At 62.2% G+C, this 57,671-nt stretch carries 47 protein-coding genes, 2 tRNA genes, 2 rRNA genes and 2 pseudogenes (1 of these 53 running past the window's edge); 20 read left to right on the top strand and 33 right to left on the bottom strand.

Annotated elements, in window-relative coordinates:
- Together PW947_RS09110 and PW947_RS09105 are read right to left on the bottom strand one after the other, a co-directional pair.
- Positions 1-935: the 5' portion of a TIGR03862 family flavoprotein gene (locus tag PW947_RS09110; protein ID WP_299630998.1), read on the bottom strand. 352 nt of this gene lie to the left of the window's left edge; 935 of the gene's 1,287 nt are visible here — the first part of the coding sequence; it begins with the start codon at positions 933-935; its stop codon lies off the left edge, out of view.
- 295 nt (positions 936-1,230) lie between these two features.
- Positions 1,231-1,551, bottom strand: a complete 321-nt coding sequence (locus tag PW947_RS09105) for a DNA-binding protein (protein ID WP_299631205.1) — start codon at positions 1,549-1,551, stop codon at positions 1,231-1,233.
- 482 nt (positions 1,552-2,033) lie between these two features.
- On the opposite strand from PW947_RS09105, the gene PW947_RS09100 reads away from it, so the two are divergent.
- On the top strand, positions 2,034-2,864 hold the full coding sequence (locus tag PW947_RS09100) for an SAM-dependent methyltransferase (protein WP_299630997.1): 831 nt from the start codon (positions 2,034-2,036) through the stop codon (positions 2,862-2,864).
- 27 nt (positions 2,865-2,891) lie between these two features.
- On the opposite strand, the gene PW947_RS09095 is transcribed toward PW947_RS09100, so the two are convergent.
- Together PW947_RS09095 and PW947_RS09090 are read right to left on the bottom strand one after the other, a co-directional pair.
- Positions 2,892-3,470, bottom strand: a complete 579-nt coding sequence (locus tag PW947_RS09095; RefSeq protein WP_299631202.1) for a DUF1415 domain-containing protein — start codon at positions 3,468-3,470, stop codon at positions 2,892-2,894.
- A gap of 90 nt (positions 3,471-3,560) precedes the next feature.
- The gene (locus PW947_RS09090; RefSeq protein WP_299630996.1) at positions 3,561-4,268 is read right to left on the bottom strand and encodes a TetR/AcrR family transcriptional regulator; all 708 of its coding nucleotides are present in this window, start codon (positions 4,266-4,268) and stop codon (positions 3,561-3,563) included.
- A 176-nt stretch (positions 4,269-4,444) separates the two neighbouring features.
- Between PW947_RS09090 and PW947_RS09085 the strand changes: the two genes are divergently transcribed.
- Both PW947_RS09085 and PW947_RS09080 read left to right on the top strand, forming a co-directional pair.
- Positions 4,445-5,728 (top strand): MFS transporter, encoded by a 1,284-nt coding sequence (locus PW947_RS09085; RefSeq protein ID WP_299630995.1) that lies wholly within the window; start codon positions 4,445-4,447, stop codon positions 5,726-5,728.
- 220 nt (positions 5,729-5,948) lie between these two features.
- The gene (locus PW947_RS09080; RefSeq protein ID WP_299630993.1) at positions 5,949-6,542 is read left to right on the top strand and encodes a nitroreductase family protein; all 594 of its coding nucleotides are present in this window, start codon (positions 5,949-5,951) and stop codon (positions 6,540-6,542) included.
- Between the two features lie 89 nt (positions 6,543-6,631).
- Here PW947_RS09080 and PW947_RS09075 read toward each other — a convergent pair whose 3' ends face one another.
- Positions 6,632-8,128, bottom strand: coding sequence for an MFS transporter (locus PW947_RS09075; protein WP_299630992.1), 1,497 nt, complete (start codon positions 8,126-8,128; stop codon positions 6,632-6,634).
- A gap of 183 nt (positions 8,129-8,311) precedes the next feature.
- Here PW947_RS09075 and PW947_RS09070 point away from each other — a divergent pair, with 183 nt between their 5' ends.
- Positions 8,312-9,562: an Hsp70 family protein gene (locus PW947_RS09070; RefSeq protein ID WP_299630991.1), complete on the top strand. Its 1,251-nt coding sequence runs from the start codon at positions 8,312-8,314 to the stop codon at positions 9,560-9,562.
- A gap of 189 nt (positions 9,563-9,751) precedes the next feature.
- Here the strand turns inward: PW947_RS09070 and PW947_RS09065 are convergent, their stop codons facing one another.
- Complete coding sequence (locus PW947_RS09065; RefSeq protein WP_007180251.1) at positions 9,752-9,955, bottom strand: cold-shock protein; 204 nt, start codon at positions 9,953-9,955, stop codon at positions 9,752-9,754.
- A 424-nt stretch (positions 9,956-10,379) separates the two neighbouring features.
- On the opposite strand from PW947_RS09065, the gene PW947_RS09060 reads away from it, so the two are divergent.
- The gene (locus tag PW947_RS09060; protein ID WP_299630974.1) at positions 10,380-11,975 is read left to right on the top strand and encodes an APC family permease; all 1,596 of its coding nucleotides are present in this window, start codon (positions 10,380-10,382) and stop codon (positions 11,973-11,975) included.
- Between the two features lie 84 nt (positions 11,976-12,059).
- Here PW947_RS09060 and PW947_RS09055 read toward each other — a convergent pair whose 3' ends face one another.
- The 7 genes and pseudogenes from PW947_RS09055 to PW947_RS09025 all read right to left on the bottom strand — a co-directional run bounded on the left by PW947_RS09055 (position 12,060) and on the right by PW947_RS09025 (position 18,176).
- A complete protein-coding gene (locus PW947_RS09055) occupies positions 12,060-12,845 on the bottom strand; it encodes a class III extradiol ring-cleavage dioxygenase (RefSeq protein WP_299630972.1) in 786 nt (261 codons plus the stop codon).
- 138 nt (positions 12,846-12,983) lie between these two features.
- Entirely contained in the window at positions 12,984-13,583 is a 600-nt protein-coding gene (locus PW947_RS09050) for a UbiX family flavin prenyltransferase (protein WP_299630971.1), read from the bottom strand.
- Between the two features lie 39 nt (positions 13,584-13,622).
- A complete protein-coding gene (grxD, locus tag PW947_RS09045; protein ID WP_299630970.1) occupies positions 13,623-13,934 on the bottom strand; it encodes a Grx4 family monothiol glutaredoxin in 312 nt (103 codons plus the stop codon).
- 86 nt (positions 13,935-14,020) lie between these two features.
- Positions 14,021-14,881: a peptide chain release factor N(5)-glutamine methyltransferase gene (prmC, locus tag PW947_RS09040; RefSeq protein WP_299630968.1), complete on the bottom strand. Its 861-nt coding sequence runs from the start codon at positions 14,879-14,881 to the stop codon at positions 14,021-14,023.
- A gap of 11 nt (positions 14,882-14,892) precedes the next feature.
- Positions 14,893-15,975, bottom strand: a complete 1,083-nt coding sequence (gene prfA, locus PW947_RS09035; RefSeq protein WP_299630967.1) for a peptide chain release factor 1 — start codon at positions 15,973-15,975, stop codon at positions 14,893-14,895.
- A 132-nt stretch (positions 15,976-16,107) separates the two neighbouring features.
- Positions 16,108-17,395: pseudogene (gene hemA, locus PW947_RS09030) on the bottom strand (glutamyl-tRNA reductase).
- A gap of 52 nt (positions 17,396-17,447) precedes the next feature.
- Complete coding sequence (locus tag PW947_RS09025; protein ID WP_299630966.1) at positions 17,448-18,176, bottom strand: response regulator transcription factor; 729 nt, start codon at positions 18,174-18,176, stop codon at positions 17,448-17,450.
- 248 nt (positions 18,177-18,424) lie between these two features.
- Here PW947_RS09025 and PW947_RS09020 point away from each other — a divergent pair, with 248 nt between their 5' ends.
- From PW947_RS09020 to PW947_RS09010, 3 genes are all read left to right on the top strand, one after another.
- Positions 18,425-18,679: a hypothetical protein gene (locus PW947_RS09020; protein ID WP_299630965.1), complete on the top strand. Its 255-nt coding sequence runs from the start codon at positions 18,425-18,427 to the stop codon at positions 18,677-18,679.
- A 143-nt stretch (positions 18,680-18,822) separates the two neighbouring features.
- Positions 18,823-20,637, top strand: a complete 1,815-nt coding sequence (locus PW947_RS09015; RefSeq protein ID WP_299630964.1) for an aminopeptidase P family protein — start codon at positions 18,823-18,825, stop codon at positions 20,635-20,637.
- Positions 20,638-20,745: 108 nt separating this feature from the next.
- On the top strand, positions 20,746-21,369 hold the full coding sequence (locus PW947_RS09010) for an HAD family phosphatase (RefSeq protein ID WP_299630963.1): 624 nt from the start codon (positions 20,746-20,748) through the stop codon (positions 21,367-21,369).
- 35 nt (positions 21,370-21,404) lie between these two features.
- Here PW947_RS09010 and PW947_RS09005 read toward each other — a convergent pair whose 3' ends face one another.
- The 6 genes from PW947_RS09005 to ugpB form a co-directional block, all read right to left on the bottom strand.
- Entirely contained in the window at positions 21,405-22,535 is a 1,131-nt protein-coding gene (locus PW947_RS09005) for a DUF748 domain-containing protein (protein ID WP_299630961.1), read from the bottom strand.
- 107 nt (positions 22,536-22,642) lie between these two features.
- Positions 22,643-24,307: an energy-dependent translational throttle protein EttA gene (ettA, locus tag PW947_RS09000; protein ID WP_299630960.1), complete on the bottom strand. Its 1,665-nt coding sequence runs from the start codon at positions 24,305-24,307 to the stop codon at positions 22,643-22,645.
- Positions 24,308-24,539: 232 nt separating this feature from the next.
- The gene (locus PW947_RS08995; protein WP_299630959.1) at positions 24,540-25,625 is read right to left on the bottom strand and encodes a sn-glycerol-3-phosphate import ATP-binding protein UgpC; all 1,086 of its coding nucleotides are present in this window, start codon (positions 25,623-25,625) and stop codon (positions 24,540-24,542) included.
- Positions 25,626-25,650: 25 nt separating this feature from the next.
- Entirely contained in the window at positions 25,651-26,496 is an 846-nt protein-coding gene (gene ugpE / locus PW947_RS08990; protein WP_299630957.1) for a sn-glycerol-3-phosphate ABC transporter permease UgpE, read from the bottom strand.
- Positions 26,493-27,380: a sn-glycerol-3-phosphate ABC transporter permease UgpA gene (ugpA, locus tag PW947_RS08985; RefSeq protein ID WP_299630955.1), complete on the bottom strand. Its 888-nt coding sequence runs from the start codon at positions 27,378-27,380 to the stop codon at positions 26,493-26,495. Before ugpA ends, ugpE begins: the two co-directional genes overlap by 4 nt.
- 7 nt (positions 27,381-27,387) lie before the next feature.
- Positions 27,388-28,713, bottom strand: coding sequence for a sn-glycerol-3-phosphate ABC transporter substrate-binding protein UgpB (ugpB, locus tag PW947_RS08980; RefSeq protein WP_299630953.1), 1,326 nt, complete (start codon positions 28,711-28,713; stop codon positions 27,388-27,390).
- Between the two features lie 367 nt (positions 28,714-29,080).
- Here ugpB and PW947_RS08975 point away from each other — a divergent pair, with 367 nt between their 5' ends.
- On the top strand, positions 29,081-30,052 hold the full coding sequence (locus PW947_RS08975; RefSeq protein WP_299630951.1) for a glycerophosphodiester phosphodiesterase family protein: 972 nt from the start codon (positions 29,081-29,083) through the stop codon (positions 30,050-30,052).
- 114 nt (positions 30,053-30,166) lie between these two features.
- On the opposite strand, the gene ychF is transcribed toward PW947_RS08975, so the two are convergent.
- Entirely contained in the window at positions 30,167-31,261 is a 1,095-nt protein-coding gene (gene ychF / locus PW947_RS08970) for a redox-regulated ATPase YchF (protein WP_299630949.1), read from the bottom strand.
- Positions 31,262-31,519: 258 nt separating this feature from the next.
- Here ychF and PW947_RS08965 point away from each other — a divergent pair, with 258 nt between their 5' ends.
- From PW947_RS08965 to PW947_RS08950, 4 genes are all read left to right on the top strand, one after another.
- Positions 31,520-32,692 (top strand): UbiH/UbiF family hydroxylase, encoded by a 1,173-nt coding sequence (locus tag PW947_RS08965; RefSeq protein WP_299630947.1) that lies wholly within the window; start codon positions 31,520-31,522, stop codon positions 32,690-32,692.
- A 214-nt stretch (positions 32,693-32,906) separates the two neighbouring features.
- Positions 32,907-33,629 (top strand): DsbC family protein, encoded by a 723-nt coding sequence (locus PW947_RS08960; protein WP_299630946.1) that lies wholly within the window; start codon positions 32,907-32,909, stop codon positions 33,627-33,629.
- Positions 33,630-33,707: 78 nt separating this feature from the next.
- Positions 33,708-35,498 carry a PDZ domain-containing protein gene (locus PW947_RS08955; RefSeq protein ID WP_299630945.1) on the top strand — a complete coding sequence of 597 codons (1,791 nt, stop codon included), beginning with the start codon at positions 33,708-33,710 and terminating at the stop codon, positions 35,496-35,498.
- 229 nt (positions 35,499-35,727) lie between these two features.
- On the top strand, positions 35,728-36,324 hold the full coding sequence (locus tag PW947_RS08950; protein ID WP_299630944.1) for an NAD(P)H-dependent oxidoreductase: 597 nt from the start codon (positions 35,728-35,730) through the stop codon (positions 36,322-36,324).
- 143 nt (positions 36,325-36,467) lie between these two features.
- On the opposite strand, the gene PW947_RS08945 is transcribed toward PW947_RS08950, so the two are convergent.
- The 8 genes and pseudogenes from PW947_RS08945 to rpe all read right to left on the bottom strand — a co-directional run bounded on the left by PW947_RS08945 (position 36,468) and on the right by rpe (position 43,762).
- Complete coding sequence (locus tag PW947_RS08945; RefSeq protein ID WP_299630942.1) at positions 36,468-37,313, bottom strand: uracil-DNA glycosylase; 846 nt, start codon at positions 37,311-37,313, stop codon at positions 36,468-36,470.
- Between the two features lie 2 nt (positions 37,314-37,315).
- The gene (locus tag PW947_RS08940) at positions 37,316-37,942 is read right to left on the bottom strand and encodes a CYTH domain-containing protein (RefSeq protein ID WP_299630941.1); all 627 of its coding nucleotides are present in this window, start codon (positions 37,940-37,942) and stop codon (positions 37,316-37,318) included.
- Positions 37,942-38,728: pseudogene (trpC, locus tag PW947_RS08935) on the bottom strand (indole-3-glycerol phosphate synthase TrpC). Before trpC ends, PW947_RS08940 begins: the two are co-directional and overlap by 1 nt.
- 32 nt (positions 38,729-38,760) lie before the next feature.
- Positions 38,761-39,792 (bottom strand): anthranilate phosphoribosyltransferase, encoded by a 1,032-nt coding sequence (trpD, locus tag PW947_RS08930; RefSeq protein WP_299630940.1) that lies wholly within the window; start codon positions 39,790-39,792, stop codon positions 38,761-38,763.
- 14 nt (positions 39,793-39,806) lie between these two features.
- Complete coding sequence (locus tag PW947_RS08925) at positions 39,807-40,415, bottom strand: aminodeoxychorismate/anthranilate synthase component II (RefSeq protein WP_299630939.1); 609 nt, start codon at positions 40,413-40,415, stop codon at positions 39,807-39,809.
- Positions 40,416-40,428: 13 nt separating this feature from the next.
- Positions 40,429-41,922: an anthranilate synthase component I gene (trpE, locus tag PW947_RS08920; protein WP_299630938.1), complete on the bottom strand. Its 1,494-nt coding sequence runs from the start codon at positions 41,920-41,922 to the stop codon at positions 40,429-40,431.
- Positions 41,923-42,291: 369 nt separating this feature from the next.
- Positions 42,292-43,050 (bottom strand): phosphoglycolate phosphatase, encoded by a 759-nt coding sequence (locus PW947_RS08915; protein ID WP_299630937.1) that lies wholly within the window; start codon positions 43,048-43,050, stop codon positions 42,292-42,294.
- 28 nt (positions 43,051-43,078) lie between these two features.
- Entirely contained in the window at positions 43,079-43,762 is a 684-nt protein-coding gene (gene rpe, locus PW947_RS08910) for a ribulose-phosphate 3-epimerase (RefSeq protein ID WP_299630936.1), read from the bottom strand.
- 217 nt (positions 43,763-43,979) lie between these two features.
- On the opposite strand from rpe, the gene apaG reads away from it, so the two are divergent.
- Positions 43,980-44,354 carry a Co2+/Mg2+ efflux protein ApaG gene (gene apaG / locus PW947_RS08905; protein WP_299630935.1) on the top strand — a complete coding sequence of 125 codons (375 nt, stop codon included), beginning with the start codon at positions 43,980-43,982 and terminating at the stop codon, positions 44,352-44,354.
- A gap of 195 nt (positions 44,355-44,549) precedes the next feature.
- Positions 44,550-45,782, top strand: a complete 1,233-nt coding sequence (locus tag PW947_RS08900) for an MltA domain-containing protein (RefSeq protein ID WP_299630934.1) — start codon at positions 44,550-44,552, stop codon at positions 45,780-45,782.
- A 135-nt stretch (positions 45,783-45,917) separates the two neighbouring features.
- Here PW947_RS08900 and paaK read toward each other — a convergent pair whose 3' ends face one another.
- The 5 genes from paaK to paaN form a co-directional block, all read right to left on the bottom strand.
- On the bottom strand, positions 45,918-47,216 hold the full coding sequence (paaK, locus tag PW947_RS08895) for a phenylacetate--CoA ligase PaaK (RefSeq protein WP_299630933.1): 1,299 nt from the start codon (positions 47,214-47,216) through the stop codon (positions 45,918-45,920).
- Between the two features lie 90 nt (positions 47,217-47,306).
- Positions 47,307-47,777: a hydroxyphenylacetyl-CoA thioesterase PaaI gene (gene paaI / locus PW947_RS08890; RefSeq protein ID WP_299630932.1), complete on the bottom strand. Its 471-nt coding sequence runs from the start codon at positions 47,775-47,777 to the stop codon at positions 47,307-47,309.
- A 1-nt stretch (position 47,778) separates the two neighbouring features.
- Entirely contained in the window at positions 47,779-48,570 is a 792-nt protein-coding gene (gene paaG / locus PW947_RS08885) for a 2-(1,2-epoxy-1,2-dihydrophenyl)acetyl-CoA isomerase PaaG (protein ID WP_299630931.1), read from the bottom strand.
- A 139-nt stretch (positions 48,571-48,709) separates the two neighbouring features.
- Positions 48,710-49,921 carry a 3-oxoadipyl-CoA thiolase gene (gene pcaF, locus PW947_RS08880; protein WP_299630930.1) on the bottom strand — a complete coding sequence of 404 codons (1,212 nt, stop codon included), beginning with the start codon at positions 49,919-49,921 and terminating at the stop codon, positions 48,710-48,712.
- A 140-nt stretch (positions 49,922-50,061) separates the two neighbouring features.
- Positions 50,062-51,762 (bottom strand): phenylacetic acid degradation protein PaaN, encoded by a 1,701-nt coding sequence (gene paaN / locus PW947_RS08875; RefSeq protein ID WP_299630929.1) that lies wholly within the window; start codon positions 51,760-51,762, stop codon positions 50,062-50,064.
- A gap of 140 nt (positions 51,763-51,902) precedes the next feature.
- On the opposite strand from paaN, the gene PW947_RS08870 reads away from it, so the two are divergent.
- From PW947_RS08870 to PW947_RS08850, 5 genes are all read left to right on the top strand, one after another.
- A complete protein-coding gene (locus PW947_RS08870; protein ID WP_299630928.1) occupies positions 51,903-52,679 on the top strand; it encodes an enoyl-CoA hydratase in 777 nt (258 codons plus the stop codon).
- 467 nt (positions 52,680-53,146) lie between these two features.
- Positions 53,147-54,674 (top strand): 16S ribosomal RNA (locus tag PW947_RS08865).
- A 66-nt stretch (positions 54,675-54,740) separates the two neighbouring features.
- Positions 54,741-54,817, top strand: a tRNA-Ile gene (locus tag PW947_RS08860).
- 55 nt (positions 54,818-54,872) lie between these two features.
- Positions 54,873-54,948, top strand: a tRNA-Ala gene (locus PW947_RS08855).
- Between the two features lie 340 nt (positions 54,949-55,288).
- Positions 55,289-57,671 (top strand): 23S ribosomal RNA (locus tag PW947_RS08850); the annotation flags it as partial.

The following is a 57,671-nucleotide window of genomic DNA, read 5'->3' as shown; positions in this document are numbered from 1 at the left end:
CTCGACATCGAGCGCGAGCCGCGCGGACGCGTCACTTCGTCGATCACACGCGTGAGCGGCAAGCCTGGCGCCAGATCCAGCGAAATCGTCACGTCGCCGTCGGCCAGCAAACGGTCACGGATCGACGACGAAAGCGCGTACACCAGACTGCCTTCGACCCCGGTTTCCGTCACAACACACTCACCTTGTCGATTGTGGACTTTTCCGTCTACATCGACGACGGAAATGGCGACTGGCTTCAGCGGATGACCAGCGTAGCGGGCGCGGAAATGCTCGCTCCAGTCCGCTTCGAAGCCGCAGTTGGACGGCAACAGCGGCGCGACCGGCACCTCGCGCGCCGTCAGCAGCGGTACCCACGCGGCATCGGAGCCGAGGCGCGGCCAGCTTGCGCCGCCCAACGCGAGCACGATCGCGTCGCAGGTGAGGTCGCGCTCGCCGTCGGGCGTCGTGAAGCGCAGCGAGTGCGACGCGGTGGCGACGTCGTCGGTGACGGGCGACCAGCCGGTCCACTTGTGGCGCATGTGAAAGCGCACGCCCGCTTCCTTCAGCCGATGCAACCACGCGCGCAGCATCGGCGCAGCTTTCATGTCGGACGGGAACACGCGGCCCGAACTACCGACGAAGGTTTCGACGCCGAGACCGGTCAACCATGCGCGCAACGCGTCGGGACCGAACGCGTCGAGCAGCGGCGCGATCTGCGGCGCGCGCGCGCCGTAGCGTCCGGTGAACGGTTCGAGCGGTTCCGAATGGGTGATGTTCATGCCGCCTTTGCCGGCCATCAGGAATTTGCGCCCCACCGACGGCATCGCGTCGTACACGTCCACGGCCAGTCCGCGCGCCGCGAGCGCTTCGGCGGCCATCAGTCCCGCGGGACCGCCGCCGATGACGGCAACGCGGGCGGAACGGGCAAACTCGGCAGGGGAGGAAGTAGGCATTCGGGGCGATCGACGGATGACGGCGGCCGTGACGCGCGCGAGGACGTTGCGCGGCGGCGCTGGCGGATGGGAAGGGCGCTATTTTCACACTCTGCGATGGACGGGGCAAACTTTGAAAAGCCAGGCTGCGTCCTATGCTTTTTAAATCCCCTCCTGTGAACCGAACGCAGCTCGCGTCCGCCGCCGCGCAAAAAGCAACAAGCCGCGCTGAACTGGATGCTCCCGTCTACTCAGGAAGCGCCCGGCCCATCGCGGCCTGTCGTCGGTACAGCGTATTCGATCCGATCCGGCTTTGTTAGCCCGGATATGCCTCGTCCACTTTCAGCCCGGCGAGCTTGAAAATGACGCGTAAAGTTTGCGGCTTGATGTCCCGTCGCGACGCGAGCGTCGTCATCACGAAGTCGAGTACTTTGGCGTACTTGAGCATCATGAGACAGGTTTCGATATCGACGCTGCCGTCGCGTATCTGTTCGGCAAGCCGCAGCATCTCGACCGAGATGTCGCGCGCCATTTCCAGTTCGATCTGCTGCTTTTCGGACCAGGCTGGTGTTGCTGTCAGTTTTGCGAGCAATTCCTGAAACTTTTGCTCTGCGTTTCCGTTGGGTATCGTATCCATTGCCGCCTCATCATCGTCTGCGCGCGCTTCGTTGACATCGCGGCGCACTGCAGGTTACGTAACGTTCGTCCCAATGTTCCGGGCCGACCTCCCCACACGCTGACCTGTCCGGTTTCGATCAATCGTCCCGGCAGGCCCATATTTGTTGTCGCTCGCGGCGTGCCCTCACCATTCCACCGCACGCGTTGCCCGGCTGTCGTTACATTACCGCGGTGCTGCCACCTGCTTTTGCCGCCTGCTATCGTCCGATAGCGCATCGTTACTGCAAGTTCACGCTGCGCTGAAGTTTCCGTGCACTGCGCCCTGTGATGCATGAAGCGTTCCAGGTTGGCGGTCGCACGGAGCGTTGCCACGCTGCCGTTTTGCGTCGATCGCAAAGTCCTGTCGGTCAGGTCTTCGCGCTTTCGGTAAACTGGCAGCAACTTTTCCTTTTTTCCGTCATCTGTCGCACGTTCGCGCTGAAATGGATGGCGGTTCCCACGATGTCTAGCAAAACTCACGAAATCCGCCCGAATCAATCCGTCGAACTGTTGAAGGAACTGCATATCCTCACGCGCGACGGCAAGATGAACCAGGACAGCCGACGCAAGCTGAAACAGGTCTATCACCTGTTCCAGTTCATCGAGCCGTTGCTCCAGGACCTGAAGGACACGCAGGGCAGCGTGACGCTCGTCGATCACGGCGCAGGCAAGTCTTATCTGGGCTTTATTCTCTACGACCTGTTCATCAAGGAACAGCGCGATGCCTCACACATTTATGGCATTGAGACGCGCGAAGAGCTGGTGACGAAGTCGGAAGCGCTGGCGGCGCGGTTGGGATTCGGCGGCATGTCGTTCCTGAACCTGTCGGTGGCGGACTCGATCACGTCCGACAAACTTCCGCCGCAGGTGGATATCGTCACGGCGCTGCACGCCTGCAACACCGCAACGGACGACGCGATCCGCTTCGCGCTGCAAAAGCACGCGAAGTACATCGTCGTGGTGCCGTGTTGCCAGGCGGAAGTGGCGGGCGTGCTGAAGCGCAACAAGAGTCAGTCGCTGGGGAATGCGCTGACGGAAATCTGGCGTCACCCGCTGCATACGCGCGAATTCGGTAGCCAGATCACCAACGTGCTGCGCTGCCTGCAACTGGAGGCGCACGGCTATCAGGTGAACGTGACGGAACTGGTCGGCTGGGAGCACTCGATGAAAAACGAGCTGATCATCGCGCACTACAAGGATTTGCCCCGTCGTCGTCCGACCGAGCGGCTCAACGAGGTGATGGAGAGCCTCGGTCTGACTGAATTGCGCGAGCGGTTCGCGGTCGCGGCCTAAGCGTCAGCCGGAAAAGCGGCCGTCCGCTTAATCGTCCGACGGCCGGCTCATCCAGTCCTGCCAGCCTTTCAGACCCATCTTGCGCAAGGTTTCCTGATTTCGCTCGTAGATATCGGCAGCGTCGGGAAAGGCATCGACCGCGCGCTCGATGCTCGCTTCGCGCAGCAGATGCAGGATCGGATAGGGCGCACGATTCGTGTAGTTCTCGATATCGTCGGCGGCGGAGCCTTCGAACTGGTAATCCGGATGAAAGCTGGCGATCTGCACGTCGCCTGCGACGCGCAATTGCTTGAGCATCCGGTCCGCGAAAAACAGGCAGTCGTTGTAATCGAGGAAATCGGCGAGCGCGTGCGGGAGGATCAGCAGCGTGGTGTCGAGAATGGCGGGATCGGTCGCCGTGAGCGTGTGCAATTCCGCTTCGAGATCGGTCAGCACGCCTTCCATGTCGGTCGCGTCGCTGACGGCGTAGCGGATCTGTTGTTTCACGTGCACCGCTTTCGCGAACGGGCACAGATTCAGGCCGATCACCGCGCGCGTCAGCCAGTGACGGGTGGCCGCGACGATGGTGTCGTGGGAGGCGGTGTCGTGAGAAGCGGCAGACGGCATAGGAAGAGACAGCAAGCGCGGACGGGTGAAAGAGACCGCTATTTTAACGATGCGCGGCGGCGCGTCGTTTGATCGCGATTGCGCCGCGCGTCATTCCGGCGTCGCCGGGTTCGAAGCCGCCGCCGGACACGCTGACCGGATCAGCAGCGCCGCTACTTTCGGCGCGGCGAGAATCGGCCCGCAACCCGGCCCGTAAGTCTGGCTCGCGGCATACACGCCCTCGATCACCAACCCCAGCGCATTGGCGAGCGCAACCGGGTCGTCCGCGCCGGCCTGAGTGGAAAGCTCCGTGAGACGCGCCATCAGACGCGCCTTGTTATCCGCGACGAACACGCGCGCCGCGTGCGACGCGTCCGGAAATTCCACTGCCACGTTGACGAACGGACATCCCCGGTAATCGTCGATCGACGCGCGTCGTGCGAGGTCGTCGAAATATTGCAGGAGCTGTTTGGCCGGTTCGCCCGGATGCTTGTCGAAACTCTTCTCGACGTAGCCGAAAAACTGGCGGTCCTTGCGTTCCAGATAGCCGAGCACAAGTTCGTCCTTCGACGAAAACTGGCGGTACAGGCTCATCTTGTTGACGCCCGCCCGCTCGACCACGGCATCGACGCCGACCGCGCGCACGCCTTCCCGATAAAACAGCTCCGACGCCGCATTCAGCAGATTCTCCTGCGCCTGCGGCCCGGCCGTTTGCGTGCGCGCGCGCGGCGGCGTGCGGCGCGCGCGCTTGTCCGGCGCAGCGGTTTCGGCCGTGGCGCTGGCCGGGACTGTTTCAGCGGGATCGGCGGTATCTGACATGGACGTGCCTCGCGGAATTTCTGTGAATCTCTCGATCAATCAATACCTTGACATGTTACCGACCGGTCACTAACATCGCAACTCAAATTGTGACAGACTAGTCACAAGTCTTTTACGACAACTGTAATAACGCAGCGACGCTGGACGGTTTGCACCGCGCGTCGACGGGAGATCCGATGAACTGGGCAGCGAAATGGATTGGCGGGCGCTTTCACTACGGGTGGCTGACCGTGGCCGTGGTGTTCCTGGTATTGCTGGCGGCGGCCGGAACGCGCGCCACACCGAGCGTGATGATGGTGCCGCTCGAACATCAGTTTGGCTGGAGCCGCGCGACGATCTCGCTGGCTATTTCTGTGAACATCGCGCTTTACGGTCTGATGGGCCCATTCGCGGCGGCGGCGATGCAGCGTTTCGGCGTGCGTCCCACGTTGCTGATCGCGCTGGCGATGCTGGCGGCGGGCGTCGGCTTGTCGTCGTTGATGACGCAACCGTGGCAGATGATTCTGGTGTGGGGCGTGATGGTCGGCAGTTCGACGGGCGTGGCGGCGCTGTCGCTGTCCGCAACGGTGGTGAACCGCTGGTTCACCACGCATCGTGGGCTCGTGATGGGCATTCTGACGGCGAGTTCGGCGACGGGACAACTCGTGTTCCTGCCGCTGCTCGCAGCGATTGCGCAGAATCACGGCTGGCGGCCGGTCGTGTGGACGGTCGCGATTGCCGCCGCGATCACGTTGCCGCTGGTCGCGTTTTTGCTGCCCGAGCGTCCCGCGGACATGAATCTGCGTCCGTTCGGCGAACCCGCCGACGCGCCGTTGAATACCACGGTCACCAAACAGAATCCGCTCGCGATCGCGTTCGGCACGCTGGCGATGGCCAGCAAGACGCGCGATTTCTGGCTGCTGTTTTTCAGCTTCTTCATTTGCGGCGCGAGCACCAACGGCTATGTCGGCACGCATCTGATCGCCATGTGCGGCGATTACGGGATGACGGAAGTGCAGGGCGCGTCGCTGCTCGCCGCGATGGGCATTTTCGATCTGTTCGGCACCACGCTGTCGGGCTGGTTGTCGGACCGGTTCAATAGTCGTGTGCTGCTGTTCTGGTATTACGGACTGCGCGGCCTGTCGTTGATGTATCTGCCGCATGCGTTCGGCATCGACTTTTTCGGCTTGCCGCTGTTCGCCGTGTTTTACGGTCTCGACTGGATCGCCACCGTTCCGCCGACCGTCCGTCTCGCCACCGACGTCTACGGCAAGGAAAGCGCGCCGGTGGTGTTCGGCTGGGTGGTCGCCGGCCACCAGCTGGGCGCGGCGTTCGCGGCGCTCGGCGCCGGCATGTTGCGCGCGAGCCTGGGCACGTACACGGTCGCGTCGATGATTTCGGGCGGCTTGTGTCTGGTCGCGGCGGTGATCGTGTTGCGCATCAATCGCGGCGCGCGAAGCACGTCGGCGCAACCGGCTTGATGCCGCTCCGGCTTCGCGTGGTCTGAGCGGAGACGGCGCGAAGACGGCGCGGGAACGGCGCGAAGGCCGCCGGACCGACGACGCGGCGCGATGTGGCGCAATGCGGCGCGTCGTCGCCGGAGTTCGCATTCTTTGCGAACGCACGCAAGTCGAACCCCGGTTATGCTATGTGGCCGCGGGCACTCGCCCGACGATCATGAATTTCGACCGAGAGAAGCGCATGACCAACAAACCCGCCCCTACCGCAGTTGCCATCCACGAATTGATCGCCGGCCGGTGGAGCCCGCGCGCCTATTCGAGCGAGCCGGTGAGCCGCGAGCAATTGCATTCGGTCCTCGAAGCCGCCCGCTGGGCGCCGTCGTCGTATAACGCGCAACCGTGGCGCTTCGTAGTGTTCGACCGTAGCGTCGACGAAGTGTCGTTCAAGCAGGCGTTCGCGACCCTCGTGCCGTTCAATCAAGGCTGGAACGCACCGGCGCCGGTGTTGATCGCCGTCACCACGCAAACGCTGACGAACAAGGGCGAAGTGAACCGCTGCGCGCCGTACGACGCGGGCGCTGCCGCGCTGGCGCTGGTGTTGCAGGCGCATGCACTGGGTCTCGCCGCGCATCAGATGAGCGGCTTCGACGTCAACGCGTTCCGCAGCACGTTCGCCGTTCCGAACGACGTCGAAGTGATCGCGATGATTTCGATCGGCCATTTCGGCGATGTCGACAAGCTCGACCCGGTGTTGCGCGAACGTGAGAAGTCGGTCCGCACGCGCCTGCCGCTCGGCGACATCGCCTTCGCCGGCGCATGGAAGAAGCCGTTTTAAAGCTGTTCCGGCCGCAACGGATTAAAAAACGCGTGACCTCATCGCTGAGGCACGCGTTTTTTATCGTGCGTACGCCGTCGGTTACGAAGTCATTCGTCCGCACTCACCGCCGACAATGGCGCGGCCACACTTTCCAGCGATTTCCGTTCTGCATCGACGCCCCAGATCGCGGCGACGACCGCCGCAAAAATCATCAGCGCAGAACCGACCAGATAGCCGGTGAACACCTCGCTGCGCTGATGCGTGTCGATCAGCCGCCCGAAGAACGCCGGCCCGGCAATGCCGCCCAGCGCCGTTCCAAACGCGTAAAAAACCGCGATCGCCAGCGCGCGAATTTCCAGCGGAAACGATTCGCTGACGGTCAGATACGCCGAACTCGCCGCCGCCGACGCAAAGAAGAAGATCACCATCCACGCGATGGTTTGCTGCGTCACGTTCAGCCATTGCTGTTCGAAGGCGTAACCGCTGACGGTCAGCAATATGCCGGAAAGCGCATAAGTCGTCGCGATCATCTTGCGTCGTCCGATCACGTCGAACAGACGGCCGAGCAGCAACGGTCCGAGGAAATTGCCGAGCGCGAACGGCAGCAGATACCAGCCGATATGGTCGCCGGGCACCTGATAGAAATCGGTCAGCACCAGCGCGTAGGTGAAAAAGATCGCGTTGTAGAAAAACGCCTGCGCGGTCATCAGCGACAAACCGACCAGCGCGCGGCGCCGGTGCACGACGAACAGCGCGCGAAACACTTCACCGAGCGGCGTGTGGTCGCGCGCGCGCAGTTTCAGGCTGGTGTCCGGATCGTCCGTCAGCGTATGGCCTTCGTTGCGAAAGCGCGTTTCGATCGCCTCGACGATGCCGCGCGCTTCGTCGTGATCGCCGTGTGTGATCAGCCAGCGCGGACTTTCGGGCACCCAGACGCGCATCGGCAGAATGGCCAGCGCGAGCACCGCGCCGATAAAAAAGCACGCGCGCCAGCCGTAATCGGGCGGCAGCAGGTTCGGATCGAGCAACACCAGCGAACCGCCCGCGCCGAGCGCCGCGCCCACCCAGAACGTGCCGTTGATACCGAGATCGGTCCAGCCGCGCACGCGCGCCGGTGTAAATTCCTGAATGGTGGAGTTGATGGCCGTGTATTCGCCGCCGATTCCCGCGCCCGTCAAAAAGCGAAACATCAGGAAGCTGGCCAGATTCCACGACAGTGCGGTGGCCGCGGTCGCCGCCAGATACAACGCGAGCGTGATGAAGAACAGCTTGCGACGGCCGAGCCGGTCGGTGAGCCAGCCGAATCCGAGTGCGCCCAATACCGCTCCAGCAATGTAAGCGCTACCGGCGAGACCGACATCGGCGTTGCTGAAGTGCAGCGTCGGACTGGATTTCAGCGCGCTCGCCACCGATCCCGCCAGCGTGACTTCGAGCCCGTCGAGCAGCCATGTCACACCGAGCGCGACGACGATCAGCGAATGGAAACGGCCCCACGGCAAGCGGTCGAGCCGCGCGGGCAGGTTGGTTTCGACGATGGCCGCCTTCGTTGCGGCGGCGTCGGTGGTGACGTGAGCGTGGGCGTCCGCGGCGGCGGGTTCGATCATTGCTGCCTGTCTCCTGTTCGTTTAAGTACAATTTGGCGACATATGCTGCGCAAATGAGCAAATTCTGTTCCGTCCGTCGACCGCGTCCGAGCGCCGTCGACGTTGTTGATACCCGGCGCGCTTTCGTGTTACAAAGCCGCTCCCCTTTCTGTGCGCGCCAGCCCTCAGCGGCGATCCCCTGCCATGACTTATTGCGCGATTGACTTCGGCACCTCGAATTCGGCCGTCGCCGTGCCTGATGGCGCTGCGCTGCGCCTTGCGCCCGTCGAAGGCGCGTACACGACGCTGCCCACTTCCGTCTTTTTCAACACCGACGAGAACACGCGCGAGTACGGCCGTGCCGCGCTCGAAGCGTATATAGACGGCTTCGACGGCCGTTTGATGCGCTCGATGAAGAGCATTCTCGGTTCGCCGCTGGCGGAAAACTCGACGGATCTCGGTGACGGATCTGCGATCAAATACACCGATGTAATCGCTATCTTCGTCGATCATTTGAAAAAATCGGCAGAGAAGAGCGCTGGAAGCGCGATTTCGCGCGCGGTGCTCGGCCGTCCGGTGTTCTTCGTCGATGAAGATCCGCGCGCCGACGCGATGGCGCAGTCGCAGCTGGAAGCGGCGGCGCGGTCGGTCGGATTTCGCGAGATTCATTTTCAGTATGAGCCGATCGCAGCTGCGTTCGATTACGAATCGCATCTGACGGAAGAAGGTCTCGTGCTGGTCGCCGATATTGGCGGTGGTACGTCGGACTTCTCGCTGGTGCGCGTGGGGCCGGAGCGGATGCATCGGATCGAGCGCAAGGACGATGTGCTGGCGCATCACGGCGTGCACGTTGCGGGAACCGATTTCGACCGGCGCGTCGAACTCGCGACGGTTCTGCGTGAACTGGGTTACCAGTCGCTCGATCCCAACGGCCGCGAAATCCCGAACCGCATCTACTTCGACCTCGCGACGTGGCATCTGATTAACACGGTCTACGGACCGAAGCGCGTCAACGAACTGAGCCTGATGCGTCATCTGTTCACGCAAACGCGTCATCACGACCGTCTGATGCGGGTGGTCGAGCAACGTCTGGGTCACGCGCTGGCCGCGCGCGCGGAAGAGGCGAAGATCGGCGTGGCGGCGGGCGGGGAAACGATCATCGATCTGGATCAGGTCGAAGACGATTTGCGCCTGGCTTTTGACGAAGCGCAACTGATCAAGTCGGGTCAGGACGAAACCTTGCGCATCGTTCAGGCGGCGCGGGATACGGTCCAGGCAGCGGGCGTCGCGCCGCGCGATGTCAGCGCGGTGTACTTTACCGGCGGTTCGACCGGACTTGCGTTCTTGTCGGGTGCGCTCGCGGGTGCATTTCCGGATGCGCGACCGGTATTCGGCGACCGACTTGCCAGTGTCGCGACTGGACTCGGTATTCACGCACGACGGATCTTTCAATAACCGTCCAAATCAAATCAATTGAAAGCGCTTCACGTAAAAAATACGTATTGATTCATCTGCGGTGCGTGTGTTTCATGATTGGTTCAAATGAATCAATCATTCATAACGTGAATGCGCTTTGCAATTGCAATAGACATAAAAAAACCCCGCCGAGGCGGGGTTTTTAGCGTCCAGAAGGAAGCTGCGCGCTTACACCGGCTTGATGTTAGCGGCTTGCTTGCCCTTCGGGCCCGTCTTGACTTCAAACGTAACCTTTTGGTTTTCTTGCAGCGTCTTGAAGCCTTCCGTGCGGATTTCCGAGAAATGCGCGAACAGATCTTCGCCACCGCCGTCCGGCGTGATGAAGCCAAAGCCCTTTGCGTCATTGAACCACTTGACGGTACCGGTTTCCATATTACTTGTTCCTAAAGATGGTGAATAAGGCCGAAGCCCAATGGGTGCATGAAAATCAAGGAAGGGGGTAATGGGACCAACCGGAGTACCGTTGATGGGCGAACTACGAAAGACCAATTCACTCGCCGCTTGAAATCCTGCCCGAACGTTATACGGCCATTTCGAGAGAAGGTCAACAGTGCCCGCAAATCTTTACAAGATCGGCCATGCCAAGTGGATTGCTTGCTTACAAATCTTGCTGTTCGCCGGGATTTTTACTTAGGGAGAACCCTCGGTTTCACCGCATTGCGCCGGTGCAACCGTTAAACTACGCGCCGCGCGGGGATGGGTTGCACTGGAAGGTGCCCATGCCGTGCTCGTCACCGTCCTCACCGCCATAAGCGATGCCACGCGGTGCCGACATGGTTTTGATACAGGAGAAGACGTGAAAAGTTCTATTCAACGGAACATCGGGCCGTTCGCGCTATTGCTGACAGGACTCGGTTCGATCATCGGATCGGGCTGGCTGTTCGGTGCGTGGAAGGCCGCAAAAATTGCAGGACCCGCGGCAATCTGCGCGTGGGTCATTGGCGCGGTCGTGATTCTGGCGATTGCGTTGACCTATGCCGAACTCGGCGCGATGTTCCCCGAGTCCGGCGGCATGGTGCGTTACGCGCGCTATTCGCACGGCGCGCTGGTCGGGTTTATCAGCGCGTGGGCCAACTGGATCGCGATCGTTTCCGTGATCCCGATTGAGGCCGAAGCCTCGATTCAATATATGAGCACGTGGCCGTATCAGTGGGCGCACGACCTGTACATCGACGGATCACTCACCAGAAACGGGCTGTTCCTGTCCGCGGGGCTGGTGATCATCTATTTCGTGCTGAACTACTGGGGCGTCAAGCTGTTCGCGCGCGCCAATTCGGCAATCACGGTCTTCAAGTTCATCATTCCGGGCGCGACGATCGCCGGTTTGATGCTGACGGGCTTCCACCACGAAAACTTCGGCGAGGCGAGCACGTTCGCGCCGTACGGCTGGTCGGCGGTGTTCACGGCGGTCGCGACGAGCGGCATCGTGTTCGCGTTCAACGGTTTCCAGAGCCCGATCAACCTGGCCGGCGAAGCGCGCAATCCGTCCAAAAGCGTGCCGTTCGCGGTGATCGGCTCGATCTTGCTGGCGCTCGTCATCTATGTGCTGCTGCAAATCGCGTATATCGGCGCCGTGAATCCGGCTGACGTGATGAAGGGCTGGAGCCACTTCAATTTCGCGTCGCCGTTCGCGGAACTGGCGATCGCGCTGAACCTGAACTGGCTGGCCATCCTGTTGTACGTGGATGCCTTCGTCAGCCCGAGCGGTACCGGCACGACCTACATGGCCACCACGACCCGCATGATCTACGCAATGGAACGCAATAACACGATGCCGAAGATGTTCGGCAACGTGCATCCGTTCTACGGCGTGCCGCGTCAGGCCATGTGGTTCAACCTGCTGGTGTCGTTCATTTTCATGTTCTTCTTCCGCGGCTGGAGCTCGCTGGCGGCGGTGATTTCGGTTGCGACGGTGATTTCCTACCTGACCGGCCCGATCAGCCTGATGGCGCTGCGCCGCACGGCAACGGACCTCGAACGTCCGCTGACGATTCCCGGCATGAAGGCCATCGCGCCGTTCGCGTTCGTCTGCGCGTCGCTGATCCTGTACTGGGCGAAATGGCCGCTGACGGGCGAAATCATCCTGTTGATGGTCGTCGCGCTGCCGGTCTACTTCTATTTCCAGGCGAAGTCGGGCTTCTCCGGCTGGGGCCGCGATCTGAAGGCCGCGTGGTGGCTGGTCGCGTATTTGCCGGTGATGGCGATCCTGTCGTTGATCGGCAGCAAGGAGTTCGGCGGTCACAACGTGATTCCCTACGGCTGGGATATGGGCGTCGTGATCGTGTTCGCGCTGGTGTTCTACTACTGGGGCGTGCACACCGGCTATCGTTCGGAATATCTGGACGAGCGCCTGACGCACGACGAAGTGCTCGACGGCATCGGTTCGCACTGAACGTCCGCGCGGTCGATCCGCGCAACGCGTAGAAAAGCCCGCCTGAACGGATGTTCAGGCGGGCTTTTTGTTGGGCGCTCGAGCTCAGGCCGTGCCGAACACGTAGTTCGTCATTGCCAGCGACTTCTGATACGTCCCCAACGATTGAATCCCCAGCGTGTAATCGTCGTCGGCGGCACCGAGTGCGGCGAAAACCGGCAACAGATGCTCGTCGGTCGGGTGCATCAGCACGGCATGCGGCGCCTGGCGTCGATAGTCGAGCAACGCGTCGATATCGCGCTCGGCGAGGCGCGCTTCGAACCAGCCGGTAAATTCATCGACACGCGGATCGGCGTCTTCCGGACGCGCGGAGAAATCGGCGGCGCGCAGATTGTGCGTGATCTGGCCCGAACCGATCACCATCACGCCGTCGTCGCGCAGCGCACGCAACGCCCGTCCGATCCGGAAATGGTGCGCGGCATCCATCCGCGGCTGAATCGACAACTGCGCGACCGGCACATCGGCTTGCGGGAATAGCAGCAGCATCGGTACCCAGGCGCCGTGATCGAGCCCGTACGGATGCGTGGCGGTCGCGATGCCTTGCTCGCCGAGCAGCGCGGCGGCGCGCTCCGCGACCTGCGGCGCGCCGGGCGCCGGATACTGGATCTCGTACAGCGCGCGCGGAAAGCCGTAGAAGTCGTGGATGGTTTCTGGCTGCGTCGAAATGCTCGCGACCGGTTGCGCGGTGCCCCAATGCGCGGACAGCATCAACACGGATTCAGGACGCGGAATATGTTGCGACAGCGTCGCGAATTCGACGGACGGCAACGAAGGATCGATCGGCAGCGTCGGCGCGCCGTGGGACAGATACAGCGACGGAACACGGTTCATGGCAGCAGGCTCGCGGATGAGCGCGGCAAAAAGTGTGGGTTACTGCCAATATAGAGCCGCACTCCCGTTTGATAAACGGCCGGAAGTGGAATTGATTGTGTCGCCGGTGTTCGCAATCGCGTATAGCGACGCGGCCGCTCAATCTTGAGGCTGGTTCAATCCCGCCCAAGCGGGCGACAAAGCCGGACCCAGCGCAAACAGATCGAGCACGCGCGCGACGGTATGGTCGACCAGTTCGTCGATCGACGCGGGTTTCTGGTAGAACGCCGGCAGCGGCGGGAAGATGATGCCGCCCATTTCGGTGACGGCGGTCATATTGCGCAGATGCGCGAGATTGAATGGCGTTTCGCGCACCATCAGGACGAGGCGGCGGCGCTCTTTCAGCGTGACATCGGCGGCGCGGGCTATCAGGTTATCCGACATGCCGTGCGCGATGCTCGCCAGCGTTTTCATCGAGCACGGCGCGACGATCATGCCGTCGGTCGCGAACGAACCCGATGCGATGCTCGCGCCGACATCGCGTACCGAATGCACGACGTCCGCGAGCGCGTGGACGTCGTCTTTATTCATCTGGAGTTCGTGCTGGATATTGAGCCAGCCTGCGCTCGAAATCAGCAAATGGCTTTCGACGCCGCCGAGCCGCTTCAGCGTCTCGATCAGGCGAATGCCATAAATGGCACCGGTCGCGCCGGTGATCGCGATGATCAGCCGGCGGGGCGCCGCGGCGCGCGGTTGCATGGCGTGCGGCGTCCTTGCGACGGTATCGGTCAAACGCGTTTAGGCCGCAGCGAACAGTTGTTGCAGTTCGCCGGACTGGTACATCTCCATCATGATGTCCGAGCCGCCGATGAACTCGCCCTTCACGTAAAGCTGCGGAATGGTCGGCCAGTTCGAGAATTCCTTGATGCCGCTACGGACTTCTTCGTCTTCCAGCACATTGACCGTCTTGATCTCGCCGGCGTTGCACGCCTTCAGGATCTGGATGGCGCGGCCCGAGAAGCCGCACATCGGGAATTGCGCGGTGCCCTTCATGAAGAGCACGACATCGCTGCCGTCGACGATTTGTTTGATGCGTTGTTGCGTATCCATGATTGCCCTTGCGGTGCGCAAAATGTTGGGTAGATAGAACGAAATGATAGCGGATTTCGTTACGACTGACCGGACGCGGCGACGCGTCAGGTGCGACGCGGCAGCCGTCCGCCGCTGATCCGTTCGATGCCGGCCAGGTCACGCTCGGAGCGGACGTCGCTGAAACCGTGCGCGGTCAGCAACGCGCGGACGTCGGCAGCCTGGTCGTAGCCGTGCTCCATCCACAAGACGCCGCCGGTCGATGCGTCGAAGCGGGCCGCCGCGCCCGCGACAATCAAGCGGATCGCGCTGAGACCGTCGGCTCCGTCGGTGAGCGCGCCGCGCGGTTCGAAGCGCAAATCGCCTTCGGCCAGATGCGGATCGCCGTTCGCGATATACGGCGGATTGCTGACGATCACGTCGAAACGCAGCGCGGGATCGAGGGCGGCGTACCAGTCGCTTGCGGTGAAGTGCAGCGGGCCGCCCGGGCGCGGCGCGTCGAGCAAGGCCGCCGCGTTACGCTGCGCCACCTGCAACGCCGCGTCCGACCGGTCGAGCGCCCACACCGACGCATCCGGCCGCATCGATGCAATCGCAACCGCGATCGCACCGGTTCCGGTGCCGAGATCCAGCACGCGCGGCCGCGACAGGCCCGCCAGCGCATTCAGCGCAGTTTCGACCAGCAATTCGGTCTCCGGACGCGGAATCAGCACGTCGGGCGTGACTTCGAACGTCAAGCCGAAAAATTCCCGCGCGCCGACCAGTTGCGCAACCGGTTCGCCGGCCACGCGGCGCGCCTCCAGCGCACGAAAACGCGCGATGTCGGCGGCGTCGAGCGGGCGGTCGCTGCGCGTGATCAGCTCGGTGCGGCTCCAGCCGAGCGTGTGCCCGAGCAGAATCCGCGCTTCGAGCAGCGGCAGCGGCGACGCGCGCAGCAAGGTTTCGGCGGTTTGAACGTCGGATGTCATCGTGGCGGCGATCAGTCGGCGTCGCCGAGCGACGCCAGCAATTCGGCCTGGTGCTCGCTGACCAACGCCGCGATCAGTTCGTCGAGATCGCCGTCCATCAGTGCGTCGAGGCGATACAGCGTCAGATTGATCCGGTGATCCGTCAGACGTCCTTGTGGGAAGTTGTAGGTGCGAATCCGTTCGGAACGGTCGCCCGAGCCGATCAGACTTTTCCGCGTGGCGGCTTCCTTCAGATGCTGCTCGTGTTCCTGCTTGTCCTTGATTCGCGCGGCGAGAACCTTCAGCGCGCGATCTTTATTCTTATGCTGCGAGCGATCGTCCTGACATTCGACGACGATCCCGGTCGGCAAGTGCGTGACGCGCACCGCCGAATCGGTCTTGTTGATGTGCTGTCCGCCCGCGCCGGACGCGCGGAACGTGTCGATTCGCAGATCGGCGGGATTGATTTCCACTTCGCCGATTTCGTCCGCTTCCGGCATCACCGCGACCGTGCACGCGGACGTGTGGATCCGGCCCTGCGTTTCCGTCGCGGGCACGCGCTGCACGCGATGTCCGCCGGATTCGAACTTCAGCTTCGAATAGGCGGCTTCGCCGGCGATCCGCACGATCACTTCCTTGTAGCCGCCCAGATCGGATTCGCTGGCGGACATCATTTCGACGGTCCAGCGACTGCGTTCCGCGAAGCGCAAATACATCCGCAGCAGGTCGCCCGCGAACAGCGCGGATTCGTCGCCGCCCGTGCCCGCGCGAATTTCGAGGAAGATATTGCGTTCGTCGTTCGGGTCTTTCGGCAGCAGCATTTTCTGCAGTTGCGCGCCGAGTTGCTCCATCCGGTCGCGCGCCGCGCGAATCTCTTCTTCCGCGAAGTCTTTCATCGACGCGTCCGACAACAGTTCCTGCGCGGTCGCGGCGTCGTTCGCGGCTTGTCGCCACAGTGCATATTGCTCGACGAGCGGTCCCAACTCCGCGTGTTCGCGCGTCAGTTTCCGGTATTGATCGAGATTCGCGGTGATGTCCTCGCGGCTCAACAGGTCGTTCAGTTCGGCCAGCCGGATTGTCAGCTGGTCGAGCTTGCTTTGCATGCTCGTTTTCATCGGGGCGGTACGGAGCGGGCTCCGGAAAAGACGACGGGACGGTGAGAAAAGCGGGCGAGTGCCCTGTGCGTGATGGGCGGCAGTCCGTCGTTCGAACGACGTGAAGCGAACCGCGCCGCAGCGGCAACGCCGCTAACGCTCCGAAGAACCGGAGTGTCTGTAGAAGCCGCTCATCATTTCGATCAGCGTATCGCGCTTGTCGCTGCTGGCGTGATTCAGCGCGTGTGTCGGACCGTGGATCAGCTTGTTGGTCAGCGCCTGCGACAGCGCTTCGAGCACGGCGGCGGGATCGTCGCCGCGCGCGAGCATCTTTTGCGCGCGTTCGAGTTCCGAGCGGCGCAGCGCGTCGGCCTGCGTGTGCATATGACGGATGACCGGCACGATGCTGCGCGCGTCGATCCATTGCATGAAATTCTGCACGCGCGTTTCGATGATGCCTTCGGCTTGCGCAACGGCGGCTTGCCGCGATGCATTGCCTTCGCGGACGATCGCGCCGAGATCGTCGACGGTGTACAGGAACACGTCTTCGAGTTGCCCGACTTCCGGCTCGATGTCGCGCGGCACGGCCAGATCCACCATGAAAATAGGTCGGTGACGACGCGCTTTCACCGCGCGTTCGACGGCGCCAAGACCGATGATCGGCAACGTGGACGCCGTGCACGACACGATGATGTCGAACTCGTGCATCCGCGTGGGGCAGGTCGGACAGCGGAATGGCGCGGCCGTTGAAGCGTTCCGCGAGCCGCGTGCCGCGCTCGGCGGTGCGGTTCGCGACGACCAGTTCCTTGGGCTGCTGCGCGGCGAAGTGAGTCGCGCAAAGCTCGATCATTTCGCCCGCGCCGATAAACAGCACGCGCTGATTCGACACCTTGTCGAAGATGCGTTGTGCGAGCCGAACCGCCGCCGCCGCCATCGACACCGATTGCGCACCAATTTCCGTCGTGCTGCGGACTTCTTTCGCGACCGCGAACGTGCGCTGGAACAGCTGGTTCAGGTACGTGCCGAGCGCGCCGGCTTCGGACGCAGTGCGAACTGCGTCCTTCATCTGTCCGACGATTTGCGTTTCGCCGAGCACCATCGAATCGAGCCCCGACGCGACGCGAAACGCGTGGCGCACCGCTTCCGATTGCGGCAGCGCGTACACGTGCGGCGCAAGCTGGTCGATGGGGACGTTGTGATAGCGGGACAGCCACTGGATCGCGGCTTCGCGGGCCGTCTGGTCGTCGGTCGCGCAGTAGAGTTCGGTGCGGTTGCAGGTAGAAAGAATCGCCGCTTCCGGTGCTGAACGGGCCGTGCGCCCCATCCAGACGCCTTTGAAGGTGTCCAGTGCAGGTTTGATCTGTTCGAGCGGAAACGCCACGCGTTCGCGCAAGGCGACGGGCGCGGTGTGGTGATTGATTCCGATCGTTAGAAGCTGCATAAGGGGGGCTATGGTTTAGCCGAATATTATAGCGTTTTCGCGATTCTTACATTCAGCCCGGCATATTCCCGTCAATCGGACTTTGCCTGGTTTCATGCTGAATAGGATCCAGCTGATAGCCGAAACCGTACAGCGATGTCAGGCAATAACCGTATTCCGGCCGCAGTTTGAGCTTGCTGCGGACCCGCGATGCATGCGTGTCGAGCGATCGCGACTTAACGTCGCGGCGACGCGTCCACACCGTTTCGAGAATATGCGCCCGCGAGACCGGGCGCGACAGGTTGGTAAACAGCAATAACGCAAAGATGAACTCTTTCGGCGTGAGGATGACGCGCTCGCCGCGAAACGTGACGCTGAAGTTGGCGGCGTCGAACGCGTATTCGCCGAAGATATTGCGCCGCCGATGTTCCGGCCGACGCAAACCGACGCGCCGCAGCAGCGCATCGACCCGCGCGAGCATTTCGGGGCCGCGCACCGGCTTGGTCAGGCAGTCGTCGGCGCCGGCGTGCAGCGCTGCGACAATCTCGCTTTCGCGCGGCGTGGCCATCATCACGATGACCGGCAAGCCCGGCAGGATGTCGCGCGCGCGGGGAATCACGTCTTCGGCGGGGCGGTCGCCGGCCCAGTTGTCGGTGAGCAGGAGGTCGAAGTACTGCTCGTCCGCCTGGGTGAGGAAGGGCGCGCTCGACACGAAGTTCCAGCACATGTGGCCCCCGGCAAACATCAGCCGGTCGACCAGTTCGGCGTGGCGTAGGTCGGGATCGATAAGGGCGATTCGCATGTCGGGAGTTCAACGGGCGGACGACTCGGCGAAGCGATGTGATCAGTCGTGGGCCCGGTTTACCGGCGAGTGCCATAGGCCCGCCTCGCGGCTTGCCATACGCTACCCTGGCCCCTAAACTCAACCGCTACGCGGAAAAGCGCCGTGCTGACCTTTCTGGTTAAAGAGATAAAAATGCTAGTGATCCCCACTCCGACCGCCTATCAGACCAATCCGACTTTTGCTTTTTCGTGCGAGGCGCGTCGCTGATGGGCTGGGCTGGCGTCGTGATACTGGGCGCGGTCGTCGGTGTGGCGGGATGGTGGCTGCACCCGCTGCGGCGCTCGGGCCGCGCACGTCTGTGGATGGCGCTGCTGGCCGGTGTGGCCGGATCGTCGTTGGCGTTGATGGCAGGCAATGTGATCGGCCTGTTTCACGATGGTGATACGCTCGAATGGCCGGTTTGCACGGCGGTCGCGTTGATCGCCGTGACCGTGACGGCCGGCTTGCTGTCACGCCGTTAGCGTGTTTGATGGCCGCTGCTGCGCCAGACCATCGCCAATCCGCTGCCAGTCGGTTGCCAGATGGCCGCAAAGCCGCACAATCGCTGCAAAATCCGCAAAGAAATCGCCGCTGAACTGCTCGCTGAATATTCCAGGTGAATCCGATGAATGCCCGTCTCCCCGATACCACTTCCATCCCCGAACGTCTGAGCCAGTTGCGCGCCGCGATGCAGCGCGAAGGCGTCGCCGCGTATCTGGTGCCGTCCGCCGATCCGCATCTGTCCGAATATCTGCCGGGTCGCTGGCAGGGCCGCGAATGGCTGTCGGGCTTTACCGGCTCGGCCGGCACGCTGATCGTCTCCGGCGATTTCGCCGGCTTGTGGGCCGACAGCCGCTACTGGGAACAGGCCGAAGCGCAACTCGCCGGCACCGGCGTCCAGTTGATGAAAATGCTGGGCGGCCAGCAATCGCTGCCGCATTTCGACTGGCTTGCGCAGAACGTGCCGGCCGGCGGCGTGGTCGGGGTTGACGGCGCGGTGCTCGGGGTGGCGTCGGCACGCGCGCTGAACCACGTGCTCGGCACGCGCGGCGTGAATCTGCGCAGCGACCTCGACCTGTTCGACACGGTCTGGACGCAACGTCCGCCGCTGCCGACGGACACCGTCTTCGAGCACAACGCGCCGCACGCCAGCGTGTCGCGCGCGGAAAAGCTCGCGCAGGTGCGTCGTGCAATGCAGGATCACGGCGCGCAATGGCACTTCATTTCGACGCTCGACGACCTCGCGTGGCTGCTGAATCTGCGCGGCGCCGACGTCAGCTACAACCCCGTATTCGTCGCGCACGCGTTGATCGGGCCGGACGGCGTGTCGCTGTTCACGTCGGACGGCAAGGTGAGCGCCGCGCTCGCTGATGTGCTGGCCCAGGACGGCGTGCGCGTCGAACCGTACGCGAAGGCTGCCGACGCGCTCGCCGCGTTGCCCGCCGGCGCGACGTTGCTGATCGACCCGCGCCGCATCACGTTCGGTTCGCTGCGGGTGGTGCCGGCGGGCGTGAAGATCGTCGAGGCGGTGAATCCGTCAACCTTCCTGAAGTCGCGCAAGAGCGAAGCCGACGCCGTGAATATCCGCGCGACGATGGAGCAGGACGGCGCGGCGCTCGCCGAATTCTTCGCGTGGTTCGAGGGCGCGCTGGGCCGCGAAACCATCACCGAAATCACCATCGACGAAAAACTGTCGGCGGCGCGCGCGCGTCGGCCGGGTTTCGTGTCGCTGAGTTTCGGCACGATCGCCGGTTTCAACGCGAACGGCGCGATGCCGCATTACCGCGCAACGCCGGAGTCGCATTCGGTGATCGAAGGAAACGGCCTGCTGCTGATCGATTCCGGCGCGCAATATCTGGGCGGCACCACCGACATCACGCGCGTCGTGCCGATCGGCACCGTCAGCGATGCGCAGCGCCGCGACTACACGCTGGTGCTGAAGGGCATGATCGCGCTGTCGCGCGCGCACTTTCCGCGCGGCGTCCGCTCACCGATGCTCGACGCCATCGCCCGCGCGCCGATCTGGGAAGCGGGCGCCGATTACGGCCACGGCACCGGTCACGGCGTCGGCTATTTCCTGAACGTCCACGAAGGCCCGCAGGTGATCTCGCACTACGCGCCCGCCGAACCGTGGACGGCGATGGAAGAAGGCATGATCACGTCGAACGAGCCGGGCATTTACCGGCCGGGCCGGTGGGGCGTGCGGATCGAAAATCTGGTGATGAATCGCGTGGCGGAAAAAACCGAACTCGGCGATTTCCTCAAGTTCGAAACGCTGACGCTGTGCCCGATCGACACGCGCTGCATCGACATGTCGCTGTTGCGCGACGACGAACGCGCGTGGCTGAACGGCTATCACGAGACCGTGCGGGCGCGTCTGTCGCCGCTCGTGACGGGCGACGCGGCCGCGTGGCTGAACACGCGCACGCAACCGGTTTGAGCCGGATCGCGCGGATGCGGCAACGCATCGCCTGATTCCGACGGCGCGGCATGACGCTCGAACGCGTGATGCCGCGCCGTTTTCATGTTGGACACAGCGGAGGCTTCGATGGGCATCAAGGCAGTGGTGTTCGATTTCGGCGGCGTGCTGATCGACTGGAATCCGCAATATCTGTATCGCGAGCTGATCCCGAACGACGATGAGCGTCGGTGGTTTCTGACGCATGTGTGCAATATGGCGTGGGTGATCCGTCAGGACGGCGGTCAGCCGATCGCGGAAGGCACCGCTCAACTGATCGAGCGATTTCCGGATCACGAAGCGCTGATCCGCGCGTTCTACGAGCGCTGGCACGAGATGGTGGCGGGCGTGCTGGAAGACGGCGTGAAGACGCTCGACAAACTCGACGCCGCCGGCGTGCCACTGTTCGGACTCACCAACTGGTCGGCTGAGACGTTTCCGTATGCATGGGACACCTTCCCGGTGCTGCACCGGTTTCGCGACATCGTCGTATCGGGACGCGTGCAACTGGCCAAACCCGATCCGGCGATTTACCGCGAGATGCACGACCGGATCGCCGCGCACTTTCCGGGCATCCGGACCGAAGAACTGGTCTTTATCGACGACAACTTTGCGAACGCCGACGCCGCGACCGCGCTCGGCTGGCACGGCGTGCATCACACCGACGCCGCGCAAACCGAAGCGCGATTGCGCGAACTTGGTCTGCCGGTTTAACGCTCGCACGCGGCGCGACCACCGCGTGCCGCGCGTTATTGCCCGAGCAGGTTTTTCAACGCGTTGCCGATTCCCTTCACGGTTTCGTTCGCGCCTTTCGCGACGCCCTCGGCGCTGACGCCCAATGCGTTCGCCAGTCCCGCGCCGATGCGCGTCATCAGGCTGTCGCGCACCGAAAATTTCGGGTCGCGCAAATTGCCGTCCAGTACGAAATGCAAGGTGATGTCGTCGCCGTGCGACTTCATCGCGGCGATCGCGGCGCGCGTCGGAATCGACATGAAGGTGTCGAGCGGATTCCCGGAGTCGGCGAGCTGAAGATGATGCAGCGTCAACGTGCCGGGCGCGTGCAACTGATAATTCTTCACCGTCGATTGCACCGACAGGTCGATCGTGCCGCCGGTGATCTGCGCTTTCGCGCCGGCTTTTTTCAGCAGATACGGGTCGATCGTTTCGATGTCCACGCCGCGTAGCGTGCAGGTCGTTTGCGAATCCTTGTTCGAGACGCGGATCCAGCCGCCGAATGCGACCGTGCCGGTATGCTGCGGTCCCTTGATCGCGCCGGTGACGGACAGCGTGGTGGGTTCGTCGAGTGCGGGCAGATGCAGATGATCGACGGTCGCGTTGGCGCTGCTGATGACGATCCGGTAAGCCGGATTGCTGACCGTCAGGTCGTAGAACTCGAAATTGCCGTTTTCCAGGCTGATGTGATCGATCAGCTTTTCGCGTTTCGCTTCGTCGGCGTCGGCGTCGGTGCCCGACGCGGCGGCGCGCTGTCCGGCGATCGACTGGCGCAGATTCGGAAGAATGCGGATGGTGCCGTCGGCGCTGCGCACCACGGCCATATCGAAGCCGCGCACGGTGACGTCGCGGATATGGATGCGTCGCGCGATCATGTCGCGCACATCCGGCGTGATGATGATTTCGTCGGCGCGTAGCGGATCGGAGCCGATCCAGCCGGGCGGCGGTTTCAGGCGAACGTGGGTGAGGCGGATCGACGTAAGACCGACATCGATCGTTTCGGCGCTGCCGAGCGGACCGAGTGCGTCGATCAGACGTGACCTGATTTCGCGTTGCGCGTATTGCAAGCCGATGAACGCGATCACGGCGAGCGTCACGATGACGCCCACGATAGCAATGGACACGCGTTTGCCTAACGACATCGCCATGCTGATGCTCCCTCGTGGCCACGCGCGCCGGGTGACGGCGCGCGCGGCGTGGCCTGTGCGGTTGCGCGTTCCGCGAACAGCGTGCGCAACCGTCGCTCTTTCTAGTATTACCGCGCGATCGGTTTGTAACGCAGACGCTTCGGACGTGCCGCTTCTTCACCGAGGCGGGCGCGCTTGTCCGCTTCGTATTCCTGGTAGTTGCCGTCGAAGAGCGTCACTTGCGATTCGCCTTCGAAAGCGAGAATGTGCGTCGCGATCCGGTCCAGGAACCAGCGATCGTGCGAAATCACCATCACGGAGCCGGCGAATTCGAGCAGTGCATCTTCCAGCGCGCGCAGCGTTTCGACGTCCAGATCGTTCGACGGTTCGTCCAGCAGCAACACGTTGCCGCCCGCGATCAGCGTTTTGGCCAGATGCAGCCGGCCGCGTTCACCGCCCGACAGATTGCCGACAACCTTTTGCTGATCGCCGCCCTTGAAGTTGAAGCGCCCGATATACGCACGCGACGGCGTTTCGTAACGGCCCACCGTCAGCACGTCGGCGCCGCCCGAAATTTCTTCGAACACGGTCTTCGTGCCGTCCAGCGCGTCGCGGCTTTGATCGACATACGCGAGCTTGACCGTCGGTCCCTTGACGATTTCGCCCGAGTCCGGCTGTTCGCGGTCGGTCAGCATGCGGAACAGCGTGGACTTACCCGCGCCGTTCGGCCCGATGATCCCGACGATCGCGCCGGCCGGAATCTTGAAGCTGACGTTGTCGAGCAGCAAACGGTCGCCATACGACTTCGTGACGTTCTTGAACTCGATCACTTCGTTGCCCAGACGTTCGCCGACCGGGATGAAGATTTCCGAGGTTTCGTTGCGCTTCTGGTAATCCTGGCTGTTCAGTTCTTCAAAGCGCGCAATCCGTGCCTTCGACTTCGCCTGACGGCCCTTCGGGTTCTGGCGCACCCACTCCAGTTCCTTCTTGATCGCCTTCTGACGCGCGGATTCCGACGACTCTTCCTGCTTCAGGCGCTCTTCCTTCTGGTCGAGCCAGCTGCTGTAGTTGCCCTTCCACGGAATGCCGTGGCCGCGGTCGAGTTCGAGAATCCACTCGGCGGCGTTATCGAGGAAGTAGCGATCGTGAGTGACAGCAACAACGGTGCCCGGGAAACGCGTCAGGAACTGTTCGAGCCATTCGACCGATTCCGCGTCCAGGTGGTTGGTCGGTTCGTCGAGCAGCAGCATGTCCGGCTTTTCGAGCAGCAGCTTGCACAGTGCGACGCGGCGCTTTTCACCGCCCGACAGATGCTCGATCTTCGCGTCCCATGCGGGCAGACGCAGCGCGTCGGCGGCGATTTCGATCTGTTGCTCGGCGCTGCCGTCGGTGGTGGCGAGGATCGCTTCGTACTTCGCCTGTTCGGCGGCCAGCGCGTCGAAGTCGGCGTCTTCTTCGGCGTACGCCGCGTAGATTTCGTCGAGCTTCTTTTGCGCGTTGAACACGTCGCCGAGACCTTCTTCGACGGCTTCGCGGACGGTTTTCTGCGGATCGAGTTGCGGTTCCTGCGGCAGATAGCCGATGTTCAGGTTCGGCATCGGCGTCGCTTCGCCTTCGATGTCTTTATCGACGCCGGCCATGATGCGGATCAGCGTGGATTTACCCGACCCGTTCAGGCCGAGAAGACCGATCTTCGCGCCGGGGAAGAACGACAGCGAAATGTCTTTCAGGATTTGACGCTTGGGCGGCACGATCTTGCCGACCCGGTTCATGGTGAAGACGTATTGGGCCATTTGCTCGCAATAGGACGTTGACGCCGCCGGCCGCGCACGGGGCGGGCGACGTGGGTGAATGGGTATGGGTGTTATGACCGGGGCGGATGCGATGCCCGGTTTCCGGCCCGGCGCGGCGGTCAGGCACGTGCGGGCGGGTCGAGGCGTCATTGTACTTCGGGCGTGCCGGGGAGGGCAGAGGCCGCGTGCGGGCGCGCGAACCGGGTGACGGGCGCGCGCCCGAAGGCGATGCTCAGTTCGCGCGCAGTCCCGTCGACGGATCGAAGAAATGCAGGTGTTGCGCAGCCAAGGCCACTTCCAGCGCGTCGCCGCGCATCGGCCGGTGCGTGTGCGGCAAACGCACGGTCACATCGTGCGCGCCCCATTGACCATGCGCGAGATTGTCCGCGCCGAGCAGTTCGCAGGAATCGACGGTGAGCGTATGGGTCGCGCCCGGTTGGCCCGGCGTCATGTGTTCCGGCCGGATCCCGAGCGTCCATTCGCGACCGCGCGCGACCTCGCGGCCGATGCACGGCACACCCGCCAGCGACAGCCGCGGACCGTTGCCGGCGACGTCGAACGTCGCGCCGTCGTCGGAGACCCGGCCTTTGAGCAGGTTCATCCCCGGCGAGCCGATAAAGCTCGCCACGAAAACCGTCGCCGGACGTTCGTAGACATCGGTCGGTGCGCCGATCTGTTCGGCGTGACCCTTGTTCATCACGATCACGCGTTGCGCGAGCGTCATCGCCTCGATCTGGTCGTGCGTGACGTACAGGCTGGTGGTCGCGAGACGCGCATGCAGGCGCTGGATTTCCAGCCGCATCTGCACGCGCAGCCGCGCGTCGAGGTTCGACAGCGGTTCGTCGAACAGAAACACGGCCGGCTCGCGGACGATCGCCCGGCCCATCGCGACCCGCTGCCGCTGTCCGCCCGACAGTTCGCGCGGCTTGCGCGCGAGCAGCGGCCCGAGTTCGAGAATGTCGGCGGCGGTCTGCACGCGTTCGTCGATCAGCGCGCGGCTCACGCCCGCGATTTTCAGCGCGTAGCCCATGTTTTCCGCGACGCTCATATGCGGATACAGCGCGTAGTTCTGGAACACCATCGCGATATTGCGATCTTTCGGTTCCAGTTCGTTGACGACCTTGCCCGCGATCCAGATCTTGCCGTCGGAGATGCGTTCGAGCCCGGCAACCATCCGCAGCAGCGTGGATTTTCCGCAGCCCGACGGGCCGACCATCACGACGAATTCGCCGTCCGCGACTTCGACGTCGATGCCGTGCAGCACGAACTGTTTGCCGTCGTAGCTTTTTTTCACGCCTTGCAGGGTCAGTGCAGCCATTCCGTTATGCCTTTGTTTGCCTTGATCATTTTTCCGCGTCGACCAGACCGCGCACGAACCAGCGTTGCATCGTCAGCACGACGACCAGCGGCGGGAGCATCGCGAGCAGCGTCGCGGTCATCACCAGATGCCATTCGGTCGCGGTGTCGCCGGACGCGATCATGCTTTTGATACCGACCACGGCGGTCGTCAGCGATTGCTGGCTGGTGATCAGGATCGGCCACAGATACTGGTTCCAGCCGTAGATGAAGGTGATCACGAACAGCGCCGCGATATTGGTGCGGGACAGCGGCAACACCACGTCCCAGAAGAAGCGCATCGCGCCCGCGCCGTCGATCCGCGCCGCTTCGATCAGTTCGTCGGGCAGCGTCATGAAGAACTGGCGAAACAGGAACGTGGCGGTGGCCGACGCGATCAGCGGCAACGTGAGTCCGGCGTACGTGTTGGTCAGATGCATCGACGCCACGACTTGCACGGTCGGGAAAATCCGCACTTCGACCGGCAGCATCAGCGTGATGAAGATCAGCCAGAAAGACAGCATCCGCAGCGGAAAGCGGAAGAACACGATCGCGTAAGCGGAAATCATCGACACGGCGATCTTTCCGATCGCGATCACCAGCGCCATCACGAGACTGTTCAGCAACATCCGTCCGAACGGCGCGGCCGCGTTGCCGCTGCCCTGGTTCCACACGGTCGCGATGTTGTCGAGCAGGTGCGTGCTGGGCACGAGCGACAGCGGCACGCTGAACACCTCGTGTTCGTTCATCGTCGCCGCGCAAAACGCGACGTAGACCGGGAACACGACCAGCACGACGCCGAGTATCAGCACCGCGTGACAGAAGAGGTCGAAACCGCGACGGTTTTCGATCATGAGTATTGAACCCTGCGCTCGATAAAGCGAAATTGCACGACGGTCAGCGCGACGACGATCGCCATCAGCACCACCGATTGCGCGCCCGAACTGCCGATATCCAGTCCCTGGAAACCTTCCGTGAAAATCTTGTAGATCAGCGTCTTGGTGGATTGCGCGGGACCGCCGCCGGTGGCCGCGTCGATCACCGGGAAGGTGTCGAAAAAGGCGTAGGTGAGGTTGATCACCAGCAGAAAGAAGCTGGTCGGCGACAGCAGCGGCAACGCGATGCCGAAGAACCGGCGCACCGGACCGGCGCCGTCGATCGCCGCGGCTTCGATCAGCGAGCGCGGAATGGCTTGCAGACCGGCGTAGAAAAACAGGAAGTTGTAGCTGACCTGTTTCCACACCGACGCAAGCACGACGAGAAACATGGCCTGGCCGGGATTCAGCGCGTGATTCCAGACGATCCCGAGCTTGCCGAGCGCGAACGTGACGAGGCCGATGCTCGGATTGAACAGGAACGACCACAGCACCGCCGCAATCGCCGGCGCGACCGCGTACGGCCAGATCAGCAGCGTCTGATAGGTTTTCGCGCCGCGCGTCACGCGGTCCGCGCAGACCGCGAGCAACAGCGCGATCGCGAGACCCGACACCGTGACCAGCAGGCAGAAGACGATCGTCGTATTGAACGACGACAGATAGAGCGGATCGGTGAAAAGCTGCTTGAAGTTCGCCAGACCGACGAACTCGCTCGACGTGCCGAACGCGTCCTGCGTCTGCGTGGATTGCCACAGCGCTTCACCGGCCGGCCACAGAAAGAACAGCAGCGTGATCGCGAGTTGCGGTGCGACCAGCAGATAGGGCAGCAGGCTGGTGCCGAACCGGGAGCGCTTGTCGGTCATGCCGTGCTCAGCTTCCGGCTTTTTCGAAGCGGCGCAGCAGCTCGTTGCCGCGTGTCACCGACGAATCCAGTGCGTCTTTCGGCGACTTCTGTTGCGTCCAGACCTGTTCGAGTTCTTCGTCGATCACGGTGCGGATCTGCGGCATGTTGCCGAGCCGCAAGCCCTTCGTGTACGGCAGCGGCGGTTTGTTCAGCATCTGTTTGATGGCTGTGTCGCTGCCCGGGTTTTTCTCGTAGAAGCCTTGCTTCTGCGTCAGCTGATACGCGGCGGTCGTGATGGGCAGATAGCCCGTGTCCTGATGCCACTTCGCCGCGACGGGCGCCGACGAAAGGTATGCCAGGAATGTCGCGACACCCTTGTAGACGGCCGGATCCTTGCCCGACAGGACCCACAGGCTCGCCCCGCCGATGATCGCGTTCTGCGGCGCACCCTTCACGCTGGCGTCGTAAGGCATCATCCCCGTGCCGAAGCTGAACTTCGCGAACTTCTTGATGGTGGCGAGCGAGCCCGACGAATTGGTGATGATCCCGCAGTCGCCGCTATAGAACTTCGACACCGGTTCATCCTTGCGGCCGGCGTAGGTGAAGGTGCCGTCCTTCACCATGTTTTGCAGGAACTGGATGTGCGCGATCTGCAAAGGCTTGTTGAATTCGAGTTGCGCGTCGGCGCCGTCGAAGCCGTTGTTCTTCGTCGCGAACGGCGCACCGTGCCACGCGCTGTAGTTTTCGAGCTGGATCCAGCTTTGCCAGCCGGACGAGTAGCCGCACGCCATGCCCGATGCCTTCAGCTTCTGCGCGTCGATCTGCAGTTCGGCCCAGGTTTTGGGCGGCTGGTTCGGGTCGAGGCCGGCTTTCTTGAACGCGTCCTTGTTGTAGTACAGCACCGGCGTCGAGCTGTTGAACGGCATCGAGATCAGATGGTTGGTCTTCGCGTCGCTGTAGTAGCTGGCGATGGTCGGCACGAACGCTTTTTCGTCGAGCGGCAGGCCGGCCTGCTTGAACACGTCGGAGACCGGGATCACCGCTTTCTTCGCCTGCATCATTGTCGCGGTGCCGACTTCATAGACCTGCAGAATGGCGGGCGCGTTGCCGCTGCGGTACGCGGCGATACCGGCGGCCAGCGTCTGGTCGTAGGTGCCTTTGAAGACCGGAACGATCTTGTAGTCGCTTTGCGATGCGTTGAAGTCGTTTGCGATCACGTTCAGGCGTTCGCCGAGCGCGGCTTCCATTGCATGCCAGAACTGGATTTCGGTCGCGGCGTGCGCGCTCTGGCAGATGCCGGCGCCGAGCAGCGCAGCGACGGAAAGCGAACGGAAAAGCGGCTTGCAATGCATCGAATGTCTCCTGACGGAAGGGGCGCGGTGCTCCGGCTGATCGCCGACGTGCTCGTCGGCGATACGGCCGGTGAGGGCCGCGCGATTCTAGTTGTGTTCGATGACGATCTGACGTCGGTGGCCTTACATACGTGTCAGGCAATGCACACGTGGGCAATGCGTGGCGCATTGCGGGATCGGTGGCGGCGGTCGTCGGCGCGTCAAGAGCCGCAATTTAACATTGGTGTCACAGAAACTGAAACAGAAGCGCCCGGTGTGCGGGTTTTGCCGGACGCGAACACGTTGGACGCCTTTAACTTTTCAAACAGGGATGGCAGACGCGATGGTGGCTGGATTCAGGTCGGTCGGTTGGATGTGCGGCGTCGCGATGATCGCGACGGTCATCACGGGTTGCGGGGGCATGCAGGGCGGTCCGGAGATCCCGGACGATGCGCAAACGGCAGCGTTGCCGAAGATCGTCGCGCATCGCGGCGGCACCGGCGACGCGCCGGAAAACACGCTCGAAGCGATCCGCCTTGCGTTGGCGAATCGCGCGGATGTCGTGTGGCTGACGGTTCAGTTGAGCGGCGACGGCGTGCCGGTGTTGTATCGACCGACCGATCTGTCGGCTCTCACCGATGCGAGCGGTCCGGTGTCGGCGCGCAGCGCGGCGGAGCTTGCGCAGGTCAACGCCGGATGGACGTTCCGGCGTGCGGCCGATGCGGGAGGTTCGGGCGGTTCGGCGAATGGCCCGGCGGGCGGCGATGCGTATCCGTATCGGGCGCATCCGGTCGGGATTCCCAGGCTGCGGGACGCGTTGCGCGCGATCCCCGCCAGCATTCCGGTGATTCTCGATATGAAGGCGTTGCCTGCGGAACCGCAGGCCGCAGCGGTCGCGCAGGTGTTGACGGAAGAAAACGCGTGGTCGCGCGTCACGCTGTACTCGACCGAGGCGGATTATCAGCGCGCGTTCGCGGCATATCCGCAGGCGAGGCTGTTCGAATCGCGCGACGCCACGCGCACGCGTCTCGTGCGCGTGCTGCTGAATGAGGGATGCGTGGAGCCGCCCGCGTCGGGCACGTCGGCGGCGTTCGAGATGCACCGCGCGGTCACGGTGGTCGAGAAGTTCACGCTGGGCGAAGGCCAGTCCGGCGTCAACGCGACGCTGTGGACGCCGGAAACGGTGGCCTGTTTCCGACGGCATCCGGACGTGCACATTGTCGCGATCGCGGTCAACGACGCAGCGGATTACCGGCGCGCGGCGTGCCTCGGTATCGATGCTGTGCTGGCGGATTCGCCGCAGAAGATGACGGCGGTGCGCCGCGCGGCGTTGCCGTTGCGGTGCGAGGTGGGCGGGTGAGGGGTTATTGTTTTTGAGCCGATATCTCGCTCAAAAAAAATGCCGGGGCATCGCCCCGGCATTTTCGTCAAACCTTCAAAGCGCATTTCAACGCGCTGAGCCCACTGAGCCCGCTTAGACGTTGAACAGGAAGTTCAGCACGTCGCCGTCGTGGACGACGTATTCCTTGCCTTCCGCACGCATCTTGCCGGCTTCCTTCGCGCCTTGCTCGCCCTTGTACGTGACGTAGTCGTTGAAGCTGATCGTCTGCGCACGGATGAAGCCGCGCTCGAAGTCGGTGTGGATCACGCCTGCCGCTTGCGGTGCGGTGTCGCCGATGTGGATGGTCCACGCGCGCACTTCCTTCACGCCCGCCGTGAAGTACGTATGCAGGCCGAGCAGCTTGAAACCGGCGCGGATCACGCGGTTCAGGCCAGGCTCCTGCATGCCGAGGTCGGCGAGGAACACTTCCTTGTCGGCGTCGTCGAGGTCGGCGATTTCGGCTTCGATGGCCGCGCAGACTGCCACGACCGGCGCGCCTTCCGCGTCGGCGAACGCGCGCACGGCGTCGAGATACGGATTGTTCTCGAAGCCGTCTTCCTTCACGTTGGCGACGTACATCGTCGGCTTCGCGGTGATCAGGCAGAACGGCTTCAACAGCACGATTTCTTCATCCGACAGATCCAGCGCACGGACCGGCTTGGCCTGGTCGAGTTGCGCGCGGACCTTTTCGAGGACGGCGGCCAGCTTGCCCGCTTCCTTGTCGTTGCCCGATTTCGCTGCCTTCGAATAGCGCGTCAGCGACTTTTCGACCGTGGCGAGGTCGGCCAGCGCGAGTTCGGTATTGATGACTTCGATGTCCGACAGCGGATCGACCTTGCCCGCGACGTGGATCACGTTCTCGTCGTCGAAGCAGCGCACGACGTGCGTGATCGCGTCGGTTTCGCGGATGTTCGCAAGAAACTGGTTGCCCAGCCCTTCGCCCTTGCTCGCGCCCGCCACCAGACCGGCGATGTCGACGAACTCGACGACGGCCGGCAGGATGCGTTCCGGTTTGACGATTTCGGCCAGCGCCGTCAGCCGCGCGTCCGGCACTTCGACGATGCCGACATTCGGCTCGATCGTGCAGAACGGATAGTTTTCGGCGGCGATGCCCGCCTTGGTCAGCGCATTGAACAGGGTGGACTTGCCGACGTTAGGCAGGCCGACGATGCCGCATTTGAGGCTCATGGAGTGTCTCTAGAAATTCAGGAGGCGACCGGAATCGCCGAAAAGCGTAATTGTAACCCTGTCCGGCAGCCGCTTTGCGCGACGCTTATCTCGTCAATCGACCGGCAACCCGTGTCGCGCGGCACAGCGCCGGTCGCCGTGTCGCAAAATCATCGGGTGGGGTCGCCCGGCCGCCCCGCACGACGCGCATCAAAGCACCGTCAAATAGCGTGTCCGCGTCGATCCGGCCCCGCTGTGACCCACGGCTATAATGCGCGCATGAACGCTCAACACCAGACTTTCGATGTCGCCGTGATCGGCGGCGGGCTCGTCGGCAAGACCGCGGCGCTCGCGCTGACCCAAGGCGGCAAGCGCGTGGCGCTGCTCGCGCAACCCTGTGCGCCGCTGCCGCCCGGCGCCACGTTCGACGCGCGCGTCTATGCGCTGTCGGCGAGTTCGCAGGCGCTGCTGGAGCGCTTGCGGGTCTGGCAGGCGCTCGATCTGAACCGCCTCGGGCCGGTCTACGACATGCGCGTGTTCGGCGACGCGCACGCCGAACTGCACTTCTCGGCGTTTCAGGCGTCGGTGCCGCAACTGGCGTGGATCGTCGAATCGTCGGTGATCGAGCGGGCGCTCGACGCCGCGTTACGGTTCCAGCCCAACCTCAGCTGGTTCGACACGCGCGCGCAATCGCTCGACGTCCAAGCGTCCGGCGCGAGCGTCGGTCTGGCGAACGGCGTCGTGGTCGATGCGGATCTGGTGGTCGGCGCCGATGGCGCGCATTCGTGGGTTCGCGCGCAAATCGGCTCGACGATGACGCGTACCGAATATCGGCAGACCGGCGTGGTCGCGAATTTCAAGGCCGAGCGTCCGCACGGCGAAACCGCGTGGCAATGGTTCAAGGACGGCGAAATCGTCGCATTGCTGCCGATGCCCGACGGTCATGTGTCGCTGGTCTGGTCGGCGCGCACCGAACACGCGGACACACTGCTCGCGCTCGATCCCGCGCAACTGGCCGCCGAAGTCGAACGCGTGACGCTCGGCCAGTTCGGCGCGCTCGAATGCGTGACGCCCGCGCAAGGTTTCCCGCTCGCGCTGCAAACGGTGGACCGGCTGGTCGCGCCGCGCGTCGCGCTGGTCGGCGATGCCGCGCATCTGATTCATCCGCTGGCGGGCCAGGGCATGAATCTCGGTCTGCGCGACGTCGCTGCGCTGGCCGAAACGGTCGCGGGCAAGGAAGCGTTCCGCGACCTCGGCGATACCGTGCTGCTGCGTCGTTATGAGCGCTCGCGTCGCGAGGATATTCGCGCGCTGATGCTCGCCACGGATGGTTTGCAAAAGCTGTTTTCCGTGCCCGGTCCGTTGGCGCGGATCGTCCGCAATACCGGCATGGCGATGGTCGGCGCGCAACCGCTGCTGAAGCGCTGGCTGGTGTCGGCGGCGCTTGGCTGAATTCGGCTGAACGCGCGCCGGGCGTTCGCGCGCGGCCGCGAATCAACCGGCTGTCGAGCAGGTATCATGAACGGATTACGAAGCGCGCCTGTCTGACAAAAGTCACGCCGAAGCAGACGGAAAACACGGCAATCCAGTCACTCCGCGAAAGCGTCGGCACAGACAGCGCCCTTCGCGACGCGCGCCGCAATCAGCCCGAACCAGGAATTCCAGCATGAAAAAGCTTCTCCGACTCGCCACCGTCGCGGCAGCGATGACCATGACACTCGCGTGCACCGCGCAGGCCGATCAAACCACCGACAAACTGAAATCGACGCTCGAAGCGCGCCTCGGCGCATCGTCGATCAAAAGCATCACGAAGTCGCCGATCGCCGGTCTGTATGAAGTCAACATGGGCAGCCAGATTCTGTACAGCGACCCGACCGGCGACTACGTCGTGCTCGGCGATATCGTCGATACCAAGACCCGCCAGAATCTGACCGACGCGCGTCTGTCCGAAACCAACAAGATCGACTTCGCGAGCTTGCCGTTCGCGAACGCGGTGAAGGTGGTCAAGGGCAACGGCAGCCGCAAGATCGCGGTGTTCTCCGATCCGAACTGCCCGTATTGCAAACAGCTCGAAACCACGCTGAAGTCGATCGATAACGTCACCGTGTACACGTTCCTGTACCCGGTTCTGTCGCCGGATTCGACCGCGAAGTCGAAGTCGATCTGGTGCTCGACCGATCGCGCGAAGGCGTGGGAATCGTGGATGGTCGACCACCGCGCGCCGACCGCGGCCGGCACCTGCGACACCGCCGCGCTCGACAAGAACCTGGCGCTCGGCCACGCGATGAACGTCGAAGGCACGCCTACCGTGTTCCTCGCCGATGGCCGCCGTCTGCCGGGCGCCGTGCCCGCCGACCGCCTCGACAAGGAACTGTCGTCGGTGCACTAAGGTCGCACTCAGATCAAACGGGAGGCGCTTTGTGCGCCTCCTGCCGTTTCAGGCTCCGAAAAACTCATACACGTCCCGATGAAGCCGATCCGCTACACCATCGTTCCGAAGCAACCCGCCGCCCATCTTTTCGAAGTCACCGTCACGGTCGAGAATCCCGATCCGGCCGGTCAGCGTTTCATGCTGCCGGTGTGGATTCCGGGCAGTTACATGATCCGCGAGTTCGCGCGCAACATCGTCACGCTGCGCGCGTTCAACGAAGCCGGACGCAAGGTGCGCGTGCAGAAAACCGACAAGCACGCGTGGCAGGCCGCGCCCGTCACCGGTTCGCTGACGCTGCGCTACGAGGTCTACGCGTGGGACATGTCGGTGCGCGCCGCGCATCTCGACGACACCACCGGCTTCTTCAACGGCACGAGCGTGTTTCTGTCCGTGGCCGGCCACGAAGACGCGCCGTGCGAAGTGGAGATTCAAAAGCCTGCCGGTCCGGCTTATCGCGGCTGGCGCGTCGCGACCGCGTTGCGCGAATCGCGTGGCACGAAGCGCTATGGTTTCGGCGCGTATGAAGCAGCGAACTACGACGAACTGATCGATCATCCGGTGACGCTCGGCGAATTCGCGTTAACCACGTTCGACGCGCACGGCATGCCGCACGATATCGTGATCGCCGGACGCGTGACGTCGCTGGATATGCCGCGTCTCGCCGCGGATCTGAAGCGGGTCTGCGAAGCGCAAATCGCGCTGTTCGAACCGAAGTCGAAGAAGGCGCCGGTCGATCGCTATGTCTTCATGACGCAAGCGGTCGGCGATGGTTACGGCGGCCTCGAGCATCGCGCGTCGACCGCGCTGATCTGCAATCGTGCCGATCTGCCCGTCATGGGCCGTCCGCAAACCACCGACGGTTATCGTACGTACCTCGGTTTGTGCAGCCACGAGTACTTCCACACGTGGAACGTCAAGCGGATCAAGCCCGCCGCGTTTGCGCCGTACGATCTGACGCAGGAAAACTATACGTCGCTGCTGTGGCTGTTCGAAGGTTTCACGTCGTACTACGACGACCTGATGCTGGTGCGCAGCGGCCTGATCTCGCAGGACGACTATTTCGGCTTGCTCGGCAAGGTGGTGGCGGGCGTGCAGCGCGGCAGCGGCCGGTTGAAGCAGACCGTCGCGGAAAGCTCGTTCGACGCGTGGGTCAAGTACTACCGTCAGGACGAAAACGCGCCGAACGCGATCGTCAGCTATTACACGAAAGGCTCGCTGGTCGCGCTCGCGTTCGATCTGACGATTCGCGCCAGCACCGGCAACCGCAAGTCGCTCGACGACGTGATGCGTTTGCTGTGGCAGCGCTTCGGCCGCGATTTCTATCGCGGCAAGCCGGTCGGCATCGCTGAAGACGAAGTCGAGGCGCTGTTCACCGAAGCAACCGGCGTGGATCTGAGCGCCGTGTTCACGCATGGAGTCCACGGCACCCGCGACATTCCGCTCGAAGAACTGCTTCAGCCTGCGGGCATCGCGCTCGCGCCGGAAGCGGACAAGAGCGGCAAGCCGTCGCTCGGCGCGCGCGTGCGCGGCGGCGCGGATTGCACGCTGGCGGCAGTGCACGACGGCAGCGCCGCGCAGAAAGCGGGTCTGTCGGCGGGCGACGTGCTGATCGCCATCGACGGGTTGCGCGTCAACGGCTCGAATCTCGATACGCTGTTGTCGCGCTATGTGCCGGGCGCGAAGGTCGAAGTGCATGCGTTCCGTCGCGATGAACTGCGCGTTTCGCAAGTCAAACTGGACGGCCCGGAAACGTCGCGCTACACGCTGACGGTGTCCGACGGGCGCGCAGCCGCACGCAACTGGCGCGCGCGCTGGCTGACGAACTGATCGTTTTGTTCGGGCCGGATCGGCTCGCTGAAACACCGTCTACGGCCCGCGCAAGCGGGCCGTACGCCTTTTCGGCGGGCCTTCTTCGCTTAAATCCGCGATTTCGACGGTCGATTGTTCTACCGTTGCAACAATCCTTCGCCGCGGCACCCCTTTTTCAGTCGCGTGTAAAAAAACACAATGGCTCCACTCGCGCAAAACACAGCGCGCCCCAACTCTGGAGTCAACCATGACCACGATTCTGCAAATCAACTCGGCCGCCCGCTCGCAAGGTGCAAATTCGACGATGCTCGCCAACGAGCTGACCGCCAAGCTGCAACAATCGAATCCGGGCGCGCAAGTCGTCGTCCGTAATCTGCAGGCTGAGCCGCTGCCCCACCTGGACGACGCGATCCTCGGCGCGTTCTTCACGCCGGGCGACCAACGCACGCCGGAACAGAACGAAATCGCTGCACGCAGCGAAGCGCTGATCGCCGAACTGCAAGCCGCCGACACCATCGTGATCGCCGCGCCGCTGTACAACTTCGGTATCTCGTCGCAACTGAAGACGTACTTCGACTTCATCGCTCGCGCTGGCATCACGTTCAAGTACGGTGCGAACGGCCCCGAAGGTCTGGTCACGGGCAAGAAGGTGTTCGTCGTGTCGGCTCGCGGCGGCAAGTTCGTCGGCACGCCGGCCGATAGCCAGACGCCGTACCTGACGACGTTCCTCGGCTTCCTCGGCATGACCGACGTGAACTTCATCTTCGCCGAAGGCCTCGCCATGGGCCCGGACGCCGCCAACGCAGCACTGGCAAGCGCACGCGAAGCCATCGCCGCAGCCTGAGTATCGCGGCCCGGTTCGCCGGGTCGGCCGCTGTCGTCGCGGCCAGCCGGTTGAAAACAAAAACGCCACGAAGTGTGAACTTCGTGGCGTTTTTGTTTTTACCGCTGTTTGCGGATCGGGCGTCGGACGCCCGCGATCGACGATCAGGCCAGCATCTGCGCTTCTTCCGGCAAACGCCAGTCGATCGGCTGACGATCATGCGTGGTCAGATACGCATTGGCCATGGCGAAGTGCCCGCAACCGAGAAAGCCGCGATGCGCCGACAACGGCGATGGATGCGGCGCTTCCAGCACGTAGTGCGACTTGCCGCCGAGCAACGCCCGCTTGGCCTGCGCATGCGCGCCCCACAGCATGAACACGAGCCCGTCGTGACGCGCGGCGAGTTCGCGGATCAAGGTATCGGTGCACTGTTCCCAGCCGCGTTTCGCGTGACTTGCCGCCGCGTTCTGCTCGACCGTCAGCACGGTGTTGAGCAGTAGCACGCCTTGCTTCGCCCACGCGTCGAGACAGCCGTGACGCGGCGGTTCGTAGCCGAGACTCGCGGCGATTTCCTTGAAAATATTGCGCAGCGACGGCGGCGGACGCACCGACGGCGGCACCGAAAACGCGAGGCCATGCGCCTGCGGCGTGCCGCGATCTTCGCCGTGATACGGGTCCTGGCCGAGAATCACCACTTTCACGTCGTCGGGGCTGGTGAGGCGCAGCGCGCGAAACACATCGGCGGGATAGACGGTTTTGCCGGCAGCGCGCTCGCCGTCGACGAAACGGCACAACGGCGCGTAGGCGTCGCTATCCGTGAACGGGCGCAGATGCGCGCGCCAGGCCGGCGGCAATGCGTCGAACTGGCTGTCGAGCGAGTGGGGCGCGGTGATATCGGATGGCGTTGCCGTCACGAGTGCGGCTTTGGCAGTGTCGGCGTTCGCGGCCGGGTCGTCGAACAGCGACGCTTGCGGCGATTTCGCGCGGGAACGGGAAGCGGAAGACGCCATCGTCAAGCCTCGCGCAGCATGTAGCCGCGTTGTGCCTTGCTGATGTCGTCAGGTTTGACGTCCGGCAATGCGGCGCGCAGTTCCGCCGCCAGCGTGTGCAGCGCGGCTTCGTCGCCCGATTTCAGTTCGAGTTCGACTTCGCAGATCGGCGTGCGGCGCGATTCCCCGTTGACGTCGGCGAGCACGTCGCCCTGGTCGATCGCGGCTTCGATCGTCGCGCCGTCGACGGTGACGGTCCACAGCGTGCGCGTGAAATTGGTGCTGAACAGTTCGATCAGGTCGGGCGCGGCCTCGCGCAACGCGTCGGCGGCGGCCGGATCGTCGCAGGCGCGCAGCAACGCGCCGATCTCCAGCGCTTCGCCCGCGACCGGCATTTCCCATTCGTGACGGTTATGCAGACCGCCGTTCGACGTGCCCACCGTCTTGTACGTCTGCAACCAGCCGTCCGGCGTGTGACGCAGACGCAGCGCCGATCTGGAACGGGCCAGTTGCAGTTGCGGCGTGTCGAAATAGAGATTGGCGAGGGCGATGGAATGCCCTTGTTCGCCTGCACGCGCGATAAACCACGCGCTCGCGCGGCCGACGTCGCCGAGCGGCAAAGCCAGCTTGATTTCCTTTTCGATCGCCATCAGAAGAACATCCGTGCGAGTTCAACGCCCGGTTCGTCCGCGCGCATGAACGCTTCGCCGACGAGGAACGTATGCACGTCTTTCGCGCGCAAGCGTTCGACGTCCGCGCGCGACAGAATGCCGGATTCGGTGACGACGATGCGGTCGTCGGGAATCGCATCGAGCATCCCGATGGTCGTTTCGATTGACGTTTCGAACGTGCGCAGGTTGCGGTTGTTGATGCCGATCGAGCGGCGTTTTCAGCGTCAGCGCTTCTTGCAGTTCGTGGCTGTCATGCACTTCGACCAGCACCGCGAGTCCGAGCGAATGCGCGAGCGCTTCGAATTCCTGCATCTCCGGCGTTTCGAGCGCGGCGGCGATCAGCAAGATAGCGTCGGCGCCCATCGCGCGCGCTTCGACGATCTGATACGGATCGACGATGAAATCCTTGCGGATCACAGGCAGGTCGCAGGCCGCGCGCGCTTCTTCGAGATACGCGACGCTGCCCTGGAAAAATTGCACGTCGGTCAGTACCGACAGACACGCCGCGCCGTGATGCGCATACGAACGGGCGATCTCGGCAGGAACGAAGTGCTCGCGCAGCACGCCTTTCGACGGACTCGCTTTCTTCACTTCGGAGATCACCGCGGCGAGACCGGCCGCGTGCTTCGCGCGCAATGCGCCGACGAAATCGCGCAGATCGCGGGTGGACGCCTGAAGGCGCAATTCTTCGAGCGGGGCGCTCAGTTCGGCGGCGCGGACTTCATCGCGCTTGACCGCGATGATTCGGTCGAGAATGTCGCTCATAAGTTTTCCGATACAGAGATGGGTAGCAGGCGTCAGCGCTTGAACTGCTGCGTGAAGCGCACGAGTTCGTCGACTTTCGCGCGGGCGCGGCCGCTGGCGATCGATTCGCGCGCCAGTTCGATGCCGTGCGCGATCGAGGTCGCGACATTCGCCGAATACAGCGCCGTGCCCGCATTCAACACGACGATTTCGCGCGCGACGCCCGGTGTGTTGTCGAGTGCTTCGAGCAGCATCGCCTTCGATTCGGTCGCGTCTTCGACCTTCAGCGAACGGTTCGACACCATTTGCATGCCGAAGTCTTCCGGATGAATCTCGTACTCGCGCACCACGCCGTCGCGCAACTCGCCGACCAGCGTTGCCGCGCCGAGCGAGACTTCGTCCATGCCGTCTTTACCGTACACCACCAGCACGTGTTTTGCGCCGAGACGCTGCATCACGCGCACCTGAATCCCGACCAGGTCGGCGTGGAACACGCCCATCAGCTGATTCGGCGCGCCGGCCGGATTGGTCAGCGGACCGAGAATGTTAAAGATGGTGCGCACGCCAAGTTCGCGTCGGACCGCCGCGATGTTTTTCATTGCCGGGTGATGGTTCGGCGCGAACATGAAGCCCATGCCGGTTTCGGCAATCGACGCCGCCACCTGCTCCGGCTTCAGGTCGATATTCACGCCGAGTGCGTCGAGCACGTCGGCGCTGCCCGATTTGCTCGACACGCCGCGATTGCCGTGTTTCGCGACCTTCGCGCCGGCCGCCGCCGTGACGAACATCGTCGCCGTGGAAATGTTGAACGTGTGCGAACCGTCGCCACCGGTGCCGACGATGTCGACGAAATTCGAGTTGTCTTCCACATCGACATGCAGCGCGAATTCACGCATCACGGTTGCGGCTGCGGTGATCTCGCCGATGGTTTCTTTCTTGACGCGCAACCCCGTGATGATTGCCGCCGCCATCACCGGCGACAACTCGCCGCGCATGATGAGCCGCATCAGGTGCAGCATTTCGTCGTGGAAAATCTCGCGGTGCTCGATGGTGCGTTGCAGCGCTTCGTGCGGTGTAATGGACATTTTTTCGGCTCCGCTCATCGGGTGTTGCGCTGGCTTGGTGTCTGGCCGCGCGCGAGTTTCGACTGTTTGACGAAGTTTTCGAGCAGCGCGTGACCGTGTTCGGACAGGATCGATTCGGGGTGGAACTGCACGCCTTCGACGGCCAGTTCCTTATGACGCACGCCCATGATCTCGCCGTCGTCGGTCCAGGCGGTGACCTCGAGGCAATCCGGCAGCGATTCGCGCTCGATGGCGAGCGAGTGATAGCGCGTCACGGTGAAATGCTTCGGCAGGTCGGCGAACACGCCTTTGCAGTCGGTTTCGATCTGGCTGACCTTGCCGTGCATGATGGTCTGCGCGCGCACGACGCGACCGCCGAACGCTTCGCCGATGGCCTGATGGCCAAGGCAGACGCCGAGAATCGGCGTTTTGCCGGCGAATTCGCGCAGCACGTCGAGCGTGATGCCCGCGTGTTGCGGATTGCTCGGGCCCGGCGACAGACAGATGCGCTCGGGGTTGAGCTTCGCGATGTCGTCGAGCGTGATCTCGTCGTTGCGATAGGTCCGTACTTCTTCGCCGAGTTCGCCGAAGTACTGGACCAGGTTATAGGTGAACGAATCGTAGTTGTCGATCATCAGCAGCATGGTCTGTCTCCGGTCAGAAGTCGCTATCGAGGCCGTCTTGCACCTGCTCGGCGGCGCGCAACACCGCGCGCGCCTTGTTCTCGGTTTCTTGCCATTCGGATTCGGGCACCGAATCCGCGACAACGCCCGCTGCCGCTTGCACATACAGATTGCCCTTGTGGATCACGCCGGTGCGGATCGTGATGGCCAGATCCATCTCACCGGTGAACGACAGATATCCGACTGCTCCGCCGTACAGGCCGCGCTTCACCGGTTCGAGTTCGTCGATCAGTTCCATCGCGCGGACCTTCGGCGCGCCCGACAGCGTGCCGGCCGGGAAGGTGGCGCGCAGCACGTCGAAATTGGTGATGCCCGGCTTCAGCTTGCCTTCGACTGAACTCACGATGTGCTGAACGTGCGAGTACTTTTCGATCACCATCTTGTCGGTCACGTCCACCGAGCCGATTTGTGCGATGCGGCCCACGTCGTTGCGCGCGAGGTCGATCAGCATTACGTGTTCGGCAACTTCCTTCGGGTCGTTGAGCAGTTCGGTGGCGAGTTCGGCGTCGCGTTCCGGCGTGTTGCCGCGCGGACGCGTGCCTGCCAGCGGACGGATCGTCACGATCCGGTCTTCGCCGCGCTTTTCCTGGCGCACCAGAATTTCCGGCGATGCGCCGACGACGTGGAAATCGCCGAAATTGTAGTAGTACATATACGGCGACGGATTCAGCGAACGCAGCGCGCGATACAGCGACAGCGGATTGTCGCGATACGGCTTGGTCAGCCGCTGGCCGACCTGCACCTGCATCAGTTCGCCGGCCGCGATGTATTCCTTCGCCTTGCGCACGGCGGCGAGGTAATCGTCTTTGGCGAACTCGCGATAGGTTTCCGTGCGCACGCTCGCCGACGTTACCGGCGGCTGAACGGTGTTATGCAGACGCTGCTTCAGTTCACGCAGACGTTGTTTGGCGCGCGGATAGGCTTCGGCTTTGGTCGGATCGGCGTAGATCACGAGATAGAGCTTGCCTGCCAGGTTGTCGATCACCGCGACTTCTTCGGTCAGCAGCAATTGAATGTCGGGCAGATTCAGATCGTCTTTCGGTGCGCTGTGCGCGAGCTTTTTCTCGATATAACGCACGGCGTCGTAGCCGAAATAACCGGCGAGACCGCCCGCGAAACGCGGCAGGCCGGGGCGCTGCGCAACCTTGAAACGCGCCTGGAACTGCTGGATGAATTCGAGCGGATCGCCGTCGTGAGTCTCGACGACCTTGCCGTCCGTCACGACTTCGGACACGCCGTTGCTGGTGCGGAGCAGCGTGTGCGCGGGCAGGCCGATGAACGAGTAGCGCCCGAACCGTTCGCCACCCACCACCGACTCCAGCAGGAACGAGTTCGCACCGTTGCGCTCCGGTTGCGCGAGCTTCAGGTATAGCGACAGCGGCGTTTCGAGGTCGGCGAGCGCCTCGGCGATCAACGGAATGCGATTGAAGCCCTCGTTCGCGAGGGACTGGAATTCGAGTTCGGTCATGTTCCGATCCTGTAGAGAGGTCCGGCGGCAGCGTGCGTCGGACAAAGCGGGGCATTGCGCTGCCGGTTGGCGTCACTGTGACACGTGTAGGACGGACCGGCGCGGGCTTTCCGCGCGAACGCATGCGGGTTGTCAGGCGCACGAAAGTACTGACGATACTGCACAGTACGTACGGCAGCCGGATAAACCGACGCAGCGAAAACTTGCGGGAAAGGCGCGTGAGCGCAGTGAAACAAAAAACGGTGCTGAAGACGAACTTCAGCGCACCTCAGGCGAGGTTAGCGCGACCAGCGACGCCAGGGCCAGGCTCCCCGGTCGATGCTGCTCAGACTCCGTTTTTTGTTCAGAAACATGAGGATGATGGACGTATTAAGTCGGTGATTGGTGCGCTGCGATTGCCTTTGCGGCATCGAGCAGCGAGGCAACTATACCATCCGATTTGATTTTTTGTACAGACTGCCCATGGTTGTAACCGTAGGGTACGGTGAGGGTCGCCATGCCCGCTGCGCGGCCTGCCAGCGCGTCGTTTTCCGAGTCGCCGATTGCCACTGCAGCGCCCGGCGCGACGTTCAGCTTTTCGCACGCGGTGAGCATCGGCAACGGGTCGGGCTTCTTCTTCGGCAGGCTGTCGCCGCCGAGCACGACGCTGAAGTAATCGAACAATCCGTATTGCTTGAGCAGTTGCACCGCGAACCGGTGCGGCTTGTTGGTCACGCATGCCAGTTGCAACCCGGCCGCGCGCATCGCCTTCAGGCCTTCCTCGACTTCAGGAAACAGGCGCGCGTGAATGCCGTTGATCTTCGCGTATTCCTGCTGGTACAGCGCGAACGCTTCGTCGAAACGGTCTTGCGCCTGCTGCGCGTCGAAGCGCGGCGCGAGCACGCTGCGGATCAGATGCTCCGAGCCCTTGCCGACGTAGTTGATCACCTCTTCGCGGGAGGTTTCGTCGGCGTCGAGCTGGGCCAGCATGCCGTTCAGCCCGACGGTGAAGTCGTCGGCGGTGTCGATCATCGTGCCGTCGAGGTCGATGATCGCCGCTTCCAGACGCGGGCCGCTGAACGTGGGCGCCGGCCAGGAAGGCTGGTCCGGGTGATTCGGCTGATCGGGTGTGGCAGCGTGGTCGTTCATGCTGTGGTCCGCGTCGGGTTGAGAGGGCTTAGTGTTCGCTGGTAGCCAGTTTGCCGCGCATCTGGTCGATCACCGCCTTGTAATCCGGATGGCCGAACACCGCAGAACCTGCGACGAAGGTATCCGCGCCGGCCGCCGCGATTTCTGCGATGTTGTCGATTTTCACCCCACCGTCGACTTCGAGGTGAATCTCACGGCCGGTCTTTTCCTTGTACGCGTCGATACGCGCGCGTGCTTCGCGCAGCTTGTTGAGCGCTTCGGGAATGAACGACTGGCCGCCGAAACCCGGATTCACCGACATGATCAGCACCAGATCGACGCGGTCCATCACGTGATCCAGGTAGTTCAACGACGTAGCCGGATTGAACACCAGACCCGCCTTGCAACCGTGATCGCGGATCAGCGACAGCGTGCGGTCGATGTGGTCCGAGCCTTCCGGGTGAAAGCTGATCACGTTCGCGCCGGCCTTGGCGAAGTCGGGCACGATGCGGTCGACCGGGCGCACCATCAGATGCACGTCGATCGGCACGTTCACGTGCGGACGGATCGCTTCGCAGACGAGCGGCCCGATGGTCAGGTTCGGCACGTAATGGTTGTCCATCACGTCGAAGTGGATCCAGTCGGCGCCGGCGGCGACCACGTTACGGACTTCTTCTCCGAGCCGCGAAAAGTCGGCGGAGAGAATGCTGGGCGCGATGCGGAATGGGGTCATGGCGGGGGACGGTGGGTAGGCGGAAACCGTTATTTTACCGTCGGAGCGCGTCGGCTGTGACGGCGAAAGCCCTCGGCCGGATGGGATAGGCCGGTTGCGGGGTACACCCGCATCAAGCAGAATGCGAGACATCACAGGGCCGTCGTCAGCGCCCGCGATCTCATCGATGAGTGGGCGTCGCGCCGTTGTCCTTCTTTGTATCAGCACCGGGATCAGGATGAGCCAGTACGAATTCAGCGTAGCGTCGCAGGTGCATTACCTGCCCGACGAGTCAGATCCGGAGCGTCGTCAGTACGCATTCGCTTACACGCTGACAATCCGCAACAGCGGACAGGTGCCTGCGCAACTGATTGCGCGTCATTGGGTCATTACCGACAGCGACGACGTCGTGCAGGAAGTGAAAGGGCTCGGCGTGGTCGGTCATCAGCCGTTGCTCAAGCCGGGCGAGCAGTTCGAATATACGAGTTGGGCGGTGATCGCCACGCCGGTCGGCACGATGCGCGGCGCGTATTTTTGCGTCGCCGAAGACGGCGAGCGCTTCGACGCGCCGGTGGCGGAATTCGTGTTGCAGATGCCGCGCACGTTGCATTGATGCTGCGCCGATGCACGCATAGCATCGGGCGGGCGCGGCGCGCGTAACCCGCCAGGGTGCGGAACAAACGGAACCGGTTGCGGCGCGATTGAACCGTCGCCGCACCGCGCGGTCTGTCAGCTGCCTTGACGGTGTTTGTCGCGCGCGGCGCCTTGTTGCGCCGCTTTCTTCTTGCCGGATGTAGTCCAGACCACGATGAAGATCAGCAGGGACAGCGCCAGGAGCGACTCCAGCGCGAAGATAAGCATTGGGTATTCGTCGAACAGATCAGACATGGCGGTTTCCATCAAGAACGAACATTGTATGCGTATTGTCCGCGACGTCGCGGGCTGGCTCGGGGCGTTGTCGGTTGCGGTAATGCTGGCTTCGTGCGGCGGCGGCGGGGCGATTCGCCATCCGGTTCAACCGCCTACCGGCGCGGCGATCGTGCCCGGACAGATTGCTGCGACGCGCCTCACGGCGGTGGGCTGGCAACAGGTGCCGGGCTGGCAGGACGACTCGCTGATCGGTGCGACGGCCGCATTGCGTCAGAACTGCACGCGGCTTGGCCGTCAGCCGAACTGGCAGCGCGCCTGCGCAGCGGCCGCGCGAATCGACGATCTGGACATGGCCGGCGCGCGCACCTTCTTCGAAACCTACTTCACGCCTTTCCAGTTCTCGAATACCGACGGCACGCTCGACGGTCTGGTGACCGGCTATTACGAGCCGCTGTTGCGCGGTTCGCGCACGCGTCACGGCGTCTATCAGACTGCGCTGTATCGCTGGCCCGAGGGCTATCGGGCGGGCTCGGCATTGCCGTCGCGAGCCCAACTGGAGCGTTCGGGCGCGTTGAACGGCAACGAACTCGTGTGGGTCGACGATCCGATCGAGGCGTTCTTTCTGCAGGTGCAGGGTTCGGGACGTGTCGTGATGGAAGACGGTAGCGTGATGCGCGTGGGTTTCGGCGGCACGAACAATCAGCCGTACCGGTCGATCGGCCGCTGGTTGCTCGACCGTGGCGAACTGACGCCCGCGCAGGCGACGATGCAAGGCATCAAGGCGTGGGCGAAGGCGAATCCGTCGCGCGTCGACGGTCTGCTGGATACGAACCCGCGCTTCGTGTTTTTTCGTGAGATGCCGGCAACCGAAGCCTTGCCCACCGGCGATTCCGACGGTCCGATCGGCGCATTGGGCGTGCCGTTGACGCCGGAGCGGTCGATCGCCGTCGATCCGTCGTCGATCCCGCTCGGCACGCCGGTCTTCCTGCAGACCACGCGCCCGCTGACCAACGCCCCGATGAACCGTCTGGTATTCGCACAGGACACCGGTTCGGCGATCAAGGGCGGCGTGCGCGCCGATTACTTCTGGGGTTTGGGCGATGAAGCCGGCGACCTGGCCGGCAAGATGAAGCAGGGCGGCCGGATGTGGCTGCTGCTGCCGAACTCCTGAGCGTTTGTTGCTGTCTTTTGCGGGCCGACCAAGTCGGTCGGCCAGATCGCCAAATCCGCCGGGAAACCAGCGAATCACGGACGTTGCCTGCTGTCGAACAGCAGACAACGCCCGTTCACCTTCCAGCGTGCGGCCTTACGCCGAGCGCTTGTCCACGACGCGACGCGCCTTTCCGACCGAACGCTCGATGCCGTTCACCCCAAGCACATTCACCGTTGCGGTTACGCCGATCAGTGCCTTGATGTCGTAGGCCAGCGCCTGCTTTGCCGTCGTCAACGCACCGGTATCCGGCGCGGTTTCCGGACACGGCTCGACATTCAGCGTGAGCACGTCCAGCGGCCCTTCCTTCGTCAGCACGATCTGATAATGCGGCGCGAGCGCGTGCTGTTTCAGCAGCAGTTCCTCGATTTGCGTCGGAAACACGTTCACCCCGCGCACGATCATCATGTCGTCGGAACGGCCGGTGATCTTTTCCATCCGCCGCATCGTGCGCGCGGTGCCCGGCAGCAGCCGCGTCAGATCGCGAGTGCGATAACGGATGATCGGCAGCGCTTCTTTCGTCAGCGACGTGAAGACCAGTTCGCCGAGTTCGCCGTCAGGCAGCACTTCGCCGGTTTCGGGATCGATGATTTCCGGATAGAAATGGTCTTCCCAGATGGTCGGGCCGTCTTTCGTTTCGACGCATTCGCACGCCACGCCCGGGCCCATCACTTCCGACAGGCCGTAAATATCGACTGCGTCGATGCCCATGCGCTTCTCGATTGCGGAGCGCATGTCATTGGTCCACGGCTCCGCGCCGAAAATACCGAGTCGCAGCGAACATTGCACCGGGTCGATGCCTTGACGTTCGAGTTCGTCGGCGATCGACAGCATGTAGCTCGGCGTCACCATGATGATGTCGGGACGGAAGTCCTGGATCAGTTGCACCTGCTTTTCAGTCTGACCGCCGCCGAACGGAATCACGGTCAGGCCGGCGCGCTCCGCACCATAGTGCGCACCGAGGCCGCCGGTGAACAGGCCGTAGCCGTAGCTCACATGCACCTTGTCGCCGCGCTTTGCACCGGCCGCGCGGATCGATCGTGCGACGAGGTTGGCCCAAGTGTCGATGTCGCGCGCGGTGTAGCCGACCACGGTGGGCTTGCCGGTCGTGCCGGACGATGCGTGAATGCGCGACACCTGTTCCTGCGGGACGGCGAACATCCCGAACGGATAGTTGTCGCGCAGATCTTTCTTGGTGGTGAACGGAAAACGCGCAAGGTCGGCCAGCGTCTTGACTTCGTCCGGATGAACGCCCGCTTCGTCGAACTTGCGGCGATAGACCGGCGAGTTCTCGTAAGCGTGCTTCAGCGACCATTTCAGCCGCTCGATCTGCAATGCGGCGAGTTCGTCGCGACTCGCTTTTTCAATTGCATCGAGTGGGAGCGAGGTGTTCATCGGGTGTCTCCTTACTTCTTAAGAATGATCTGTGCCTGGTAAATGTGGGTGCGACCGGCGCGGCGCAAGAACGACACGCCGTACTGCGCGCTAACTTTGAACCGGAACGAGGTTGCCTTTGATCTGCGCCGATTTCCCTCTGAACATAGCAACCGTTTCGCCCGCGCGATTCGTGACGCGAATGTCGTAGATGCCGGTGCGGCCGCTCGACACCTGCTCGACGGCTTCGGCGGTCAACGCGTCGTCTGCATGAACCGGGCGCAGGAATTCGATCGAGCAACCGGAAGCGACGGTGTTGATGTTGTAGCTGTTGCACGCGAACGCGAAGGTCGAGTCGGCGAGCGTGAAAATCAGGCCGCCGTGACAGATCTTGTGACCGTTGAGGAAGTCTTCGCGGACGGCCATGCGCAAACGCGCATAGCCAGCACGCACTTCGAGCAGTTCGATGCCGAGCGCCTTGCTGCAGGCATCGGAGGCGTACATAGCGTCGGCGGTGGCGCGCGCGAGTTCGTCGGGTGTCATCGTGGCAATCTCGCTAGATGGATTCGCTTGTGTCGACATATCAACGGCCCTCGAAGCGCGGCGCGCGTTTTTCGATAAACGCCTGCACGCCTTCCGCGTAATCGTGCGACGCGCCGAGTTCGCGTTGACGGTCGCGTTCCAGATCGAGTTGCTGGTCGAGCGTGTTAGTGGCGCCCGCGCGCAGCGCCAGACGCGTTTCGACGATCGCGCGAGTCGGCATTTGCGCGAACTGGGTTGCAAGTTTCGTTGCGGCTGCCAGCAGTTCGGCGTCATCGACGACTTGCCACACCAGCCCCCAGCTTTCTGCTTTCTCCGCGCCGAGTTTGTCGCCGGTCAGCGCTAGCCCTAGCGCGCGCGCCATGCCGACGCGGCGCGGCAGAAACCACGTGCCGCCCGAATCCGGCACGAGGCCGATCTTGACGAACGCCTGAATGAAACTCGCCGAGCGTGCCGCGATCACGAGGTCGCATGCCATCGCGAGATTGGCGCCGGCACCGGCGGCCGTTCCGTTGACGGCGGCAATCACCGGCATCGGAAAATCCTGCAATCGACGAATCAGCGGATTGAAATACTCATCGATCAAACCGCCGAGATCGGTCATCGCGCCAGGTGTGAAATCGAGGTCGGCGAGGTCTTGCCCCGCGCAAAACCCACGACCGGCGCCGGTCAGGATCAGCGCCCGCGCGCCGGATGCCTTGACTTCGTCCAGCGCGGCGCCGAGTTCCCGGTGCATCTTGCGCGTGAAGCTGTTGAGCTTGTCAGGGCGATTCAGCGTCAAGGTGGCGACGTGACTCGACGTATCGAACTCGAGTCGGATCGCTTCGTATGTCATGCGTGTCTCCTGTCAGTCTCGATGCGCGCGCTTCCGCTTTGTCGGAAACGTGCGTCAGATGCATGGTTCAGGGGCCTGCTGCGTCAGCGCTTTGGCAGCGCTTTTTTATATGCTTTCCGATGCGTTTTCTGATGTGTTCTCAGATGCGTTCGATCGCCAGCGCAATGCCCTGACCAACGCCGATACACATCGTGCACAGCGCGAAACGTCCGTTCGTGCGTTCGAGCTGGTAAAGCGCTGTCGTAATCAGCCGGGCGCCCGATGCGCCGAGCGGATGACCGAGCGCGATAGCGCCGCCGTTCGGATTGACGCGCGGATCGTCGTCGCGCAAACCGAGCGTGCGCATCACGGCGAGTCCTTGCGACGCGAATGCTTCATTCAATTCGATCACGTCGAATTGCGCCAGCGACATGTTCAATTGCTTCAGCAGCTTTTGAGTGGCGGGCGCGGGGCCGATACCCATGATGCGCGGCTCGACGCCGGCTGTCGCCATGCCGATCACGCGCGCCCGGCGACGCAAACCGTATTGGTCGGCGGCGGCCTGATTCGCGAGCAACAGCGCGCACGCGCCGTCGTTGACGCCGGACGCATTGCCCGCCGTCACACTGCCGTCCGGCCGAACCACGCCCTTGAGTTTGCCGAGCGATTCCAGCGAGGTTTCGCGCGGATGCTCGTCGAGCGTGACGCGGACCGGATCGCCTTTCTTCTGCGCAATGTCGACCGCGACAATTTCTGCTGCGAGCGTGCCGTTCTTTTGCGCGGCTGCCGCTTTTTGCTGGCTACGCATCGCGAACGCGTCCTGATCGGTGCGGCTCACGTTGAATTGAACCGCGACGTTTTCCGCCGTTTCCGGCATCGAATCCACGCCGTAGTCGCGCTTCATCAGCGCATTGACGAAACGCCAGCCGATCGTGGTGTCGTAAATATCAGCCTGACGCGAAAACGCGCTGGACGCTTTACCCATCACGAACGGTGCACGCGTCATGCTTTCGACGCCGCCCGCGATCATCAGGCGCGCTTCACCCGCCTTGATCGCGCGCGCGGCCGTGCCGACGGCGTCCATTCCCGAACCGCACAAACGGTTGATCGTCGCGCCGGGTGCCTGAACAGGCAGACCGGCCAGCAACGCCGACATGCGCGCGACGTTGCGGTTGTCTTCTCCGGCCTGGTTCGCGCAACCGTAGATGACGTCGTCGAGTGCTTGCCAGTCGACGCCGGGATTACGTTCGATCAGCGCCTTGATGGGCACGGCGCCGAGATCGTCGGCGCGGACGTCTTTCAGGGCGCCGCCGTAACGGCCGAAGGGAGTGCGGATCGCGTCGCAAATGTAAGCGTCGAAGGCGTCGTTCATGAGAATCTCTACGGTTGACGAGACGGCGAGTGGGGCCTCGCCGGCTGGCTTCAATTCAAGCTTTCAATCATGTTAGTTGGCGTGCGCGGGCCGGTCTATTCGGCCAAACGGCATAGGCCGCGCGCACTGTCCTATGCCGTTCAGCCGACTGCCACTGGCGCGGCTTTCGGTTCAACATGGACCCGGCTTTGAACAACGCGGAATCGATTCGCGACGAAGGCGGCGTCGGCGAGCGCCGCGTTGGCTGCGGGGTTGGCGCCCGTGCCGTGATAGTCGGAGAACGCGGCGGACTGATTGACGAATACCGCGCCCGTCAGATTGATGGACAGCGCGACGCCGCCACGAATCGACGCTTCGTGTGCGGCTTCGATCACAGCGTCGTCCGCGCTGTAGACGGACAGCGTAAGTGCGCCGTGTTCGGCGGCAATCGACCCGGCCAGATCGAGCGACTGCGCGGTCGAGTCGGTTGCGATCACGAACGAGATCGGGCCGAACCATTCCTTGGTGAGTTGCGCAGCGTCTTGGGTTGCATCGAGTTGAAGAACGAGCGGCGTGCGCACGCGAGCGCCGGCGAACGCCGGATGGTCGAGCGCGACGCTGTCGGCCAGCACCGTGCCGAGCTTGCGGGCGTCGGCAATGCGGTGTTCGACGCCATCGTTCTGGATTGCGCCGAGCAGTTCGACTGCGCGCGCGGGATCGCCGACGAGTTTCTGCACGGCTGTGGCGATGGCCTGAGCAACCGCGTCGAAGCCCAGCGTGCCTTCGGACGTGCGGATGCCGTGGCGGGGCACGTAGATGTTTTGCGGCGCGGTGCACATTTGGCCCGAATACAACGTGAGCGAGAAGGCAATGTTGCGGGCAGCGGCCTTAATGTCGTCCACCGAGTCGATCACAATCTGATTGACGCCTGCTTTTTCGGTGAAGACTTGAGCCTGATGCGCATTGCGTTCGAGCCAGGTGCCGTTTTGCGTGCTGCCGGTGAAATCGATCAGCTTGATCTCGGGACGCAGCGCGAGGTCCTGGACGAGCGGGCCGTCGTTCGGGTCCGTCGCGAGCAAGGTGACGACGTTCGAATCGAATCCAGCTTCGCGCAACACGTCACGGGCAATGCGGACGGTCAGCGCCAGCGGCAGGATTGCGCCCGGATGCGGCTTGACGATGACGGTATTGCCGGTTGCGAGATCGGCGAACAGGCCGGGGTAGCCGTTCCATGTCGGGAAAGTGCAGCAACCGAGTACCAGCCCAGTTCCGCGCGGCACGACGGTGAAGCGCTTTTGCATTGCGAGCGGCGGGTTTTTGCCTTGAGGTTTTTCCCAGTGAGCCTCAGACGGAATGCGGCGCAGTTGATCCCATGCGTAGACGACTGCTTCGAGGGCGCGGTCCTGGGCGTGCGGGCCGCCGGCCTGGAACGCCATCATGAAAGCCTGGCCTGTGGTGTGCATCACGCTGTAGCCGATCTCGAAGCTGGCGCGATTCACGCGCGCCAGGATTTCGAGACTGACGCCGACCCATGCTTGCGGACCGGCGGCGCGCCAGTCGCGTTGGGCGACGGCTGCGGCTGCGATCAACGCGTCCGGCGCGGCTTTCGGGTAGCGAATGCCGAGCGGAAAGCCGAACGGCGACACTTCCGAACCGACGGTTTCGCCCGTCGACGGCTGGTCCAGTTCGAAGGTCGAGTTCAGCAGCGCCTTGAACGCGGCCTCGCCATCGGCGCTCGCTGTTTCACCGTACACTTTCGGACTGGGCATTTCGGAGAACGGGCTCCAGTAGCCGCGAGTCTCAATGGCGGAAAGTGCTTTTTGCAGCGTGTCTTCGTGCTTCGCAAATAGAGGATGGGTCATGGCGAAAAGGCGTGCTGAGCGTTAGAGGGATCTGGCCGAATAATTAACCGACCGGTTGGTTGGTGAATGTTAGCATTATTGAGACGGTGGCGCGAAGCGTTTTCGCGCGCTCTTACAACCTGAGAATCTTTGGAGGCGGCATGACGTACGAGAACATTCTGGTAGAGACGCGGGGGCGGGTTGGGCTGGTGACGTTGAATCGTCCGAAGGCGCTGAATGCGTTGAACGATGCGTTGATGGACGAACTCGGCGTGGCGCTCCGCGCGTTCGACGCTGATGAAGGGATCGGCGCGATCGTGATTACCGGAAGCGAGAAAGCGTTCGCCGCGGGCGCCGACATCGGGATGATGGCGACGTATACCTATATGGATGTGTACAAGGGCGACTACATCACCCGGAACTGGGAGACGGTCCGCACGATCCGCAAGCCGATCATTGCGGCGGTCGCGGGATTCGCGTTGGGTGGCGGTTGCGAGCTGGCGATGATGTGCGACATCATCCTCGCCGCCGACACGGCAAAGTTCGGTCAGCCGGAGATCAAGCTCGGCGTAATGCCTGGGGCGGGCGGCACGCAACGTCTGCCGCGCGCAGTATCCAAGGCGAAAGCGATGGATATGTGTCTCACGGCAAGATTCATGGACGCGGATGAAGCTGAGCGTGCGGGTCTCGTGTCGCGGGTGATCCCGGCGGCGTCGTTACTCGACGAAGCAATTGCTGCGGCAACGACGATCTCGGAATTCCCGCTGCCGGCCGTGATGATGGTGAAGGAGTCGGTCAACGCGGCATACGAAACAACGCTAGCCGAAGGCGTCCATTTCGAACGCCGGTTGTTCCATTCGTTGTTCGCCACTGAAGATCAGAAGGAAGGCATGGCCGCGTTTCTGGAGAAGCGCAAACCGGTTTTCAAGCATCGTTGAACGATTGCGGAAATAACGCTTGCTTCGGCCGGGATGCATCGCTAGAATCCCGGTCTTTCGCGCTTTCGGTAGGAAGCGCGGGAAGCGGGAGAGCCTTTAGGGGCGAGGGTTTCCGGCGGTGTCAGCGGGTGGCGAAGTTAAAAAACCTGTTGACGCTGTAGCGAAAGTTCTTCATAATCTCGTTTCTCTGCTGCAGATGCAGCGACGCAGAACGAAGCGGTGCCGGGTAGTTTGAAGTGCGGCGACTGCGAGTGACGCGAATTGATCTTTAAAAATTAACAGTCGATAAGTGTGGGCGCTTGATGGCGACGCTGGCCGGTTCTTCGGAGTCTGGCGTAAAAGCGAAAGTATCAAGTCTCACACAGTAATGAAAGGAAGGTTTGGCCGTCGCAAGATGGCTGGATCATTCGTCAGTACGTTGAGTGAGCGACCGGTTCTTAACGGAACCGAAAAACAGTAACAGGTTTGAACTGAAGAGTTTGATCCTGGCTCAGATTGAACGCTGGCGGCATGCCTTACACATGCAAGTCGAACGGCAGCACGGGAGTAATCCTGGTGGCGAGTGGCGAACGGGTGAGTAATACATCGGAACGTGTCCTGGAGTGGGGGATAGCCCGGCGAAAGCCGGATTAATACCGCATACGCTCTACTGAGGAAGGGGGGATCTTCGGACCTCGCGCTCAAGGGGCGGCCGATGGCAGATTAGCTAGTTGGTGGGGTAAAGGCCTACCAAGGCGACGATCTGTAGCTGGTCTGAGAGGACGACCAGCCACACTGGGACTGAGACACGGCCCAGACTCCTACGGGAGGCAGCAGTGGGGAATTTTGGACAATGGGCGCAAGCCTGATCCAGCAATGCCGCGTGTGTGAAGAAGGCCTTCGGGTTGTAAAGCACTTTTGTCCGGAAAGAAAACCATCTGGTTAATACCTGGGTGGGATGACGGTACCGGAAGAATAAGCACCGGCTAACTACGTGCCAGCAGCCGCGGTAATACGTAGGGTGCAAGCGTTAATCGGAATTACTGGGCGTAAAGCGTGCGCAGGCGGTCCGCTAAGACAGATGTGAAATCCCCGGGCTTAACCTGGGAACTGCATTTGTGACTGGCGGGCTAGAGTATGGCAGAGGGGGGTAGAATTCCACGTGTAGCAGTGAAATGCGTAGAGATGTGGAGGAATACCGATGGCGAAGGCAGCCCCTGGGCCAATACTGACGCTCATGCACGAAAGCGTGGGGAGCAAACAGGATTAGATACCCTGGTAGTCCACGCCCTAAACGATGTCAACTAGTTGTTGGGGATTCATTTCCTTAGTAACGTAGCTAACGCGTGAAGTTGACCGCCTGGGGAGTACGGTCGCAAGATTAAAACTCAAAGGAATTGACGGGGACCCGCACAAGCGGTGGATGATGTGGATTAATTCGATGCAACGCGAAAAACCTTACCTACCCTTGACATGTACGGAACCTGGCTGAGAGGTCGGGGTGCCCGAAAGGGAGCCGTAACACAGGTGCTGCATGGCTGTCGTCAGCTCGTGTCGTGAGATGTTGGGTTAAGTCCCGCAACGAGCGCAACCCTTGTCCCTAGTTGCTACGCAAGAGCACTCTAGGGAGACTGCCGGTGACAAACCGGAGGAAGGTGGGGATGACGTCAAGTCCTCATGGCCCTTATGGGTAGGGCTTCACACGTCATACAATGGTCGGAACAGAGGGTCGCCAACCCGCGAGGGGGAGCCAATCCCAGAAAACCGATCGTAGTCCGGATCGCACTCTGCAACTCGAGTGCGTGAAGCTGGAATCGCTAGTAATCGCGGATCAGCATGCCGCGGTGAATACGTTCCCGGGTCTTGTACACACCGCCCGTCACACCATGGGAGTGGGTTTCACCAGAAGTAGGTAGCCTAACCGCAAGGAGGGCGCTTACCACGGTGGGATTCATGACTGGGGTGAAGTCGTAACAAGGTAGCCGTATCGGAAGGTGCGGCTGGATCACCTCCTTTCCAGAGCTTCAGCATCAAAGTTGAGCGCTCACGCTTATCGGCTGTGAATTTGAAAGACAGACTCAGGGGTCTGTAGCTCAGTCGGTTAGAGCACCGTCTTGATAAGGCGGGGGTCGATGGTTCGAATCCATCCAGACCCACCAATGTCTTGTCTGGTGTGGCTGATCGGCGAAGTTGCCCTGGGTGATGTATGTGACTGGGGGATTAGCTCAGCTGGGAGAGCACCTGCTTTGCAAGCAGGGGGTCGTCGGTTCGATCCCGTCATCCTCCACCAATCTTCAATGCTGGTTTATCTGGCGCAGGCATTTAAACGTGCTGGCGGTTCAGTGAAACAAGCATTGGCGATTGAGCCAGTGAGTAGAGATAGGCGGTTATAGCAACCGCATTATCGGCTGTCGTTCTTTAACAATCAGGAAGAAGTAGTAAAGAGATTCTCGAAAGGACATCTAGAGATGGGTGGCCGAGTAGGTGAATCAGGGTTGTGATTGTATCAATGTATGAAAAGGTGATCGAAAGATTGCCTTGGAATACGGCGCAACACGAATACTCAACCTGTAACGATGTGGCTCGCGCGGTCTTCCCAGTGAAGACGGCCAGAGACACACCCGTTATAGGGTCAAGCGAACAAGTGCATGTGGTGGATGCCTTGGCGATCACAGGCGATGAAGGACGCGGTAGCCTGCGAAAAGCTACGGGGAGCTGGCAAACGAGCTTTGATCCGTAGATGTCCGAATGGGGAAACCCACTCCGAATGGAGTATCCATGACTGAATACATAGGTCATGCGAAGCGAACGCGGTGAACTGAAACATCTAAGTAACCGCAGGAAAAGAAATCAACCGAGATTCCCAGAGTAGTGGCGAGCGAAATGGGACCAGCCTGTACTCTTTATCTTCATTGTTAGTTGAACGCTCTGGAAAGTGCGGCCATAGCAGGTGATAGCCCTGTAGACGAAAACAGCGAGGAAGAACTAGGTGTACGACAAGTAGGGCGGGACACGTGAAATCCTGTCTGAAGATGGGGGGACCATCCTCCAAGGCTAAATACTCGTGATCGACCGATAGTGAACCAGTACCGTGAGGGAAAGGCGAAAAGAACCCCGGGAGGGGAGTGAAATAGATCCTGAAACCGCATGCATACAAACAGTAGGAGCCTCCTTGTGGGGTGACTGCGTACCTTTTGTATAATGGGTCAGCGACTTACATTCAGTGGCAAGCTTAACTGATTAAGGCAGGCGTAGCGAAAGCGAGTCCGAATAGGGCGTTCAGTTGCTGGGCGTAGACCCGAAACCAAGTGATCTATCCATGGCCAGGTTGAAGGTGCGGTAACACGTACTGGAGGACCGAACCCACTAACGTTGAAAAGTTAGGGGATGAGCTGTGGATAGGGGTGAAAGACTAAACAAACCTGGGGGAAATAGCTGGTTCTCTCCCGAAAAACTATTTAGGTAGTGCCTCGTGTCTCACCTTCGGGGGTAGAGCACTGTCATGGTTGGGGGGTCTATTGCGGATTACTTCGCCATAGCAAACTCCGAATACCGAAGAGTGCAATCACGGGAGACAGACATCGGGTGCTAACGTCCGGTGTCAAGAGGGAAACAACCCAGACCGCCAGCTAAGGTCCCCAAATATTGCTAAGTGGGAAACGAAGTGGGAAGGCTAAAACAGTCAGGAGGTTGGCTTAGAAGCAGCCCCCCTTTAAAGAAAGCGTAATAGCTCACTGATCGAGTCGTCCTGCGCGGAAGATGTAACGGGGCTAAGCAATATACCGAAGCTGCGGATGCACATTTATGTGCATGGTGGGAGAGCGTTCCGTAAGCCTGCGAAGGTGCATTGAAAAGTGCGCTGGAGGTATCGGAAGTGCGAATGCTGACATGAGTAGCGATAAAGGGGGTGAAAAGTCCCCTCGCCGTAAGCCAAAAGGTTTCCTGCGCAACGTTCATCGGCGCAGGGTGAGTCGGCCCCTAAGGCGAGGCAGAAATGCGTAGCTGATGGGAAACAGGTCAATATTCCTGTACCAGTGTGAAATGCGATGGGGGGACGGATCGCGGAAGGTTGTCCGGGTGTTGGAAGTCCCGGTCCTTGCATTGGAGAAGGCGCTTAGGCAAATCCGGGCGCGGAATTCAAGGGTGTGAGGCCATTCACCTAGGTGAAGAAGCAACTGGAAGTGGTTCCAAGAAAAAGCCTCTAAGCTTCAGTTTAACAAGACCGTACCGCAAACCGACACAGGTGGGCGAGATGAGTATTCTAAGGCGCTTGAGAGAACTCGGGAGAAGGAACTCGGCAAATTGGTACCGTAACTTCGGGATAAGGTACGCCCCTGTAGCTTGACTGGCCTGCGCCAGGAGGGTGAAGGGGTTGCAATAAACTGGTGGCTGCGACTGTTTAATAAAAACACAGCACTCTGCAAACACGAAAGTGGACGTATAGGGGTGTGACGCCTGCCCGGTGCCGGAAGATTAAATGATGATCTGCAGCTCTTGATTGAAGTCCCGGTAAAACGGCGGCCGTAACTATAACGGTCCTAAGGTAGCGAAATTCCTTGTCGGGTAAGTTCCGGCCTGCACGAATGGCGTAACGATGGCCACCGTGTCTCCTCCCGAGACTCAGCGAAGTTGAAGTGTTTGTGATGATGCAATCTCCCCGCGGCTAGACTGGAAAGACCCCACCGAACCTTCACTGTAAGCCCAGCATTGGACTTTGAACCGATCTGTGTAGGATAGGTGGGAGGCTATGAAGCGTGGACGCCAGTCTGCGTGGAGCCGTCCTTGAAATACCACCGTTTTGGTTTGTTTGAGGTTCTAACCTTGGTCCGTAATCCGGATCGGGGACAGTGCATGGTAGGCAGTTTGACTGGGGCGGTCTCCTCCCAAAGTGTAACGGAGGAGTACGAAGGTACGCTAGGTGGGGTTTGAAATCGTGCTGATAGTGCAATGGCATAAGCGTGCTTAACTGCGAGACCGACAAGTCGAGCAGGGTGCGAAAGCAGGTCATAGTGA

This window comes from Paraburkholderia sp. (assembly GCF_028283785.1).
Classification (GTDB): Bacteria; Pseudomonadota; Gammaproteobacteria; order Burkholderiales; family Burkholderiaceae; genus Paraburkholderia.
The sequence above is the reverse complement of the archived record's forward strand: the minus strand, read 5'-3'. Positions and strand labels throughout refer to the sequence as shown.

Coding starts and splice junctions, on each gene's coding strand:
- PW947_RS08940 (WP_299630941.1), bottom strand. CDS start 37,942: ATGGCGATCGAAAAGGAAATCAAGCTGGCTTTGCCGCTCGGCGACGTC.
- paaN (WP_299630929.1), bottom strand. CDS start 51,762: ATGACCCATCCTCTATTTGCGAAGCACGAAGACACGCTGCAAAAAGCA.
- PW947_RS08975 (WP_299630951.1), top strand. CDS start 29,081: ATGATCGCGACGGTCATCACGGGTTGCGGGGGCATGCAGGGCGGTCCG.
- PW947_RS09095 (WP_299631202.1), bottom strand. CDS start 3,470: ATGCCGTCTGCCGCTTCTCACGACACCGCCTCCCACGACACCATCGTC.
- prfA (WP_299630967.1), bottom strand. CDS start 15,975: ATGAAAACGAGCATGCAAAGCAAGCTCGACCAGCTGACAATCCGGCTG.
- PW947_RS09065 (WP_007180251.1), bottom strand. CDS start 9,955: ATGGAAACCGGTACCGTCAAGTGGTTCAATGACGCAAAGGGCTTTGGC.
- ychF (WP_299630949.1), bottom strand. CDS start 31,261: ATGAGCCTCAAATGCGGCATCGTCGGCCTGCCTAACGTCGGCAAGTCC.
- PW947_RS09015 (WP_299630964.1), top strand. CDS start 18,823: ATGAATGCCCGTCTCCCCGATACCACTTCCATCCCCGAACGTCTGAGC.
- rpe (WP_299630936.1), bottom strand. CDS start 43,762: ATGACCCCATTCCGCATCGCGCCCAGCATTCTCTCCGCCGACTTTTCG.
- PW947_RS08870 (WP_299630928.1), top strand. CDS start 51,903: ATGACGTACGAGAACATTCTGGTAGAGACGCGGGGGCGGGTTGGGCTG.
- PW947_RS09025 (WP_299630966.1), bottom strand. CDS start 18,176: ATGCGAATCGCCCTTATCGATCCCGACCTACGCCACGCCGAACTGGTC.
- ettA (WP_299630960.1), bottom strand. CDS start 24,307: ATGGCCCAATACGTCTTCACCATGAACCGGGTCGGCAAGATCGTGCCG.
- paaK (WP_299630933.1), bottom strand. CDS start 47,216: ATGAACACCTCGCTCCCACTCGATGCAATTGAAAAAGCGAGTCGCGAC.
- PW947_RS08945 (WP_299630942.1), bottom strand. CDS start 37,313: ATGGCGTCTTCCGCTTCCCGTTCCCGCGCGAAATCGCCGCAAGCGTCG.
- PW947_RS08915 (WP_299630937.1), bottom strand. CDS start 43,050: ATGAACGACCACGCTGCCACACCCGATCAGCCGAATCACCCGGACCAG.
- pcaF (WP_299630930.1), bottom strand. CDS start 49,921: ATGAACGACGCCTTCGACGCTTACATTTGCGACGCGATCCGCACTCCC.
- apaG (WP_299630935.1), top strand. CDS start 43,980: ATGAGCCAGTACGAATTCAGCGTAGCGTCGCAGGTGCATTACCTGCCC.
- grxD (WP_299630970.1), bottom strand. CDS start 13,934: ATGGATACGCAACAACGCATCAAACAAATCGTCGACGGCAGCGATGTC.
- PW947_RS08925 (WP_299630939.1), bottom strand. CDS start 40,415: ATGCTGCTGATGATCGACAACTACGATTCGTTCACCTATAACCTGGTC.
- prmC (WP_299630968.1), bottom strand. CDS start 14,881: ATGACATCCGACGTTCAAACCGCCGAAACCTTGCTGCGCGCGTCGCCG.
- PW947_RS09050 (WP_299630971.1), bottom strand. CDS start 13,583: ATGCAACCGCGCGCCGCGGCGCCCCGCCGGCTGATCATCGCGATCACC.
- PW947_RS08950 (WP_299630944.1), top strand. CDS start 35,728: ATGACCACGATTCTGCAAATCAACTCGGCCGCCCGCTCGCAAGGTGCA.
- PW947_RS09070 (WP_299630991.1), top strand. CDS start 8,312: ATGACTTATTGCGCGATTGACTTCGGCACCTCGAATTCGGCCGTCGCC.
- PW947_RS09075 (WP_299630992.1), bottom strand. CDS start 8,128: ATGATCGAACCCGCCGCCGCGGACGCCCACGCTCACGTCACCACCGAC.
- PW947_RS08960 (WP_299630946.1), top strand. CDS start 32,907: ATGAAAAAGCTTCTCCGACTCGCCACCGTCGCGGCAGCGATGACCATG.
- PW947_RS09100 (WP_299630997.1), top strand. CDS start 2,034: ATGTCTAGCAAAACTCACGAAATCCGCCCGAATCAATCCGTCGAACTG.
- PW947_RS08995 (WP_299630959.1), bottom strand. CDS start 25,625: ATGGCTGCACTGACCCTGCAAGGCGTGAAAAAAAGCTACGACGGCAAA.
- PW947_RS09085 (WP_299630995.1), top strand. CDS start 4,445: ATGAACTGGGCAGCGAAATGGATTGGCGGGCGCTTTCACTACGGGTGG.
- paaG (WP_299630931.1), bottom strand. CDS start 48,570: ATGACATACGAAGCGATCCGACTCGAGTTCGATACGTCGAGTCACGTC.
- trpD (WP_299630940.1), bottom strand. CDS start 39,792: ATGTCCATTACACCGCACGAAGCGCTGCAACGCACCATCGAGCACCGC.
- trpE (WP_299630938.1), bottom strand. CDS start 41,922: ATGACCGAACTCGAATTCCAGTCCCTCGCGAACGAGGGCTTCAATCGC.
- ugpE (WP_299630957.1), bottom strand. CDS start 26,496: ATGATCGAAAACCGTCGCGGTTTCGACCTCTTCTGTCACGCGGTGCTG.
- PW947_RS09005 (WP_299630961.1), bottom strand. CDS start 22,535: ATGGCGATGTCGTTAGGCAAACGCGTGTCCATTGCTATCGTGGGCGTC.
- ugpB (WP_299630953.1), bottom strand. CDS start 28,713: ATGCATTGCAAGCCGCTTTTCCGTTCGCTTTCCGTCGCTGCGCTGCTC.
- PW947_RS09080 (WP_299630993.1), top strand. CDS start 5,949: ATGACCAACAAACCCGCCCCTACCGCAGTTGCCATCCACGAATTGATC.
- PW947_RS09105 (WP_299631205.1), bottom strand. CDS start 1,551: ATGGATACGATACCCAACGGAAACGCAGAGCAAAAGTTTCAGGAATTG.
- PW947_RS09020 (WP_299630965.1), top strand. CDS start 18,425: ATGGGCTGGGCTGGCGTCGTGATACTGGGCGCGGTCGTCGGTGTGGCG.
- PW947_RS08955 (WP_299630945.1), top strand. CDS start 33,708: ATGAAGCCGATCCGCTACACCATCGTTCCGAAGCAACCCGCCGCCCAT.
- PW947_RS08965 (WP_299630947.1), top strand. CDS start 31,520: ATGAACGCTCAACACCAGACTTTCGATGTCGCCGTGATCGGCGGCGGG.
- PW947_RS09055 (WP_299630972.1), bottom strand. CDS start 12,845: ATGAACCGTGTTCCGTCGCTGTATCTGTCCCACGGCGCGCCGACGCTG.
- PW947_RS09010 (WP_299630963.1), top strand. CDS start 20,746: ATGGGCATCAAGGCAGTGGTGTTCGATTTCGGCGGCGTGCTGATCGAC.
- ugpA (WP_299630955.1), bottom strand. CDS start 27,380: ATGACCGACAAGCGCTCCCGGTTCGGCACCAGCCTGCTGCCCTATCTG.
- PW947_RS08900 (WP_299630934.1), top strand. CDS start 44,550: ATGAAGATCAGCAGGGACAGCGCCAGGAGCGACTCCAGCGCGAAGATA.
- PW947_RS09090 (WP_299630996.1), bottom strand. CDS start 4,268: ATGTCAGATACCGCCGATCCCGCTGAAACAGTCCCGGCCAGCGCCACG.
- paaI (WP_299630932.1), bottom strand. CDS start 47,777: ATGTCGACACAAGCGAATCCATCTAGCGAGATTGCCACGATGACACCC.